52 protein-coding genes and 4 tRNA genes are annotated in these 56,519 nt (G+C 70.4%); 27 read left to right on the top strand and 29 right to left on the bottom strand.

What is annotated here, in order from left to right:
- Positions 1-437: 437 nt before the first annotated feature.
- The 7 genes from PUT80_RS37830 to ruvC form a co-directional block, all read right to left on the bottom strand.
- The gene (locus PUT80_RS37830; protein ID WP_238605755.1) at positions 438-956 is read right to left on the bottom strand and encodes an adenine phosphoribosyltransferase; all 519 of its coding nucleotides are present in this window, start codon (positions 954-956) and stop codon (positions 438-440) included.
- 5 nt (positions 957-961) lie between these two features.
- On the bottom strand, positions 962-2,197 hold the full coding sequence (gene secF / locus PUT80_RS37825) for a protein translocase subunit SecF (protein WP_037811296.1): 1,236 nt from the start codon (positions 2,195-2,197) through the stop codon (positions 962-964).
- Position 2,198: 1 nt separating this feature from the next.
- On the bottom strand, positions 2,199-3,920 hold the full coding sequence (gene secD / locus PUT80_RS37820; protein WP_037811294.1) for a protein translocase subunit SecD: 1,722 nt from the start codon (positions 3,918-3,920) through the stop codon (positions 2,199-2,201).
- 218 nt (positions 3,921-4,138) lie between these two features.
- Positions 4,139-4,573 carry a preprotein translocase subunit YajC gene (gene yajC, locus PUT80_RS37815; RefSeq protein ID WP_275294985.1) on the bottom strand — a complete coding sequence of 145 codons (435 nt, stop codon included), beginning with the start codon at positions 4,571-4,573 and terminating at the stop codon, positions 4,139-4,141.
- 118 nt (positions 4,574-4,691) lie between these two features.
- The gene (gene ruvB, locus PUT80_RS37810; RefSeq protein ID WP_051728840.1) at positions 4,692-5,780 is read right to left on the bottom strand and encodes a Holliday junction branch migration DNA helicase RuvB; all 1,089 of its coding nucleotides are present in this window, start codon (positions 5,778-5,780) and stop codon (positions 4,692-4,694) included.
- A gap of 6 nt (positions 5,781-5,786) precedes the next feature.
- Positions 5,787-6,383, bottom strand: coding sequence for a Holliday junction branch migration protein RuvA (ruvA, locus tag PUT80_RS37805; protein WP_037811291.1), 597 nt, complete (start codon positions 6,381-6,383; stop codon positions 5,787-5,789).
- The gene (gene ruvC, locus PUT80_RS37800; protein ID WP_275294984.1) at positions 6,380-6,982 is read right to left on the bottom strand and encodes a crossover junction endodeoxyribonuclease RuvC; all 603 of its coding nucleotides are present in this window, start codon (positions 6,980-6,982) and stop codon (positions 6,380-6,382) included. The genes ruvA and ruvC overlap by 4 nt, the downstream gene beginning before the upstream one ends.
- A gap of 133 nt (positions 6,983-7,115) precedes the next feature.
- Here ruvC and PUT80_RS37795 point away from each other — a divergent pair, with 133 nt between their 5' ends.
- Positions 7,116-7,559, top strand: a complete 444-nt coding sequence (locus PUT80_RS37795) for a cupin domain-containing protein (protein WP_134661809.1) — start codon at positions 7,116-7,118, stop codon at positions 7,557-7,559.
- 13 nt (positions 7,560-7,572) lie between these two features.
- Here PUT80_RS37795 and PUT80_RS37790 read toward each other — a convergent pair whose 3' ends face one another.
- The 3 genes from PUT80_RS37790 to pdxT all read right to left on the bottom strand — a co-directional run bounded on the left by PUT80_RS37790 (position 7,573) and on the right by pdxT (position 9,864).
- Entirely contained in the window at positions 7,573-8,094 is a 522-nt protein-coding gene (locus PUT80_RS37790; RefSeq protein WP_037811286.1) for a DUF4262 domain-containing protein, read from the bottom strand.
- Between the two features lie 319 nt (positions 8,095-8,413).
- Positions 8,414-9,169: a YebC/PmpR family DNA-binding transcriptional regulator gene (locus PUT80_RS37785; RefSeq protein WP_037811285.1), complete on the bottom strand. Its 756-nt coding sequence runs from the start codon at positions 9,167-9,169 to the stop codon at positions 8,414-8,416.
- A 59-nt stretch (positions 9,170-9,228) separates the two neighbouring features.
- Positions 9,229-9,864: a pyridoxal 5'-phosphate synthase glutaminase subunit PdxT gene (gene pdxT, locus PUT80_RS37780; RefSeq protein WP_037811283.1), complete on the bottom strand. Its 636-nt coding sequence runs from the start codon at positions 9,862-9,864 to the stop codon at positions 9,229-9,231.
- A 413-nt stretch (positions 9,865-10,277) separates the two neighbouring features.
- Here pdxT and pdxS point away from each other — a divergent pair, with 413 nt between their 5' ends.
- From pdxS to PUT80_RS37745, 7 genes are all read left to right on the top strand, one after another.
- Complete coding sequence (pdxS, locus tag PUT80_RS37775) at positions 10,278-11,189, top strand: pyridoxal 5'-phosphate synthase lyase subunit PdxS (RefSeq protein WP_037811282.1); 912 nt, start codon at positions 10,278-10,280, stop codon at positions 11,187-11,189.
- 366 nt (positions 11,190-11,555) lie between these two features.
- Entirely contained in the window at positions 11,556-12,389 is an 834-nt protein-coding gene (locus tag PUT80_RS37770; protein ID WP_275294986.1) for a sugar isomerase, read from the top strand.
- Positions 12,389-13,210, top strand: coding sequence for an ROK family protein (locus tag PUT80_RS37765; protein ID WP_275294983.1), 822 nt, complete (start codon positions 12,389-12,391; stop codon positions 13,208-13,210). Before PUT80_RS37770 ends, PUT80_RS37765 begins: the two co-directional genes overlap by 1 nt.
- A complete protein-coding gene (locus PUT80_RS37760) occupies positions 13,207-14,094 on the top strand; it encodes a PfkB family carbohydrate kinase (RefSeq protein ID WP_275294982.1) in 888 nt (295 codons plus the stop codon). Before PUT80_RS37765 ends, PUT80_RS37760 begins: the two co-directional genes overlap by 4 nt.
- Positions 14,091-14,927, top strand: a complete 837-nt coding sequence (locus PUT80_RS37755; RefSeq protein ID WP_037811274.1) for a class II fructose-bisphosphate aldolase — start codon at positions 14,091-14,093, stop codon at positions 14,925-14,927. The genes PUT80_RS37760 and PUT80_RS37755 overlap by 4 nt, the downstream gene beginning before the upstream one ends.
- Positions 14,928-15,139: 212 nt before the next feature.
- Positions 15,140-17,326 (top strand): TIM-barrel domain-containing protein, encoded by a 2,187-nt coding sequence (locus tag PUT80_RS37750; RefSeq protein WP_275294981.1) that lies wholly within the window; start codon positions 15,140-15,142, stop codon positions 17,324-17,326.
- The gene (locus tag PUT80_RS37745; protein ID WP_275294980.1) at positions 17,323-18,276 is read left to right on the top strand and encodes an NEW3 domain-containing protein; all 954 of its coding nucleotides are present in this window, start codon (positions 17,323-17,325) and stop codon (positions 18,274-18,276) included. Before PUT80_RS37750 ends, PUT80_RS37745 begins: the two co-directional genes overlap by 4 nt.
- A gap of 69 nt (positions 18,277-18,345) precedes the next feature.
- Here the strand turns inward: PUT80_RS37745 and PUT80_RS37740 are convergent, their stop codons facing one another.
- The gene (locus PUT80_RS37740) at positions 18,346-20,088 is read right to left on the bottom strand and encodes an RICIN domain-containing protein (protein WP_275294979.1); all 1,743 of its coding nucleotides are present in this window, start codon (positions 20,086-20,088) and stop codon (positions 18,346-18,348) included.
- Between the two features lie 252 nt (positions 20,089-20,340).
- On the opposite strand from PUT80_RS37740, the gene PUT80_RS37735 reads away from it, so the two are divergent.
- From PUT80_RS37735 to PUT80_RS37705, 7 genes are all read left to right on the top strand, one after another.
- Complete coding sequence (locus PUT80_RS37735) at positions 20,341-21,735, top strand: ABC transporter substrate-binding protein (protein ID WP_275294978.1); 1,395 nt, start codon at positions 20,341-20,343, stop codon at positions 21,733-21,735.
- On the top strand, positions 21,735-22,682 hold the full coding sequence (locus tag PUT80_RS37730) for a sugar ABC transporter permease (protein WP_275294977.1): 948 nt from the start codon (positions 21,735-21,737) through the stop codon (positions 22,680-22,682). Before PUT80_RS37735 ends, PUT80_RS37730 begins: the two co-directional genes overlap by 1 nt.
- A 10-nt stretch (positions 22,683-22,692) precedes the next feature.
- Entirely contained in the window at positions 22,693-23,622 is a 930-nt protein-coding gene (locus PUT80_RS37725) for a carbohydrate ABC transporter permease (protein WP_275294976.1), read from the top strand.
- 7 nt (positions 23,623-23,629) lie between these two features.
- Positions 23,630-24,697: a sn-glycerol-3-phosphate ABC transporter ATP-binding protein UgpC gene (gene ugpC / locus PUT80_RS37720; RefSeq protein WP_275294975.1), complete on the top strand. Its 1,068-nt coding sequence runs from the start codon at positions 23,630-23,632 to the stop codon at positions 24,695-24,697.
- The gene (locus PUT80_RS37715) at positions 24,694-26,574 is read left to right on the top strand and encodes a DUF5107 domain-containing protein (RefSeq protein WP_275294974.1); all 1,881 of its coding nucleotides are present in this window, start codon (positions 24,694-24,696) and stop codon (positions 26,572-26,574) included. Before ugpC ends, PUT80_RS37715 begins: the two co-directional genes overlap by 4 nt.
- A 75-nt stretch (positions 26,575-26,649) precedes the next feature.
- A complete protein-coding gene (locus PUT80_RS37710; protein ID WP_037811263.1) occupies positions 26,650-27,426 on the top strand; it encodes a DeoR/GlpR family DNA-binding transcription regulator in 777 nt (258 codons plus the stop codon).
- Positions 27,427-27,619: 193 nt separating this feature from the next.
- Positions 27,620-29,587 (top strand): glycoside hydrolase family 31 protein, encoded by a 1,968-nt coding sequence (locus tag PUT80_RS37705; protein WP_275294973.1) that lies wholly within the window; start codon positions 27,620-27,622, stop codon positions 29,585-29,587.
- A gap of 459 nt (positions 29,588-30,046) precedes the next feature.
- Here PUT80_RS37705 and PUT80_RS37700 read toward each other — a convergent pair whose 3' ends face one another.
- Complete coding sequence (locus tag PUT80_RS37700; RefSeq protein ID WP_275294972.1) at positions 30,047-30,937, bottom strand: aminoglycoside phosphotransferase family protein; 891 nt, start codon at positions 30,935-30,937, stop codon at positions 30,047-30,049.
- Positions 30,938-31,632: 695 nt separating this feature from the next.
- On the opposite strand from PUT80_RS37700, the gene PUT80_RS37695 reads away from it, so the two are divergent.
- On the top strand, positions 31,633-32,064 hold the full coding sequence (locus PUT80_RS37695; protein ID WP_037811573.1) for an Hsp20/alpha crystallin family protein: 432 nt from the start codon (positions 31,633-31,635) through the stop codon (positions 32,062-32,064).
- Positions 32,065-32,258: 194 nt separating this feature from the next.
- On the opposite strand, the gene PUT80_RS37690 is transcribed toward PUT80_RS37695, so the two are convergent.
- Positions 32,259-32,717 (bottom strand): hypothetical protein, encoded by a 459-nt coding sequence (locus PUT80_RS37690; RefSeq protein ID WP_275294971.1) that lies wholly within the window; start codon positions 32,715-32,717, stop codon positions 32,259-32,261.
- Here PUT80_RS37690 and PUT80_RS37685 point away from each other — a divergent pair.
- On the top strand, positions 32,716-32,952 hold the full coding sequence (locus tag PUT80_RS37685) for a hypothetical protein (RefSeq protein WP_275294970.1): 237 nt from the start codon (positions 32,716-32,718) through the stop codon (positions 32,950-32,952). The two genes, PUT80_RS37690 and PUT80_RS37685, sit on opposite strands and share 2 nt — an antisense overlap.
- A 118-nt stretch (positions 32,953-33,070) precedes the next feature.
- Entirely contained in the window at positions 33,071-34,312 is a 1,242-nt protein-coding gene (locus tag PUT80_RS37680; protein ID WP_275294969.1) for a flavin-dependent oxidoreductase, read from the top strand.
- 2 nt (positions 34,313-34,314) lie between these two features.
- Here PUT80_RS37680 and PUT80_RS37675 read toward each other — a convergent pair whose 3' ends face one another.
- Both PUT80_RS37675 and PUT80_RS37670 read right to left on the bottom strand, forming a co-directional pair.
- Positions 34,315-34,791, bottom strand: coding sequence for a cupin domain-containing protein (locus PUT80_RS37675; RefSeq protein WP_275294968.1), 477 nt, complete (start codon positions 34,789-34,791; stop codon positions 34,315-34,317).
- Positions 34,792-35,257: 466 nt separating this feature from the next.
- Positions 35,258-35,821 (bottom strand): XRE family transcriptional regulator, encoded by a 564-nt coding sequence (locus tag PUT80_RS37670; protein ID WP_037815642.1) that lies wholly within the window; start codon positions 35,819-35,821, stop codon positions 35,258-35,260.
- Between the two features lie 70 nt (positions 35,822-35,891).
- Here PUT80_RS37670 and PUT80_RS37665 point away from each other — a divergent pair, with 70 nt between their 5' ends.
- Together PUT80_RS37665 and PUT80_RS37660 are read left to right on the top strand one after the other, a co-directional pair.
- On the top strand, positions 35,892-36,587 hold the full coding sequence (locus tag PUT80_RS37665; RefSeq protein WP_275294967.1) for an AzlC family ABC transporter permease: 696 nt from the start codon (positions 35,892-35,894) through the stop codon (positions 36,585-36,587).
- Complete coding sequence (locus PUT80_RS37660) at positions 36,587-36,907, top strand: AzlD domain-containing protein (protein ID WP_275294966.1); 321 nt, start codon at positions 36,587-36,589, stop codon at positions 36,905-36,907. Before PUT80_RS37665 ends, PUT80_RS37660 begins: the two co-directional genes overlap by 1 nt.
- Before the next feature lie 136 nt (positions 36,908-37,043).
- Here PUT80_RS37660 and PUT80_RS37655 read toward each other — a convergent pair whose 3' ends face one another.
- Positions 37,044-38,636, bottom strand: coding sequence for a M4 family metallopeptidase (locus PUT80_RS37655; RefSeq protein ID WP_275294965.1), 1,593 nt, complete (start codon positions 38,634-38,636; stop codon positions 37,044-37,046).
- 444 nt (positions 38,637-39,080) lie between these two features.
- Between PUT80_RS37655 and PUT80_RS37650 the strand changes: the two genes are divergently transcribed.
- Positions 39,081-41,192 (top strand): elongation factor G-like protein EF-G2, encoded by a 2,112-nt coding sequence (locus PUT80_RS37650; RefSeq protein ID WP_275294964.1) that lies wholly within the window; start codon positions 39,081-39,083, stop codon positions 41,190-41,192.
- A gap of 167 nt (positions 41,193-41,359) precedes the next feature.
- Here the strand turns inward: PUT80_RS37650 and PUT80_RS37645 are convergent, their stop codons facing one another.
- The 11 genes from PUT80_RS37645 to PUT80_RS37595 all read right to left on the bottom strand — a co-directional run bounded on the left by PUT80_RS37645 (position 41,360) and on the right by PUT80_RS37595 (position 52,443).
- Positions 41,360-41,872, bottom strand: coding sequence for an XdhC family protein (locus PUT80_RS37645; protein WP_205673286.1), 513 nt, complete (start codon positions 41,870-41,872; stop codon positions 41,360-41,362).
- A 15-nt stretch (positions 41,873-41,887) separates the two neighbouring features.
- On the bottom strand, positions 41,888-42,373 hold the full coding sequence (locus tag PUT80_RS37640) for a hypothetical protein (protein WP_037815634.1): 486 nt from the start codon (positions 42,371-42,373) through the stop codon (positions 41,888-41,890).
- Positions 42,370-43,512 carry a glycosyltransferase family 4 protein gene (locus PUT80_RS37635; RefSeq protein ID WP_037815685.1) on the bottom strand — a complete coding sequence of 381 codons (1,143 nt, stop codon included), beginning with the start codon at positions 43,510-43,512 and terminating at the stop codon, positions 42,370-42,372. Before PUT80_RS37635 ends, PUT80_RS37640 begins: the two co-directional genes overlap by 4 nt.
- Before the next feature lie 17 nt (positions 43,513-43,529).
- Positions 43,530-44,432, bottom strand: a complete 903-nt coding sequence (locus tag PUT80_RS37630; protein ID WP_037815633.1) for a phosphatidylinositol mannoside acyltransferase — start codon at positions 44,430-44,432, stop codon at positions 43,530-43,532.
- Positions 44,429-45,076, bottom strand: a complete 648-nt coding sequence (pgsA, locus tag PUT80_RS37625; RefSeq protein ID WP_037815631.1) for a phosphatidylinositol phosphate synthase — start codon at positions 45,074-45,076, stop codon at positions 44,429-44,431. The genes PUT80_RS37630 and pgsA overlap by 4 nt, the downstream gene beginning before the upstream one ends.
- Before the next feature lie 100 nt (positions 45,077-45,176).
- Positions 45,177-45,707 carry a MarR family transcriptional regulator gene (locus tag PUT80_RS37620; protein WP_275294963.1) on the bottom strand — a complete coding sequence of 177 codons (531 nt, stop codon included), beginning with the start codon at positions 45,705-45,707 and terminating at the stop codon, positions 45,177-45,179.
- Between the two features lie 50 nt (positions 45,708-45,757).
- Complete coding sequence (locus PUT80_RS37615; protein ID WP_037815627.1) at positions 45,758-46,300, bottom strand: HIT domain-containing protein; 543 nt, start codon at positions 46,298-46,300, stop codon at positions 45,758-45,760.
- Positions 46,297-48,342 carry a threonine--tRNA ligase gene (thrS, locus tag PUT80_RS37610; protein ID WP_037815625.1) on the bottom strand — a complete coding sequence of 682 codons (2,046 nt, stop codon included), beginning with the start codon at positions 48,340-48,342 and terminating at the stop codon, positions 46,297-46,299. The genes PUT80_RS37615 and thrS overlap by 4 nt, the downstream gene beginning before the upstream one ends.
- A gap of 155 nt (positions 48,343-48,497) precedes the next feature.
- On the bottom strand, positions 48,498-49,109 hold the full coding sequence (locus PUT80_RS37605) for a malonic semialdehyde reductase (RefSeq protein ID WP_037815622.1): 612 nt from the start codon (positions 49,107-49,109) through the stop codon (positions 48,498-48,500).
- A 155-nt stretch (positions 49,110-49,264) separates the two neighbouring features.
- Complete coding sequence (locus PUT80_RS37600; protein ID WP_275294962.1) at positions 49,265-50,914, bottom strand: sugar transferase; 1,650 nt, start codon at positions 50,912-50,914, stop codon at positions 49,265-49,267.
- Between the two features lie 647 nt (positions 50,915-51,561).
- A complete protein-coding gene (locus tag PUT80_RS37595) occupies positions 51,562-52,443 on the bottom strand; it encodes a nitroreductase/quinone reductase family protein (RefSeq protein ID WP_275294961.1) in 882 nt (293 codons plus the stop codon).
- Between the two features lie 390 nt (positions 52,444-52,833).
- Here PUT80_RS37595 and PUT80_RS37590 point away from each other — a divergent pair, with 390 nt between their 5' ends.
- On the top strand, positions 52,834-53,373 hold the full coding sequence (locus tag PUT80_RS37590; protein ID WP_037815614.1) for an RNA polymerase sigma factor: 540 nt from the start codon (positions 52,834-52,836) through the stop codon (positions 53,371-53,373).
- Positions 53,370-53,633 (top strand): hypothetical protein, encoded by a 264-nt coding sequence (locus PUT80_RS37585; RefSeq protein ID WP_037815611.1) that lies wholly within the window; start codon positions 53,370-53,372, stop codon positions 53,631-53,633. The genes PUT80_RS37590 and PUT80_RS37585 overlap by 4 nt, the downstream gene beginning before the upstream one ends.
- A gap of 128 nt (positions 53,634-53,761) precedes the next feature.
- Here PUT80_RS37585 and PUT80_RS37580 read toward each other — a convergent pair.
- Positions 53,762-53,836: transfer RNA gene (locus PUT80_RS37580), tRNA-Val, on the bottom strand.
- Positions 53,837-54,227: 391 nt separating this feature from the next.
- On the opposite strand from PUT80_RS37580, the gene PUT80_RS37575 reads away from it, so the two are divergent.
- From PUT80_RS37575 to PUT80_RS37560, 4 genes are all read left to right on the top strand, one after another.
- Positions 54,228-54,653, top strand: a complete 426-nt coding sequence (locus tag PUT80_RS37575; RefSeq protein ID WP_005159130.1) for an SsgA family sporulation/cell division regulator — start codon at positions 54,228-54,230, stop codon at positions 54,651-54,653.
- 129 nt (positions 54,654-54,782) lie between these two features.
- Positions 54,783-54,855 (top strand) — tRNA-Gly (locus PUT80_RS37570).
- A gap of 21 nt (positions 54,856-54,876) precedes the next feature.
- Positions 54,877-54,947 (top strand) — tRNA-Cys (locus PUT80_RS37565).
- A 1-nt stretch (position 54,948) separates the two neighbouring features.
- Positions 54,949-55,023 (top strand) — tRNA-Val (locus PUT80_RS37560).
- Positions 55,024-55,084: 61 nt separating this feature from the next.
- On the opposite strand, the gene PUT80_RS37555 is transcribed toward PUT80_RS37560, so the two are convergent.
- Complete coding sequence (locus PUT80_RS37555; protein ID WP_275294960.1) at positions 55,085-56,206, bottom strand: Dyp-type peroxidase; 1,122 nt, start codon at positions 56,204-56,206, stop codon at positions 55,085-55,087.
- Positions 56,207-56,519: the final 313 nt, after the last annotated feature.

Here is a 56,519-nt window from a genome sequence, read left to right as displayed (position 1 = left end):
GGCGACATCGGCCTTTGGTTGCGTGGGGCACCCCGAAGCTTGATTGTGCTGACGGTTCGGGGGTGCTTGTCAAGGCGGGAAAGATGCCTTGACAAGCACCCCCGAACCGCAGATGGGCTTCGTATCGGGGTGCGCGGGAGGGGCTGGGTGCCTCGCTCGTTGGGTGCACTGGTGCGGGTTGGGTGGGGGTGGGGCTAGCGCCCCAATGTGGCATTGGGTGCGTCGGATGCACCCAATGCGGCGTTCGGTGCGTCCCATGCACCCAATGCCGCATTGGGGCGGCATCCCCGGCAGTGAGGCGGGGCGGGCCGTGAAGGGGTCCTTGAGGGAATCCAAGTCCGTGAAGGGGTCCCTCACGGCCGGGCGGAGGCGCGTGAGGGGAACCCTCAGGGAAACAGGGTCAATGAGGGTGGCCCTCACGGACAAGTCTGCGAGGGCTAGACGGTGCGGAGGGTGTGCACTGTGCGGCCGTCCAGGGCGGCGCGGCCGTTGAGTGCTGCCAGTTCCAGTACTACTGAAATGCCGGTGAGCGTTGCGCCTGCGTCTTCCAGGAGTTTCGCGGTCGCTGCCACGGTGCCGCCGGTGGCAAGGACGTCGTCCATGACTGCGATGCGTTGTCCTGGTTTCACGACGTTGGCGGGGAGTTCGACGCTGGCGGTGCCGTACTCCAGGGAGTAGTCCACTCGGCCTGCTACCGACGGGAGTTTGCCTGGTTTCCGCACCAGCACCACGCCCATGCCGCGGGAGTAGCCGACCGCCGCAGCCAAGAGAAAGCCGCGGGCCTCGACTCCGGCCACCAGGTCGGTGGCCGGGTCGAGGGTGTTCGCCAGTGCGTCGGCGACGGCGGCGAAGCCGGGGCCGTCGGCGAACAACGGGCTGAGATCGCGGAACAGGACGCCTGGTTCCGGGAAGTCCGGGACTTCGGCGATCAGGTCCAGTGCCTCGTCGAGCTTCATCGGGGTCAGCGCTTCTTCTTCCCCGACGGACGCTGCTTCGGGTGCCGCGCCGGGACGCCGGCCGCGGCGGCCATGGCCTTCTCCTTGCGGAGTTCGGCGGCCAGCTGGTCCTCGTCGGCCGAGTCGAAGTCGTCGTCGGCGGCTTCGCGCTTGGCTGCCTTCGCCCGGCGGGCGGCTACGCGCTCGGCCTGCTGGCGGTACTGCGGGTCGCGCATCTTGAAGTCGACCAGCAGCGGCGTCGCCAGCGCGACCGACGACAGGACGCCCACCAAGGTACCGGTGAGCTGCACCAGCGCCAGGTCCTGCAGCGTGCCCGAGCCGAGCAGGATGTAGCCGACGATCAGCAGGCCCAGGATCGGCAGCAGGGCGATGAACGCGGTGTTGAACGACCGCATCAGGGTCTGGTTCAGCGCCAGGTTCGCCGCCTCCGCGTACGTGCGCCGCGACAGGCCGAGCAGGCCGCGGGTGTTCTCCCGGACCTTGTCGAACACCACCACGGTGTCGTACAGCGAGAACCCGAGGATCGTCAGCAGGCCGATCACCGTCGCGGGCGTGACCTCGAAGCCCACCAGCGAGTACACGCCGGCGGTGACCACGATGTCGTGCAGCAGCGAGATGAGCGCCGCGAACGCCATCCTGGTGTCGAAGTAGATCGCCAGGAAGATCACGACCGCGACCAGGAACACGGCGAGCGCGATCAGGGCCTGGCGCGAGATCTCGTCGCCCCACGACGCGCTCACCGCGCTGTCGCTGATCGCCTGCTCGCTCGACTTGCCGTTGCTGCCGATCGGGCCGAGGTCCTCGAAGATCTGCTTCTTGACCTTCGCGACCTGGTCCGCGGTCAGCGTCTCGGAGCGGGTCTGGATGGTCGACGCGTTGCCGGTGCCGACCGTCTGGGTCTCCGCCGGCGCCTCGCCCAGCGCGGTGTTGAACGACTTGATCACCTGGTCCTGGGTGATCTGGCCGTGCGAACCGTGCGCGGGCAGCTGGATCTGCGTGCCGCCCTCGAACTCGATGCCGACGTTGAAGCCGCGGAAGATCATCGAGCCGATGCACACCAGGAGCAGCAGCGCGAAGAACATGTACCAGCGCTTGCGCGAGCCGACGATGTCGACCGCGCCGGTGCCGACGTAGAGCCGGTGGAAGAAGCTTTCCTTCTTGGCGGGCTTGGCCGCCGTGCTGCCCTGGCCGGTCGGGCCGTCGGGGCTGTCCGAGGTGACGCCCGCGGTTTCGTCGCTCACGTCAGGCCTCCTTCACGTTCGCGCGGCGGCCGGGAGCGGGGCGCGTGGACTTGCGCTGCGCGCCGAGCTTCTGGACGGCGCCGAGGCCGAGATTCCGGGGGTTGGACAGGAACTTCGACTTCGAGGTCGACACCATCGCCACGAGCGGATGCGTGACCAGGTAGACGACCACCAGGTCGAGCACCGTCGACATGCCGAGGGTGAACGCGAAGCCCTGCACGTCGCCGACCGCGATGATGTACAGGATCGCGGCGGCGAGGAAGCTGACCGCGTCCGAGGCCAGGATCGTGCGCCGCGCCCTCGCCCAGCCGCGCGGCACCGCGGACCGGAACGTCCGGCCCTCCCGGATCTCGTCTTTCAGGCGTTCGAAGTAGATGACGAACGAGTCCGCGGTGATGCCGATCGCGATGATCAGGCCGGCGACGCCCGCGAGGTCGAGCGTGTACCCGATCCACCGGCCGAGCAGCACCAGCACCGCGTAGACGAGCAGGCCGGACAGCACCAGCGACCAGATCGTGAGGATGCCGAGCAGCCGGTAGTAGAACAGGCAGTAGACGAACACGACCGCGAGGCCGATGGCGCCGGCGATCAGGCCCGCCTGCAGCGAGGCGTAGCCCAGCGTCGCGGACACCGTGGTGGCGTCGGACGAGTCGAACGACAGCGGCAGCGAACCGTACTTGAGGATGTCCGCCAGGTTCTTCGCGTCGGTCTGGGTGAACTTGCCGGTGATCTGCGTGTTGCCGCCGAGGATGGCGTTCTGCACGGTCGGCGCGGACACCACGTCCGTGTCGAGCACGAACGCCGCCTGCTTGCCGATGTTGGCCGACGTGAAGTCGCCCCAGGTCTTGCCGCCCGCGCTCTTGAAGCTCAGGTCGACGATCCACTGGCCGCGCTGCTGGTCGTAGCCGGAGTTGGCGTTGGCGATCTCGGTGCCGGGGATGATCTCCGGGCCGAGCACGTACTTGGTGGCGTCCTTGTCGCCGCAGGTGACCAGCGGCTGGTTCGGCAGGTCGTTGCCCTCCAGCGGGTCCGCGGCGTTCGGCGCGCAGGTGAGCGCGGCGAGCGCCTTCTGCTGCGCGGCCTGCGCGGCGGCGGCCTCCTGCTGGTTCTTCGGGTCCTTCGGCATCAGGGCGGGAGCCTGGCGCACGGCGCGGGCCTGCTCGATCGGGTTCTTGCCCGCGTCCTGGCCGCCTGCTCCCGAGGCCGGGGCCGACGGCGTCGTGCTCGGCGGCTGCTGCGCCGGGGCGCCTTCCGCTCCCCCGCCGCCGGCGGGCTTGCTCGGCGCGGTCGCCGGGGCGCTCGGGGCGCCGGAGGCGGGAGCCGAGGGCGGCGCGGCCGGGGTGTTCGGGACCGAGGTGATCACCTCGCGGATCCCGAGCTTGGCGGTCCGGCCCAGGTTCTTCGCCTCGTCGCCCTGCTCGCCCGGCACGGTGATCACGATGTTGTTGCCGTCGAGCACCACCTCGGTGCCGCCGACGCCGATCCCGTTGACGCGGGTCTCGATGATCTGGCGCGCCTGGTTCAGCGAGTCGCGGGTGGGCTGGCCGCCGTCGGGCGTGCGCGCGGTGAGCGTGACCCGGGTGCCGCCCTGGAGGTCGATGCCGAGTTTCGGCGTCGCTTTGCCGCTGCCGGTGAAGAACACCAAGGCGTACAGCACGACCACGATCAGGGCGAAGAAGGCGAGATAGCGTCCCGGGCGGAGATGCCCGGCCGATGGTGCCACTGTGCTTCGGTCTCCTCGAACTGGCACGGACTGGATGGACCCCAAGTGGTTCGGGTGCGCGAGCCGGAAGGGGGTCCCCCGGACGCGGCTGGGCGTGAACTATGACGGCGGACACGCACGCAGCACCGAGACAGTACTCGGTGCTGCGTGAGCCCGGCGTTCGCCCGTACCGACTTTCGTAGGCTGTGGGCGGATCACTGCCCGGTGAAGCCCGGGGGCTACTTCTTCCCGTGCTCGAGCGGGGGCGCCACCTGCGCACCGGAGGTCTGCTTCTCCTCGGCGGAGATCGACTCCTGGGCCGGGGCCTCCGAAGCCGGCGCGGCAGGCGCGGCCGACTCGATGCCCGCGGTCTCGGTCTCGGCCGAGTCCTCGTTCTCCTCGGTCTCGACGACCGGCTCGACCTTCTCGCGCACCGCGAGACGCAGCCAGGTGGTGACGACGCCCGGCGCGATCTCGATGTCGATCGTGGTCTCGCTGCTCGTGTCGGCGACCGTGCCGTACAGGCCCGACGTGGTCATCACGCGGTCGCCCGGGGCGATGCTGTTCTGCATCTCCTGCTGAGCCGCCTGCTGCTTCTTCTGCTTGCGGGTGCCCATGACGAGCGGCACGGCCACCACGAGCAGCAGCAGCAACGGCAGCAGTAACTGGTTCATGACTCTCCTCGACGGACGCCTTTCTCGGCTGCCCGCGTCCGGTTTCGACGGATGTGCTGTGTTCGAGTGTGCCAGGTACCGGCGGAAACGCCACCACCCGGGCCGCTGTCCGCCCTTGTCAGGCCTGGTCGAACAGCGTCGGACCGCCCGCCTCGGGACGTCCCGCTTCCGGCGGCGGCACGAGCCCGAGGTGGTGCCACGCGGCCGCGGTCGCGACCCGGCCGCGCGGAGTGCGGGCGAGCATACCGGCCCGGACCAGGTAAGGCTCGCACACCTCCTCGACGGTGGTGGCCTCCTCGCCGACGGCGACCGCGAGCGTCGAAATGCCCACCGGTCCCCCGCCGAACGAGCGGGTCAGCGCGCCGAGCACGGCCCGGTCCAGCCGGTCCAGGCCCAACTCGTCGACGTCGTAGACCTTCAGCGCGGCCTGCGCGACCTCGAGGGTCACCTTGCCGTCGGCGCGCACCTCGGCGTAGTCGCGGACCCGGCGCAGCAGCCGGTTGGCGATGCGCGGGGTGCCGCGCGAGCGGCCGGCGATCTCGGCGCAGCCGTCGCGGTCGATCTCGATGCCGAGGATGGTCGCGGCGCGGCGGACGACCAGTTCCAGCTCGGCCGCGGAGTAGAACTCCATCTGGCCGGTGAAGCCGAACCGGTCGCGCAGCGGCCCGGTCAGCGATCCGGACCGGGTGGTGGCCCCGACCAGCGTGAACGGCGCGATCTCCAGCGGGATGCTGGTCGCCCCCGGCCCCTTGCCGACGACGACGTCGACCCGGAAGTCCTCCATCGCGAGGTACAGCATCTCCTCGGCGGGCCGGGCGATGCGGTGGATCTCGTCGATGAACAGGACGTCGCCGGGCGCGAGGTTCGACAGCATCGCGGCCAGGTCGCCCGCGCGTTCCAGGGCGGGCCCGGAGGTGATCCGGATGGCCGCGCCCAGTTCGGCGGCGACGATCATCGCCATGCTCGTCTTGCCGAGGCCGGGCGGGCCGGACAGCAGCACGTGGTCGGGCGGGACGTCGCGCCGCCGGGCGCTCTCCAGCACCAGCTCCAGCTGCTCGCGGACGCGTTCCTGGCCGACGAACTCGTCCAGTTTGCGCGGCCGGAGCGAGGTTTCCAGGTCGCGTTCGCCGGTCTGGGCGAGCGCGGACAGGGTTTCGTCGTCCGCCTCGTACCCGCCGGTGTCGAACTCGGTGACTTCGTGGTTCATCGGCGGCTACCGCTTGCGGCCCAGCGCGGCCAGCGCCGCGCGCAGCACCGACGACGTGGTGTGCCCGTCGCCCTCGGACAGCACCTTGTCCACCGCCTGCTCGGCCTGCTTGGCCGGGAACCCGAGCCCGGCCAATGCCTCGACCACCTCGCCGCGCAGCGCGCCGGGCGCGGTGACGACCGGGGCGTCGGCGGCGCCGCCGAGCGCGGTGACCTTGTCCCGCAGTTCGAGGCTGAGCCGTTCGGCCCCCTTGCGGCCGATGCCGGGGACCTGGGTGAGCACGGTGATGTTGCCTTCGACGAGCGCCGCGCGCAGCTTGTCCGGCTCCAGCACGGCCAGCGTCGCCAGCGCGAGCCGCGGCCCGATCCCGGACACCGTCTGGAGCAGGCCGAACAGCTCGCGCGCGTCCTCCTCGGCGAACCCGAAGAGGGTCAGCGAGTCCTCGCGCACGACCAGCGCGGTGTGCAGCCGCGTCTGCTCGCCGCGGCGCAGCGTGGCCAGCGTCGCCGGGGTGGCCTGCACGGCGAGGCCGACGCCGCCGACCTCGACCACCACGTGGTCGAGCCCGACGGACAGCACTTCGCCGCGTACCGAGGAGATCATCGTCGTGCTCCTGTTTCGTTCTGCTTCGTGGTGGTTCCGGCCGCCTTCGCCGCGGCCGCGAGCCGGGCCTTGTGCGCGCGGACCAGTTCGGCCGCGCGGGCCTCGGCCTCGGCGAGCCGCACCCGCATCGGCTCGCGCCAGAGGTGGCAGATGGCGAGCGCGAGCGCGTCGGCCGCGTCCGCCGGATGCGGTTTGACCTCGAGCCCGAGCAGCCGCATCACCATGGTGGTGACCTGCGCTTTGTCCGCGCGGCCGGACCCGGTGACGGCGGCCTTGACCTCGCTGGGCGTGTGGAAGACGACCGGCAGCCCGCGCCGCGCCGCCGACAGCGCCACGACCCCGCCCGCCTGCGCGGTGCCCATCGCGGTGCGGACGTTGTGCTGCGCGAACACCCGCTCGACGGCGACCGCTTCGGGCCGGTACTTGTCGAGCCAGCGCTCCACCTCGTCGGCGACGCTGAGCAGCCGCTGCGCGAGATCCTGGTCGGCGGGCGTGCGCACGACCCCGACCGCGACCGGGCGCACCGACCGGCCCTTGCCGCCGTCGACCACGCCGAGGCCGCACCTGGTCAGACCGGGGTCGACCCCGAGCACCCGCACCGTTTCTCCTTCGCCCGCGCGAACATTAGTTCGAGATGCAGGCTAACGGTCGCCGAGCGCGGCCCGGCGGACGGACACGCGAAAACGGCGGCCGAGGTGGACGCCGGATCCGCTCCGCGAGCACGATGGGGCCATGCCGGGACCGGAGGACTACGTCAAGCACCTGGGGCTGGAACCGTTGCCGGTGGAGGGCGGCCGGTTCGCGGAGAGCTGGCGCGCCCCCGAAGGTTCGGCGATCTATTACCTGCTCACCGCGCCCGAGATCTCCGCGCCGCACCGGCTCGACCGGGTCGAGGTGTTCGTGCACCACGCCGGTTCGCCAGCGCGGATGCTCCTGCTGCATCCGGACGGCGAGGTGACGCGCCCGGTACTGGGCAGCGACGTGGCCGCCGGGGAGCGCCCGCAGGTGGTGGTGCCCGCGGGGACATGGCAGGCCACGGTGTCGCTGGGCGCGTGGAGCCTGCTGGGCACCGTGGTGGTGCCGCCTTACACCGACGACTGCGTGGAGTTCGCCGATCCGGCGACGCTGGCCGAGCGCTTTCCGGACGCCGCCGACGACCTGGCCGCGCTGGGCTAGCCGGGAGCCGCGGTCAGGGGCCGTCGACGCCGGGGGTCCAGCTCTCCGGGTCGCCGCTTTCGGTGAGCACCGGCTGCCATTCGGCGAAGCCCTCGGGCGCGTCGGCGTGCCACGGGAAGTGCCCGTCCGGCGTCGCGACGATCATCTGCAGCGCCGGGAAGTCGCCGTCCGGGTAGACGAGGAACGCGGACCCGAAGTACTCCGGGTAGTGGCCTTTCGCGACGCGCTCGAAGATCACCGGCGCGCCCTCGAAGAAATCGTCGTAGCGTTTGCCGACCTCGAAGATCTCGCCGTTGGCGGAGCGGTCGACGTACGCGTCGAGCAGCACCGGGGCCATGTGGTCGGGCAGCCCGATCACGACCGCTTCGGGCACGTTGTGCAACGCCCACGCGCACGCGGTGAAGCAGTAGCCGGCCCCTTGGTCGTCGGCGGGCACGGCGATGACCGCGTTGCCCCGTTCCCTTGCCTGGGTCTCGATCCAGGCGATGAGGCTCTGCTCTTGCTCGGTGAGGGCGGAGGTCGTCACGGCGGACATTCTGCCCCACCCGCGCGCCCGAGCCCAGTCCCCGCGCCGGTCATTTTCCGCCTGCGCCAAGGATTTTCGCGGTTTCCGTTGCGCGGCAAGGGAAACCTTGCACGAAAACGGCCGCGCCCCCGGAGTGCCGGGAGCGCGGCCGTGTCGCGTGCGATTGGATCAGTCCACCTCGGCCATGACCTCGTCGGAGACGCGGAATCCGGCACAGCGCGTAGACGTTGCCCGTCCCACCGCCGAGATCAGTCCACCTCGGCCATAACCTCGACGGAGACGCGGAATCCGGCACAGCGCGTAGACGTTGCCCGTCCCACCGCCGACATCAGTCCACCTCGGCCATGACCTCGTCGGACACGTCGAAGTTGGCATAGACGTTCTGCACGTCGTCGCAGTCCTCGAGCGCGTCGATCAGCTTGAAGACCTTCTTCGCGCCGTCGACGTCGAGCGGCACGCTCACCGACGGCAGGAAGGTCAGCTCGGCCGATTCGTACTCGAACCCGGCTTCCTGCAGCGCCTTGCGGACCGGGACGAGGTCGGTGCCCTCGGAGACGATCTCGAAGCTCTCGTCGAGGTCGTTGACCTCCTCGGCGCCCGCGTCGAGGACCGCCATGAGGACGTCGTCCTCGGTCGCGTCCGCCTTGGGCATGATCACGACGCCCTTGCGGTTGAACATGTAGGCGACCGAACCCGGGTCGGCGAGCGAGCCGTTGTTGCGCGTGAGCGCGGTGCGGACCTCCATCGCGGCGCGGTTCTTGTTGTCGGTGAGGCACTCGATCAGCACCGCCACGCCGTTCGGGCCGTAGCCCTCGTACGTGATGTTCTGCCAGTCGGCGCCGCCCGCCTCCTCGCCGGCGCCGCGCTTGCGCGCGCGCTCGATGTTGTCCTGCGGGACGGAGTTCTTCTTCGCCTTCTGGATGGCGTCGTACAGCGTGGGGTTGCCGTCCGGGTCCCCTCCCCCGGTCCCGGTGCGGGCGGCGACCTCGATGTTCTTGATCAGCCGCGCGAAGAGCTTGCCCCGCTTGGCGTCGAGGTTCGCCTTCTTGTGCTTCGTCGTGGCCCACTTGGAGTGGCCGCTCATCTTTCCTCCATCTGTTCCCGCGGCCGCGTGCCTCCCGGCGCGGCCGCCGCAATCCTTGCTCAGGCTTTCCGCACGAGCTCGACGAACAGCCGGTGCACGCGCTCGTCCCGGGTGATCTCCGGGTGGAACGCCGTGGCCACCACCGCCCCCTGCCGGACGGCGACGATCCTATCCGCCCTCGGCCCGTCCGGCGGGTCCTCCGGGTCCGGCACGGTGGCCAGCACCTCGACCCCGGCTCCCGCCTTCTCGACCCACGGGGCCCGGATGAACACCGCGTGCAGCGGCCCGCCGGGCAGCCCGGCGAACGGGAGGTCGGCCTCGAAGGAGTCGACCTGCCTGCCGAACGCGTTGCGGCGCACGACGACGTCGAGCCCGCCGAGCTGCTGCTGGTCCGGGCGCCCGTCGAGCACCTGGCGGGCCAGCAGGATCATCCCGGCGCACGAGCCGAACGCGGGCAGGCCGCCGGCGATCCGCTCGCGCAGCGGTTCGAGCAGCTCGAAGGTCTCGAGCAGCCGCGACATCGTGGTGGACTCCCCGCCCGGCAGCACCAGGCCGTCCACTTGGGACAGCTCGGACGGGCGGCGCACCGGAACCGCGCGCGCCCCCGCGCTCTCCAGCATCGCGACGTGCTCGCGCACGGCGCCTTGCAGGGCGAGCACGCCGACCGCCGGCCGTGCTCCCGTAGCTGTCGCCACCCGACCTCCCGTGAGACGTTCGCATCAGCTTAGGGGGGCCGTCCGGAACGCAACCGGGCAGGTCAGGCGGGCAGCACCGGGGCCGCCGCCCACTCGCGGAGCGCTCCGGCGGCCGGTCCCGCGCCGACGTGAAGTGGACTGCTGAAATCTGTCGCCAGTGGCCACCTCGAAGGTGGTCTCCCCTGATATCAAGGCAGCCCGTCTCCTGCGGGCCGGCCTCGTCTCCCATGGTAGGCCGTTCCGGAAGCCCCAGGTCAACGCTTCCCGGCGGAAAAGTGACCGAGCCCAAGTGGATCTTTCGGCGCGGAAAGTGGCCTTCCGAGATAGCCGCGCAATGGCCTGCCTCAGCGGTCCACCGTGGTCTTAGGCTGGAGGAGAAGACCCATTCAGCTCCCCCGAGAAAGGCCCGCAAGGTGTCGCAGCAGCAGAACGCCGAACCCCAGACCGTCACCGGCACCGCGAAGGTCAAGCGCGGCATGGCGGAGATGCTCAAGGGCGGCGTGATCATGGACGTCGTGACCGCCGACCAGGCCAAGATCGCCGAGGACGCGGGCGCGGTCGCCGTCATGGCGCTGGAGCGCGTCCCCGCGGACATCCGCGCCCAGGGCGGCGTCGCCCGGATGAGCGACCCGGACCTCATCGACGGCATCATCGAAGCGGTGTCGATCCCGGTCATGGCGAAGGCTCGGATCGGGCACTTCGTCGAGGCGCAGGTGCTGCAGTCGCTCGGCGTCGACTACATCGACGAGTCCGAGGTGCTCACCCCCGCCGACTACGCGAACCACATCGACAAGTGGGCGTTCACCGTGCCCTTCGTGTGCGGCGCGACCAACCTCGGCGAAGCGCTCCGCCGCATCACCGAGGGCGCGGCGATGATCCGCTCGAAGGGCGAGGCCGGCACCGGCGACGTCTCGAACGCGACCACGCACATGCGCAAGATCCGCGGCGAGATCCGCCGCCTGCAGTCCCTGCCCGAGGACGAGCTGTTCGTCGCGGCCAAGGAACTGCAGGCGCCGTACGAGCTGGTCCGCGAGGTGGCCGAGGCGGGCAAGCTCCCGGTCGTGCTGTTCACCGCGGGCGGCATCGCCACCCCGGCTGACGCCGCGATGATGATGCAGCTCGGCGCGGAAGGCGTGTTCGTGGGTTCGGGCATCTTCAAGTCCGGCAACCCGGCGCAGCGCGCGGAGGCGATCGTGAAGGCCACGACGTTCCACGACGACCCGGACGTGCTGGCGAAGGTTTCGCGCGGGCTCGGCGAAGCCATGGTCGGCATCAACGTCGAGGACGTGCCGGAGCCGCACCGCCTCGCCGAGCGCGGCTGGTGACGTAGCCGCTCCATCTGAACTGACTGCGCGAGCGGTGAGGGACACCCGTCCCTCACCGCTCGCTTTTTGCGTTCTGCACCTGTTATGGCCGCACCAGGCTGCGCTCGTAGCCGCGTTGCCGCTCCGCGACGCTCGGACGCTCACAACAGCCCATCCGTGATGATTGAAGATGATGCAAATCGCTCACTTCAAGCAGAAACGATCGTCTACACTGAGGGCCGCGCTCAGTTCACGGACCGAAGGGCCTTCATGTCAGAGCCGTCCTCCCCCGAGTCGTTCTCGTCCGAGTCCTCCGTGTCCGATGCGGCCGGTGCGCTTTCCGCGCCGGGTTCCTTCGTGGCCGCCGAACTGGCCTCCCAGCCGCAGATGTGGCGCGCCGCCGCGGACTGTGCCGGGCCGGCCGCCGGAGTGCTGCCGCAGCCTGGCGAGCGGGTGGCCGTCGTCGGGTGCGGGACCAGCTGGTTTGTCGCGATGAGCTACGCCGTCGCGCGGGAGCAGCGGGGTCTCGGCGTCACCGACGCGTTCGCCGGGTCCGAGTACCCGGCCGGCCGCGAGTACGACCGGGTGGTCGCGATCTCCCGGTCCGGCACCACCACCGAAATCATCGAACTGCTGTCCGCGCTGGCCGGGCAGCGCACCACGCTGATCACCGCGGTGGGCGACGGGCCGGCGGCCTCGGTCGCGGCGGAAGTGGTCGAGTTGCCGTTCGCCGACGAACGTTCGGTGGTGCAGACCCGCTTCGCCACGAGCACGCTCGCGCTGCTGCGCGCTGGCCTCGGCGACGACATCGACGAGCTGGCGCGGCAGGCTGAACGCGCGCTGCTGGAACCGGTCGACGATCTGCTCGACGCCGAACAGGTCACCTTCATCGGGCGCGGGTCCGCCGTCGGCATCAGTTGCGAGGCCGCGCTGAAGACCCGGGAAGCGGCGCAGTTCTGGGCCGAGGCCTATCCCGCGATGGACTACCGGCACGGCCCGATCGCCATCGCGCAGCCCGGCAGGCTCGTGTGGTCGTTCGGCGAGACCCCGGACGGGCTGGCCGCCGAGATCGCCCGCACCGGCGCCCGGTTCGTGCACCACGATCTCGACCCGCTCGCCGGGCTGGTCGTGGCGCAACGGTTCGCGGTGGCGCTCGCGCGGCGGCGCGGGCTCGATCCCGATCGGCCGCGGTCGCTGACCCGTTCGGTCATCCTCGCCTGATGGCCGTCCTCGGCGTCGACGTCGGCGGCACGACCGTGAAGATGCGCGTGACCGACGGCCGCTCCGTGTCCGCAGAATGGCGCGAACCGACCCCGTTCGGCGACCCCGCGGCGCTCGCCGACCTGGTGGCCCGGGCCGCCGCGCGCTACCCGGTCGAGGCGGTGGGCCTGGTGGTCCCGGGGATCGTGGACGAGCGCGCCGGACGGTGCGTGAAGGCGGTCAACCTCGGCTGGGACGACGTTCCGGTCCACGACTTCGTCTCCGCTCGCCTCGACGTCCCGCTCGCGTTCGGGCAGGACGTCCGCGCGGGCGCGCTCGCCGAAGCCCGCACCGGAGCGGCGGCTGGCGACTCAGGCCCGGTGCTGTTCGCCCCGGTCGGCACCGGCTTCGCGACCGCGCTGGTGGTGCGCGGCGAGGTGCTCGACGCGGGCCCGTGGGCAGGCGAAGTCGGGCAGATCCGGCTGCCCGACGGCCGCCGCGTCGAGGAAGTCGCGTCGGCGTCAGGACTCGCACGCCGAGCCGGAGCCCCGGACGCGGCCGCTGTCGCCGCACGGGTTCGCGACGGAGACCCGGCGGCGGTCGAGGCGTGGGACGAGTGCGTCCGCGCGCTCGCGGAGCCGATCGCCTGGGCGACCGCCGTGGCCGGCTGCACCACCGTGGTCGTCGGCGGAGGCCTCGCCGAGGCGGGTGCCCTGCTGCTCGACCCGCTCGCCCGCGAGGTCGCGCATCGGCTCGGGGCGCTGCGCGCGCCTGCGATTGTCCAGGCGCACCACGGGGATCGGGCCGCTGTGGTGGGTGCGACGTTGTTGGCACTGCCATGATCATCGTCGCCACGCCCAACCCCGCGGTCGACATCACCTACCGGGTCGGCGCCCACATCCTCGGCGGCACGAACCGGGTGCTCGACGTGCAGCGGCGCGCTGGCGGCAAAGGCGTGAATGTCGCCCATGTCCTTGCGGCACTGGACATTCCCGTGCACGCAGTGCTCCCGCTCGACGGCGACGCGGGACGCTGGCTCGGCTCGGCGCTGGCGGTTCCGTTCGACGCGATTGCGTGCGAAGCCGAGACCCGGTCGACGGTCACGGTCATCGGCGACGGACATCCCACGGTGTACGCTGAGCCGGGGCCTCAACTGTCCGCCGCGGAATGGGAACGGTTCGCGGCGTTACTCGCCACCCGGCTGCGGGACGCGGAGCTGCTCGTGATTTCCGGTTCCCTGCCCCGGAACGCCGCGCCGGAGCTGGTCGGCGACTGGGTTCGGCTGGCCCGGGAAGCCGGGGTCCAGGCACTGGTCGATTCGTCCGGGCCCGCGTTGCTGGCCGCCGCGCGGGCCGGGGCCGACGTTAAGCCGAATCGCGAGGAACTCCTGTCCGCCACCGGTGCCGTCGATGAAGCCTCGGGTGCCGCGGAGTTGTCCAGGCTCGGGGCCGGGCTGGTTGTGGTGTCGCGGGGCGAGGACGGCATCGCCGCCTACACCCGGGCCGGGGTCGTCGCGGTTCCTGTCGTGCCCGGTGTGCGCGGCAATCCCACCGGTGCCGGGGACGCGGCGACCGCCGGACTGGCCGTGGCGCTCGTGCGCGGGCTGCCGTTGCACGAGGCGCTGCGCCATGCCGCCGCAGCCGGTGCGGCCGCGGTGTTGCGTCCGGTCGCCGGAGAGATCGACTTGTCCGCGTACCGCCGATTCCTGAACGGAGCGTCCGCATGATCACCCGTCCCGCCTTCGCCCGGTTGCTCGCCTCGGCCCAGGACCGGGGCGGCGCGGTGGGCGCGTTCAACGTGATCCTGCTGGAGCACGCCGAGGCCATCGTCTCCGGAGCCGAACAGGCGCGGTTGCCGGTGATCCTGCAGATCAGCGAGAACTGCGTGACCTATCACGGCGGGCTGGCGCCGATCACCGCGGCGTCGCTGGAGATCGCGCGCCGGGCGTCGGTGGAGGTGCTCGTGCATCTCGACCACATCGAGGACACCGGGCTGGTCCGCGAAGGCATCGAACTGGGCGTGCACAGCGTGATGTACGACGGTTCGCGACTGTCCTATGCGGACAATGTGTGCAGCACCCGCGAGGTGGCGGACCTCTGCCACGCGGCGGGAGTCGCGGTGGAGGCCGAGCTGGGCGAGGTCGGCGGCAAGGACGGCGTGCACTCGCCGGGTGCCCGCACCGATCCGGACGAGGCGGCGGAGTTCGTCGCCGCCACCGGGGTCGACGCGCTGGCCGTGGCGGTCGGCACGTCGCACGCGATGCTGTCGCGCACCGCCGCGGTCGACCGCGGGCTGGTGACGCGGCTGCGGGACGCCGTCCCGGTTCCCTTGGTGCTGCACGGATCCTCTGGGCTTTCCGACGACGAACTGCGCGGCGCGGTGGCTGCCGGGATGGCGAAAATCAACATCTCGACGCACCTCAACGGGCTGTTCACCGGCGCGGTCCGGCAGTTCCTGGACGAACAGCCCGAGGCGGTCGACCCGCGCAAGTACGTACGGCTCGGCCGTTCCGCGGTGGCGGCGGAGACGGCGCGGCTGCTCCGGTTGCTGGCCGGGTAAGGGAAACCGGGAGGTTAGGGTCAGGCTGAACGCGGTGCCGGAAAGCGGCACCGCGCGGATCTGCCTGCCGCCCACCGGATCCGGCCCGGCGGGCACCCCCGGACCTCGATACCGACGGAAGTCTGCTCCACCGCTTCGGCCGGTGACTTTCGCTGCCTGAGTGCGCTATACAGAAGCGCCATGTGCATTTTAATGCGCAAGAGAGGTATGCAATGAGCAGATTTAAGCAATCGCTGCGATGTCTGGCCTCAGTGCTGGTTCTGCTGGCCGTCGCGACCCCCGCCTCCGCCCACGCCGCCACCGCCCCCGCCGGGCAGCTCGGCGACCTGACCGGCGTCTCCGCCGACGGCCCGGTGACCACCCTGACCGCGGGCGCCGCGGCCGTCCGGGTCAGCTTCCCCTCGGCGGCCGCCGTCCGGGTCTGGCTCGCGCCGGACGGGACCTTCACCGATCCGGCGGGCAGCAAGATCGTGCTGCCGAACGGCAAAGCGCCCGTGCCGCCGAAGCGCACCGACCGAGGCGCCTACTGGGCCATCGGCACAGGCAAGGCCACGCTCCGTGCCTACAAGCACCCGTTGAAGTTCGCCCTCTACGACGGCGCGGACCGCAAGCAGCTCTGGGCCGAGTCCGCGCCGCTGTCCTGGACCGGGGACACCACCACGCAGACGCTCGCCCGCGGCGCCGCCGAACAGTACGTCGGGGGCGGGGAGCAGAACGGCCGGTTCAGCCACCGCGACCAGACCATCAAGATTTTCGCCGACGACAACTGGAACGACGGCGGCGCGCCCAACTCCCAGCCGTTCTACGCCTCGACGGCCGGGTACGGCGTGCTGCGCAACACCTTCTCCCCGGGCAGCTACTCGTTCGCCGATCCGGTCCGCACGACCCACGACGAGCGCCGCTTCGACGCCACCTACGTCGTCGGCGACGGGCTCAAGGACGTCATCTCCGGCTACACCGACCTGGTCGGCAAACCCTTCCTCCCGCCCATTTACGGCCTGGAGACCGGCGATTCCGACTGCTACCTGCACAACGCGAACCGCGGCGAGCGGCACACCCTCGACGCGGTGAAGGTCGCCGAGGGCTATCCCGAACACGGCATGCCCAACGGCTGGATGCTGGTCAACGACGGCTACGGCTGCGGCTACGAAAACCTCCAGCAGACCGGCGAAGGCTTGCGGGACAACAAGATGCAGCTCGGTCTGTGGACCGAGAACGGCGTGCCCAACCAGGCCGAGGAGGTCAAGGCCGGAGTCCGCGTGCGCAAACTGGACGTCGCGTGGGTCGGCCCCGGTTACCAGTTCGCCCTCGACGCGTGCGACACCGCGCACAAGGGCATCGAGGACAACAGCGACGCGCGCGGGTTCGTCTGGCAGCCGGTGAGCTGGGCGGGCGCGCAACGATGCGGCGTGCTCTGGAGCGGAGACCAGTCCGGCTCCTACGACTACATCAAGTGGCAGATCCCGACTTACGCCGGTTCGACGCTGTCCGGCATCGCCTACAACACCGGCGACATCGACGGCATCTTCGGCGGCAGCCCGCAGACCTACGTCCGCGACCTGCAGTGGAAGTCCTTCCTCCCGGTCGCGATGACCATGGACGGCTGGGCGAAGTCGGACAAGCAGTCCTGGCGCCAGGGCGAGCCCTTCACCTCGATCAACCGCAAGTACCTGCTGCTCAAGGAACGGCTGCTGCCCTACACCTACAGCTACTCGGTGCAGGCGCACCAGACCGGCGTCGGCCAGGTCCGGCCGCTGGCCCTGGAGTATCCCGACGACCCGAACGCCTGGACCGACAAGGCGAAGTACGAATTCCTCTCCGGCACGGACTTCCTGGTCGCCCCGGTCTACGACAGTTCGTCCGTGCGCAACGGCATCTACCTGCCCAAGGGCACCTGGACGGACTACTGGAGCGGCAAGACCTACACCGGTCCGACCACTGTGGACGGTTACGACGCGCCGCTGGACAAGCTGCCGTTGTTCGTCCGCGGCGGCGCTGTCGTGCCGATGTGGGCGGAGGGCACGACGTCCTGGCAGACCCGCGACAAGAGCCGGCTGGACGTCGACGTGTACCCGCAGGGCAAGAGCAGCTTCACCCTCACGGAGGACGACGGCGTCACGCGCGGCTACCAGCGCGGCGAGCAGGCCCGGCAGACGTTCACGGTGGACGCGCCGGGGTCCGGTCCGGGCACGGTGACCGTCGGGATCGGCGCGAGCGCCGGGTCCTATCCCGGCAAACCGGCGGCGCGGAACTACCAGCTGTCCGTCCACACGGGAACGAAACCGGCGGCGGTGCTGGGCGGCCACGGCATGCTGCGGCAGTACGCCAGCAAGGCGGAGCTGGACCAAGCCCGTCCGGCTGGTGGTACGACCCGTCCGCGCGCGGCGTGGTGCGGGTGAAGACCGGCTCGGTCGATTCCGGTGCCGCTCAGGACATCCGGCTGCTCGGGGCGAGCGCCGTCGGCGGGTTCTTCCCCGCCGACGACAACGCCTCAGTGCGGCTTTCCGCTCCCGCGACGGCCGCTCCGGGCCAGGCCGTGTCGGCAACCGCCAGCTTCACCAACAGCACCCCGCTGCCGGTGCGTGACGTGGCATTGTCCGTGCAGGCCAACGGTTTCCACGCGGAGGCATCGCAGGCTCCGGCGCTCGTGTGGCCGGGTCAGACGGTGCAGGTGCCGGTGCGACTCACCCCGGACGCGGGTCTGCGTCCGGCGGACTACGAGCTGACCGCCACCGCGAAGTACCAGGCCCGGCTGAGCACGCACGAAGCGACCGGGTCAGCGATGGTCACGGTGCCGTACGCAACGGTGGCCGCGGCATACGGGAACGTCGGGGTCACTGACGCGGCACACGCCGCGAACGGCGACCTCGACGGCAGCGGCAGCAGCTTCCGCGCGGAGGGCCTCGCCGAAGCGGGCTTGAAACCGGGAGCGCAGTTCACCGCGGACGGCGCTCAGGCGACCTGGCCCAACGCCGGGACCGGGAAGCCGGACAACGTCGTCGCTGGCGGCCAGACCGTCGCCGTGCAGGGCAGCGGCGCCAAGCTGGTCCTGACCGGCACTGGGACCGGGTCCGCGGCGAAGGGGCAGGTCGTCGTCCGGTACGCCGACGGCAGCACGAGCCAGGCCGAACTCGGCTTCCCGAACTGGTGCTGCGCCGACCCGGCCCAGTACGGCGCGACCACGGTCGCCTCGGTGCAGGGCAAGAACACGAAGTCCGGTCCGGCCTATCCGACGGTGGCCTACCGGGTGTTCGCGAATTCCGTCCCGCTCGACCCGGGCAAACGGGCCGTCGCGGTCACCCTGCCGTCGAACTCGGCGCTGCACGTTTTCACTGTCGCGATCGCCTGACCGTCCGTGAAGGGCTCCTTGCGGGAATCAGATTCCTTCAAGGAGCCCTTCACGGACAGGCGGATGAGGTCAGCGGCGCGGCGTCAGCTGCACGATCTGCTCGCCCGCGGTCCGGCCGTCGCCGGCCAGGCTGCCGGTGCGGTCGGTCCAAGCGCGCACCGGCGTGGTCTCGCTCCGCCGTCCCGGCTCGGCCGAAAGCGCCAGCACCAGCCCGCTGGAGCGGTTGACCAGCCGTGTCCCGCCGTTCGCCGGGACCAGGAACCATTGCTGGGCAACGCCGGAACCGGCGCTCACGGTCGGCGCGGTCCCCCAGGCACGGCCCGGAACTCCCAGTGCCAGACCGCTCGCGGGGTTGGTGATGCGGTAGGAACCGTCTCCGACCGGGGTGAACCGCCAGTTCGCTCCATCGCCGGCCAGCCACGAGGGCACGGACGTGGTGCCGGTGCGGCCCGACTGGGCGAGCACGCGACCGGAGCCGATCCGATAGACGCGGCCCGGGTCGACCAGGGACGCGGCCGGTGCGGCGGACGTGATGGTCACGTCCGCGTAGACGCCGTCGCGGCCGTCCGTGCACGAGATCGAGCAGTACGACCGGAAGGTCTTGCCCACGATCGTCCCGGTGGTCTTGCTCCCCGAGTCGACGAACCAGCGGTACCACGACTGGTCCCGGTACGAACCGGTGTCGCCGATCAGCCGCCATTTCGGGTTCGCCAGGTCCTCGGTCGCGTAGAACCGCTGCGGCCCGACCGAATCGACCGCCTCCGGCTCGCCGATGTACAGCCCGAGGTGCGCGTCGTAAGCGATGTTCATGACGAACAGGTCGGATTTCCGCGGCAGCGTTCCGGCGGCTACCTGCTGGGCGGCGGTGCCGGTGTTCGCCGGGTTGTAATCCTTCTCCGGCGGCGTGTATCCGAGCGGGTCGACGTCCGTGGGCACGAGGTTGCTTTCCTTGCCGCCGACGCCGGGCTGCGCCCATCGGCCGTCGTACCACTTCTGCCACGTTCCGGTGCCCATCTTCCCGGACATCGGCGCGCGGGCCACGTGCGCGAGGCCGCTGAACCCGCCGCCGCCCTGACCGGCCTTCGTCACGACGCGGGAACCGTAATAGACGTAGAAGTAGCCGGACTTCGGATCGGCGAACAACCGCGGATCGCCGTCGCCGTAGTCGAACGTCTGGTTCGGGAACGCCGCCGTGTCGCCGCGTTTCGTCGAGTACGGCGACGTGATCGCGTGCCCGCCGATCCGCCAGGTGCGGCCCCGGTCGGCCGACACCGCCCAGTCGATCGCGTCGTAGTGGGAGAACGAATAGGCGCCGAAGGGTTCCGGGGTGAACTCGTTGTGCACCAAGCCGTACCAGTCACCGGTATCCGGATCGACCCAGGCGCCGACGAGATCGCAGAAGTTCTTCTGGGTGTAGCTCGACCCGGCGGGCGGGTCGGTCGCCTCGCGTCCGGTCGGGCTCGTGTTGCACCGCCAGGTGGTGTCGTTGTTGCGGTCGCGCGGCTCGGCCGGGTTCACCGCGTCGCTCAGGCTCGCGTCGCGCTTGGCCGAGTCGAAGTCCTTGCCGGTGTAGAAGTCCCAGACCCGCGGGCCGTCCTTGCCGTAGAGGGCGGCGGACTGCTGGAAATAGAAGGTCCCGTCCCGGTCCAGGAACGGGGCGGCCGGCGTGTCCGTCGGGTACGGGTATTCGGCGACGGCCCCGACCGACACGGAGTAGCCGGGGTCGGCGTGCGCGGCCAAGGGCACGGTGCAGGTCCCGGCGGTGAGGGCCAGGACCGCACCGGCGGTCAACGATGTGCGGAAGCGTGGCATGGCTCGGTTCCTCGCAGGCGATCGGCATCAACAACCGACAAGAACGAACAAGTTCACACAGCTTTAGTGATCGATTGTGCACTGTCAACCCGCCATTCGACCTGCTTCGAGCAGGTCGGGCCGTTGCCGCCCGTGGGTCACGATGCCACCGCGAACCTGAGGGAAAATGTTGACAAGTGATTGGTAAGCGCCAAAAATGCGCAGCAACACGCACTGAGTGTGTGGTCTTCGACCTCGATCAGGTGGTGGCTGATGCGGTTTCACAAGCTCGTGGGCTCGACCTTAGCGGCGACGCTGCTGCTCGCCGGGTGCGGCAGCGGCGACGCGGCGGGCGACGGCACCGGGGAGAACGCGCTCCCCGGCGCGGCCGAGTTCCTTTCCTCGCCCTGTCCGGAGCCGGCGGCGAAACCGGCCGGCGGCGGGCAGCTCGTGTACTGGTCCATGTGGACCGCGGACGAGCCGCAGGGCAAGGTGCTGCAAAAAGCCCTGAAGTGCTTCCAGGACAAGACCGGTGTGAAGGTCGACGTGCAGTGGCTCGGCCGCAAGGCCTACACCCAGAACCTGGTCCCGGCGCTCAACACCGGCACCGTGCCCGACCTGTTCGACCAGGACGTCAGCAAGGTCGGCGCGGCGATCATGACCCCGGGCGGCACGCAGAGCCTCGACGACGTGTACGGCATGAAGATCGGCGAAGGCGACAAGACGGTCAAGGACGTCCTCTCCCCCACCTCGTACGACTTCCCGCAGAACAAGGACCGCGAGGGGCACAGCTTCCTCGTGCCGTACGAGATCCAGTCCAGCGCCTGGTGGTACGACAAGGCGACGGCGGGCGCCGTCGCCGCCCCGAAGACCGTGGACGAGCTGATCGGCCTGTTCGACAAGGCGAAGGCGGACGGCAAGGCGGCGCTCAGCCAGGACGGCGACATCCCGTTCTACAACATGTACTACTTCACCCAGCTGGCCGAACGCTACGTCGGCGCGGGCGGGCTGGCGAAGGCGGCGCAGGACCCGACCGGCCGCGCGTGGACCGACGTGCCCGGGTTCCGCGAGGCCGCCGCGCAGACCGCACGGATCTCGAAGTACTTCATCGACGGCTGGGACGCGGCCAAGTTCCCGCAGATCCAGCAGCGCTGGGCGGACGGCGACGCGCGGTTCCTGTACGTCGGCACCTGGGCGCCCAGCGAAACCCGCGAATACCTGGACAAGCAGGGCGCGGGCACGAAGATCGACTACGGCTCGTTCCAGTTCCCGATGCCGCCCGGCGCCACGCACGACACCGTCGAGCAGATGTCGATCGGCTTCGCTGTGCCCAAGAAGGCCAAGAACGCCGACGCGGCCAAGGCGTTCATCGCCTACTTCCTCAACAAGGGCAACCTCGCCGGCATCCCCGCGGTGGCCGACAACCTGGTGCCCCGGCCCGACCTCGCGGTGCCGGACGACCTGAAGCCGGTCAAGACCGTGATGGACGACCAGAAGAAGGAGCACGTGCTGCAGTACGACGGCATCGACGCGATCGCCGGCGGCAAATGGCAGACCGACGTGTTCGACCCCGCCGACACCGCGCTGCTCAAGGGACAGCTGACCCCGGAGGCGTTCGTGGCGCAGCTCGCGCAGAAGTCCGCCGCCTTCTGGAAGAACCAGCACTGATGGCGACTGTCACGGAGGCGGCCCGGACCGGGCGGCGGCCCGCGCTCGGGCCGCACCTGAGCCGCAAGCGCAAGCTGTTCTGGCCGTTCGCCGCCCCCGCGCTGGCGCTCTACCTCGCGTTCCTGGTGCTGCCGACGATCGCGACCGTGGTGCTCAGCTTCACCAGCTGGTCCGGCGCGGGCGACACGCCGCGGCCGCAGGGCGTCGGGAACTACGTGCGGATGTGGCAGAGCGACGCGTTCCGCTACGCCTTCGGCAACACGCTGATCTACGTCTTCCTCGGCGGCATCGGCACTTTCCTGCTCGCGTTCCTGTTCACCATGGTGCTGCGGGACATGCGCGGCGGGAAGATCGTGCGGGCGATCCTGTTCTTCCCGAACATCGTCGCCCCGGTCGCGCTCGGCATGTTCCTCGGCTTCGTGTTCAAGTACCAGCCGGGCAAGCAGGGGCTCGCCAACTACGTGCTGGAGCACCTCGGCGCGGACGCGGCGAAGTTCCTCGCGCCGGAGAACGTGACGGGCGTCATGACCGCGTCGCTGATCTGGGCCAGTTCCGGCTTCTACATCACCATCCTGATGGCCGCGGTCGACCAGATCCCGCCGTACCTCTACGAGGACGCGGACCTCGGCGGGGCCTCGCCCTGGCAGAAGTTCCGCTCCATCACGCTCCCGCTCACCTGGGACGTGGTGGGCGTGGCCGGGGTGCTGTGGACGATCAACGCGCTCAAGATCTTCGAACTCGTCTTCGTGCTCGCCGGGCCGGGCACCTACGCGCCGCCGAACCGGGCGTGGACGCTCGGCATCTACGTGTTCGACCGGACCTTCGGCTCGAACGGCACGCCGGACTTCGGCGCGGCCTGCGCCTGCGCGGTCGCGATGATCGCGCTCGTCTCGATCCTCGTCGTCCTCCTGCGCCGGTTGATGCGCCGTGACGCCATCCAGTTCTGAAGGAGACCCCGTGACCGTCACGGAAGCACCGCCGCGCCGCTCCGCCCCGGGCAAGCCCCGGCGCACCCCGCCGCGCCGTCCCCGCCCGGCTCCCGGCAGCCACAGGCTCAGCCCGCTGCGGCTGCTCGGCTCCGTGCTCGTGTGGCTGTTCACCGCGGGCAACCTGCTGGTGCTGTACTGGCTGATCACCGCGTCGTTCAAGACCCCGGTGGAGATCTTCACCAAGCCGTTCGCCCTGCCGTACCAATGGTTTCACGTCGGCAAGCCGTTCCGGAATTTCGTCTACGCCTGGAACAACGCCGGATTCGGCGACGCCGTACTGTCCACAGTGGTCCTCGTCGGGCTGGCGACGGTCGCCACGGTCGCGGTCTCCGCACCGTGCGCGTACGCGCTGACCCGGCTCGGGGTGCGCGGTTCGGGCGTGCTGACCAACGGCGTCGCGATCGGCATGGGGGTGCCGTTCCAGACCGTGATCATCCCGCTGTTCGTCGCGTTCAGCGAAATCCACCTGGACAACCAATACGGGCTGTTCGTGCTCTACGTCGCGCTGTCGATCCCGTTCACAGTGTTCCTGCTGACCGGGTTCTTCCGCTCGCTGCCCGACGAAATCGAAGAGGCCGCGGTGCTCGACGGCGCCTCGCCGGTGCGGGTGTTCGTGTCGGTGGTGCTGCCGCTGGCCCGCGGCGGCGTGGTCACCGCACTGACGCTCAACGCGATCGGGCTGTGGAACGAAACCCTGCTGGCGATCGTGTTCCTCAAGGACCAGGCCCACTTCACGCTCTCGCGCGCGCTGTTCACCTTCTACGGCGCGGCGAGCTACCAGTCCGAGTACGGCGGGCTGATCGCCGGGGTGGCGATCGTCGTGCTCCCGATGCTGCTGCTCTACGTCGTGCTCGCCCGCCGGATCATCACCGGCCTGACCCTCGGCGCCGGAAAGTAGGACTTCGATGGCCACCGTGAGCTTCACCGACACCACCCGCTACTACGCCGGGGTCGAACGCCCCGCGGTGGACGGGCTCGACCTCGAGGTCGCCGACGGCGAATTCCTCGTGCTGGTCGGCCCGTCCGGCTGCGGCAAATCGACCACCCTGCGGATGCTCGCCGGGCTGGAGGGCGTGGACGAGGGCTCGATCCGCATCGGCGACAAGGACGTCACCGAACTCCCGCCGAAGGAACGGGACATCGCGATGGTGTTCCAGAACTACGCGCTCTATCCGCACATGACCGTCGCGGAGAACATCGGTTTCCACCTCAAGCTCGCGCGCATGCCGAAGGACGAACGGGAACGCCGCGTCCGCGAAGCCGCGACCACCCTGGACCTGACCGAATACCTCGACCGGCGCCCGGCGAAGCTGTCCGGCGGGCAGCGGCAGCGGGTGGCGATGGGCCGGGCGATCGTGCGGGAGCCGAGCGTGTTCCTGATGGACGAGCCGCTGTCCAATCTGGACGCCAAGCTGCGGGTGCAGACCCGTACGCAGATCGCCTCGCTGCAACGGCGGCTCGGCACCACCACGCTGTACGTCACGCACGACCAGATCGAGGCGATGACCATGGGCGACCGGGTCGCCGTGCTGCGCGACGGCGTGCTGCAGCAATGCGATTCCCCGGTCGGGCTGTTCGAGCGGCCGCGCAACGTGTTCGTCGCGGGCTTCATCGGCTCTCCCGCGATGAACCTCATCGAGACCACAGTGGACGGTTCCGGCGCGGCGGCGGGCGACGGCACGCTCCCGCTCACCCCCGCCCAGCGGTCCGCGCTGACCGGGCCGGGGATCGTCGTCGGCGTGCGGCCGGAAGGCTGGGACATCGGCGGTGCCGGATATCGCGCGGTCGTGGAAGTGGTCGAGGAACTCGGCAGCGACCAGTACCTCTACTGCCGGACCGGGGACCGGGTGCTGACCGTCCGGACCCCGGGCATGGCGCCGTGGAAACGCGGCGAGGAAATCTCGCTGGCCCCGCGGACCGGCGCGGCGCACCTGTTCGACGCCGCCACCGGCGAACGGCTGCCGGACGCATGAGCACGATCACCCGCACCGAACTCGTGCTCCCAGCGGCCGAACTCGGCCCGGAGAATCCGTTGCCGCCGCTGCGGCGGACCGAACCGGCGGCTTCCGTGTCCAACGTGGACGAACTGCCCGCGGACCTGGCGGCGAACCTTTCCTACGGCAGGCTGGACACCGTGCTGCCGTGCCGGATGCAGGACGGGTACGGCCGCGACCGGACCGAACAGCGGCTGCCCGCGCTGGTGCTGGAGAACGAGCGGCTGCGCGCCACCGTCCTGCCCGGGCTCGGCGGGCGGCTGCATTCGCTGCTGGACAAGGAAACCGGCCGGGACCTGGTGTACCGCAACCCGGTGTTCCAGCCGGCGAACCTGGCGCTGCGCGACGCGTGGTTCGCCGGCGGCGTCGAGTGGAACCTCGGCAGCACCGGGCACACCACGCTGACCTGCGCGCCGATGTTCGCCGCCGAAGCACCCGGCCCCGGCGGCGAACCGGTGCTGCGGCTCTGGGAGTGGGAACGCACCCGCGACCTGCCGTACCAGCTGGATTTCTGGCTTCCCGACGGATCGCGGCAGCTGTTCGTGGGCGTGCGGATCCGCAACCCGCACGCCCACGACGTGCCGGTGTACTGGTGGTCCAACACCGCGGTCGCGCAGACGGCCGGGACCCGCGTGCTGGCCCCCGCGAGCAAGGCCTGGCACTACGGCTACTCCGGGCGGCTGGAACTCGTCGACGTCGCGGACGAACTCACCTATCCCGCGCGGGCCAAGGCGGCGGCCGACTACTTCTTCGAGGTCGGCGGTCCGCCGTGGATCGCCGCCGTCGACGCAGCCGGATACGGGCTCGGGCAGGCGTCCACGGCGCGGCTGCGCGGGCGGAAGCTCTTCGTGTGGGGCGAATCCGCGGGCGGGCGGCGGTGGCAGGAATGGCTCGCCCCGGGCATGGAGGGGTACCTCGAAATCCAGGCCGGGCTGGCGCGGACGCAGCTCGAACACCTGCGGCTGCCCGCGGGCGCCGCGTGGGACTGGCTGGAAAGCTACGGCCCGGTCGCGGCCGACCCGGAGATCGCGCACGGACCGGACTGGCCCGCCGCGCTCGCCTCGGTCGCCGCCGAACTGCCCGCCGCGGAGGAATTGGACCGGCGCTGGCGCGAATGGCGCGCGGTCGCGGATGCTGCGCCCGGAGAAATCCTGGCGACCGGATCCGGCTGGGGCGCGCTGGAAACCCGCCGGATGCTGACGGAACTGCCCGGCACGCCGTATCCCGAGGACAGTCTCGGCGCGGCCCAGCAACCGTGGCTGGATTTGCTCGATGGCGTGGCGCCCCGGGGCGACCCCGCCGCCGAACCGCCGGACACCCTGGTCAACCGCCACTGGGCCGAACTGCTGGAGGCGGTGCCCGACGAAGGTTGGCTCACCTGGTACCACCGGGGAATCGCGCGCTGGGCGGCAGGCGACCGCGACGGCGCGAAGGCCGCGTGGCACCGGTCGGTTGAGGCAGAGCCGAACGGCTGGGCATGGCGCAACCTCGCCGTCGCCCAGGACGATCCGGCGCGCACCGCGGAGTACTACCGGCAGGCACTGGACCTGCTGCCGAAACTGGCTCCGCTCGCCGTGGAAGCCGTCGCCGCGCAGCTCGCCGCCGGAGATCCCGGCACCGCGCGGGAAATGCTCGAGCCGTGGCCGGCCGAGGGCCGGTTCGCGTTGCTGCGGGCGCGAACCTCGCTCGCGCTCGGCGATCGCGAAGGGGCGCGCGAGGTCTACGAGCGCGGCTTCACCGTGCCCGGGATCCGCGAGGGAGAGACGTCGCTGAGCGATGTGTGGCACGCGATCTCGCCTGGCCCGCTGCCCGCCGAATACGATTTCCGGATGAAAACCGGTGGTGGGGCCGGATGAGCGCGACCGGCCAGATGGGTGAACAATGGCGCGGCGGCGGGCGCGCAGGGAATGGGTCGAAGGGAGCACAAGCCGATGGCTCGGCATGAACGGTTGAGCACACTGTTGGACCTCTTGGCGAAGCGGGAGAAACTCGACGTCGAAGAGGTGGCCGCGGAGCTGAACGTCTCCGCCGCCACGATCCGCCGCGACCTGGACCATCTCGCCGAACAGCAGCTGCTCACCCGCACCCACGGCGGAGCCGTCGCGAACGACCTCGCCTACGACCTGCCGCTGCGGTACAAAACCGCCCGCCACGCCCCGGAAAAACAGCGGATCAGCGCCGCGGCCGCGGCACTGGTGTCCAACGGCATGGTCGTCGGCCTCAACGGCGGCACCACGACCGCGGGCGTGGCGCGGGCGCTGGCCATGCGCGCGGATCTCGCCGACGCCCCCGGCCTCACCATCGTGACCAACGCGCTCAACATCGCGCACGAGCTCGCGGTGCGGCCGAACATGAAGATCGTCGTCACCGGAGGGGTCGCCCGCCCGCAGTCCTTCGAACTGAGCGGCCCGCTGGCGACCCTGGTGCTCAGTCAGCTCAGCCTGGACCTGCTGTTCCTCGGGGTGGACGCGCTGCACCCGGCCGCGGGCGCGTTCGCCTGCCACGAAGGCGAGGCGGACATCAACCGGCTCATGGTCAACAACGCCGCCCGCGTGGTGGCGGTGGCGGACAGCTCGAAACTCGGCCGCCGCGCCTTCGCCCGCATCTGCGACATCACCGACATCCACGAAGTCGTGACCGACAGCGACGCCGATCCCGACGTCACCGCCGCGCTCAAGGCCGCCGGAATCCCGGTCCAGATCGCCTGAAACCCGGCTCCGGCCCGCCGTCCGCCGCTGCTCCCGCGGACGGCGGTTCTGTCGTGCCCGAGTCCATTCAGGACACCCCCGTTCCGCGACCCGTTCCCGCTCACCGGGCCTTGACAAAGCCGCTGCGCGATGTGCTTACTACTGCAAGTTCGAGCGTCACCTTGAGCATATTCACGCAGAATAGGAGGCTCCAGTGCCTCGACGACTCGCGTACGCGGCGGCCGGGCTCATCCTCACCGGCTCCGTCGCGACTCCTGCCGCGGCGCAACCGCTCACCTCGATCTCCGTGCCGCGCGGTCCCGACTCCCCCGGCTACCAGCTGCGCATCGACACCGCCCGCCTCGGACTGAGTCTTACCCGCGGCGGCGAACAATTGCTGCGCACCGCGTCCGACGCGTTCACCTTCGACGGCGGCGTGGCGACGCGCGTGCGGTCGATCTCGCGAGACGGCGCGACCGTCGTCGCTACCGCCGACAGCACGGCGGGCCGCCCGGTGACCCTGCGGATCACCCCGCACCAGGACCGGTTCGATCTGAAGTGGACAGTGGACGGACTCGCCGCCGGACAGCGCGCGACCCACTTCGACCTCACGACGTCCGGCTACTGGTACGGCGGCGGCGAAACCAGCGAAGGGAAAGCCCAGCCGTATCCGCTTTCCGCCGGAACGGTGGACGAGCCGGAGTTCTCCCCCGCCAGCTACATGATGCAGGAACCCTACTTCTTCACGTCGAAATCGGTCGGGCTTTTCGTTCGCACCGCGCAGCCGATGAAAGTCGCGATGGCAGGCGGCCGCGCCGACCTGACCGTGACGAACTCCGCGGAATACTCGAGCACGGTGTTCGTGGAGTCGAACCGCCGAGCGGTGTACGACGACTACGTCGGCGAGGTCGGCAAGCCCGCCAAGAGCGACGCGACCGACGCCGAGTACGCGAGTCCACTGTGGAATTCCTGGGCGCAGTACTACCGCGACATCGACCAGGACAAAGTGCTTTCGTGGGCACACGACCTGAAAGCCGCGGGCGTCGCCGGGCACACCGTGCAACTCGACGACAAATGGGAATCCAACTACGGCAACCTGACCTTCGACCCGAAGACGTTCCCGGACCCGAAGAAACTGGCCGACGGCATCCACGCGATGGGCCAGAAGTTCGGGCTGTGGACCACGTTCTGGATCAACCTCGACTCGGCGAACTACGCCTACGCCCGCGACCACGGCTATCTGGTGCGCGCCAAGGGAAATCCGGCCCAGCCGTGCACGGTGACCTGGTGGAACGGCACCGCGGGCATCATCGACCTCGGCAATCCGCAGGCCCGCGAGTGGTACACCGGCAACCTGCGCAAGCTGATGGCCGACTACGGCGTCGACGGCTTCAAGTTCGACACCCGCTTCTTCGACGACCGCTGCGCCGCCACCGGGAACCTGACACCGCAGGACTACCAGAAGCTCGGCGCGGACATGACCGACGCGTTCGACCAGCAGGGCGCGGGCATCCGCACGCACTGGGGCAACCAGCGCTACGGCTTCGTGATCCGGGCGGTCGACGCGGACACCACGTGGGACGGCCTGCGCACCTCGCTGCGCCGGGCGTCGGCGATCTCGGCCAACGGCTACCCGTTCGTCGAGACGGACATGATCGGCGGCTCGAACAGCATGCCGCCGCCGTCGCGCGAGGTGCTCGTGCGCTGGGCGCAGGCCGCGTCGCTGATGCCGCTGATGTACGCGTCGACGTCCCCGGTGACCACGGTCGACACCACCACCGGCAAGCCAGTCGCCTACCCGGCCGACACCGCGAAACTGTACGCCAGCGCGGTCCGCACCCACGCGAAACTGGCGGGCTACCTGAAAACCCAGGTACAGCAAGCGGTCGCGGACGGCACGCCGATCATGCGGCCGGTGTACTTCGACTTCCCCGCCGACCACCGCTTCGACACCGTCGACGACGAGTGGATGCTCGGCCCCGCCCTGCTGGCGGCCCCGATGATCACCGCGGGCGCCTCCCGCGACATCGCGCTGCCTTCGGGACTGTGGTTCGACCCGCACACCAAGCGAGTCGAAATCGGCGGCCGGACCCTGCACGATTACGCGGCGCCGCTGGACACGACGCCGATGTTCGTCCGGATCGGCGCTCCCGGCTGGACGGAGCTCGCGGCGAAGCTGTAAGTCGCCGACTGGGCGGTCATTCGGCGTCTCGGCGGATGACCGTGACCCCCGCAGCTCGCCCGCATTTCCGCCGCGCACCTCGCCGCCTGTCGGCAATCGGTGGAAACGCTGGGCGAGTTGTGTTCTTTCACGGCGGGAACTGACCGGAGCCGACGACTAGACCCTCGCGCTGCTGCGGCGCGGGTTCGACGGCGACGAAGAAGTCAATCCGGCCTACCGAGACGTCCTCTACTCGATCGACGGACATCCGGTGACCGCGCTGGAGCCACGGCACGTCGCAGCGTTGCACGGCATCACCCGGAGTCGGTCCGCGCCGTCGTGCCGTCGTCCCCGGAGCAGATCGAGGCCGAGCTGGCTCGCTCGCGCGGACGGTAACCGGCGACCTAGCGGGGCAGCATTCGGCGCGATTTCTATGCGGAAGCCGGGAGCTGGCCGTCGCGCTGTGGTGGGACTGACCCGTCAAAGCCCCCGCAAGACCCGCTCCAGCGCCGCCCGGCCCGCAGGTCCCCAGTGCGGTTTCCCGCCGGGCAGGCCCTGGTCCCCGTTCTGTCCCATGAGGATCAGGAAGAGGCTCTTCGTCGCGGCCAGCCCGCGGGCACGCCGGATCGCCGCCTCGTCCGCCCGCGCGTAGCTCTCGAAAAACCGCGCGGCCGTGCCCGTGGGGAGCAGCACCCAGGCGGCGGCGAGATCCCACGCCGGATCACCGGCGAACAGGTCGCCGAAGTCCACGATGCCCGAGAGGGTTCCCTCCGAGACAACAACATTCGCCGGATGCAGGTCGCCGTGCACCCACACCGGCGGACCCTCCCACGCGCGGGCCGCGACGGCGTCGTCCCGGACTGCCCGGACGTCGTCCGCGAGGCTGTCGAGGGCAACAGCCTTAAAGAACTCCTCGAAGCCGCCCGTGCAATCCCGGGGATGGGCACCGCGATCCGCGGCGATCGGCGCGTCGGCGGGGGCCTCCACGTGGAGCGCCCGGAGGAAATCCGCGAGCGTGTCAGCTGCGTGGGCGCCGCGGCTGATCGTGCCGTGGTCGAGCGGTTCGCCGGGGACCCACGTCATCACGGTCCAGTGCTTGGGGAAACGCTCGGACGGTTCGCCGAACCGCACGGGCGCCGGCACCGGGAGCGGCAGACGCGGGGCCAGCACCGGCAGCCACCGGCGTTCCTTGAGCTGAAGCTGCGGGGTGGGGTCCATCCGCTGCATGCGGACGGCGAGTTCGTCCCCGAGCCGCCACATCTGGTTGCCCCAGCCGCCCGCCACCTCGCGGATCGGCAGACCGGCCAGGTCCGGATGCTGGTCCCGGAGCAGGTCGCGGACCAGATCGGCGGTGACCTCGGGGGTGGGCATGGGAAGGGACAGTACCGAGACGGCGGCCGACGCAGCCTGACCGGCCGCAGTCAAGATTGCCTCCACTTCCCGCTTGACACGATCTGCAGTGCGCGCTATAGAAATGGATATACGCGATAGCTGACCTGGGTGCCGAAACTACGTAGCCGGGGAGTGGTCGACGATGCCGGACACCATCAGCCGCCAGGGCGCGACTGCCCGCGAATTCGTCGAGCTGATCTGCTCCGATCCAGTCTGGTTGCGCGCCGAGTTCGAATCAATCGTGACCGCCGCTGTGCTCCCGCCGTTGCACCCCAACGACTTTCCCCCGCGCAGCACCGGAAACCCAGCCGAGGAGCGGGTTCCGGCGAGCTTGTGGCGGGCTTGGCCGCCAGAGCACCGGGAGCGTTCTCCTCCGGCAAACCGCAGGCACCACACCCGACAGCCGTGACATCTCTGGGGAGGTGATACCGGAGACGGGGAAGGTCTGCCACGACGCCCGGCCGAAGAGGCTCGCACAGCCCCGGCATCGCGTCTCGTGACGTGGTCCCGCGACCGCCCCGCCGCAGCACAGCACAGCACGGTTGCTTTTCACCCGAACTGGTTCCGGCCCCGCCGCTTGCGTCCGGCGGGGCCGGATCTCCGCGACAGCCCCGACAAGCGAACGCCCGCCCCGGCGGCGGGCACGTGGGAAGGAGAAAGGGAGGCGCATGGTCATGTTGATGCGAACTGACCCGTTCCGGGAGCTCGATCGGCTGACCCAGCAGTTCTTCGGCGGCAACGGCACCGCCACCCGTCCGGCGGTGATGCCGATGGACGCCTACCGGTCCGGCAACGACTACGTCGTGCAGTTCGACCTGCCCGGCGTCGCGCCGGAGTCGATCGACCTGGACGTCGAACGCAACGTGCTGACCGTCAAGGCCGAACGCAGGCCCGACTACGGCGAGGACGCGGAGGTCCAGGTCTCCGAGCGGCCGCGCGGGGTGTTCTCCCGCCAGCTGTTCCTCGGCGACACCCTCGACACCGACAGCATCAAAGCCGACTACGACGCGGGCGTGCTCACCCTGCGGGTGCCGATCGCCGAACAGGCCAAGCCGCGCAAGATCGCCATCGGCGGCAGCGGCGGAGCCAAGCAGATCCGCGCCTGACCGTCTCGATACCGGCCCCGCCCCGCGGCGGGCGGGGCCACGAGCTCTCCGCGGTTTCCCGCCCCGCAGCGGCGCCGTGCTGCGCCCGCTCGGACGAGGACTGTCCAATCGCGACGTCGCCGCCGGGCAGGGCCGTTCGGCTGAATCGCTTCGACCGGTGATTGCCGGGAACTCGTTGAGGAAAGCGGCAATACTCAACGGAGGTCGTACTGGATGTCGATCCCCGAACCCGGCCCTCCGTTGCTGTTGATCGTCAGCCATCCGTGGTCGTACACGTCCGCGAGCTTGTACTCGAACCCGAAGTCGTACTTCTTGTCTCGGCCGAACGTCCCCGGCATCTCCCCCAACTGCATCGCCCCGTGCGGCGATTTGCTCTCGCCGCTGTCCGGATCCGTGACGTAGACGACCGGGCCCAGCGCCAGGCTCAGGCCGCTGTTCAGTTCGGAGTCGGTGCTGGTCTCCACGTGCACCATCACCGCCATGACCTGTTCGGAGCCGTACTTCGACCGCTGCTTCGCGATCTTGGTGACGGTGAACGACGGATCCGTCGGCGCGACAGCCGAAGAACGCGAGAAGTGCACGACCTCGCCGACCTTCTTCACCGGATTGCCCCGCGGGCCGGTCGACCCGGCGGACTGTGCCGCCTCGGGCATGGACGGCGCGGCGGACGACGCCTCCGTAGTAACGGTCACGGTGACCGTTGGCGGTGCGCTCGCCACCGCGGCATCGCCATTCCCGGAGCAGCCAGCGGAAAGCGCCGCTGCGGTCGCCACCGCGCAGAGCAGCAACGACGAACTTGGTCTCATCAAGGAACTCCCGGTCGATCAGCATGACGACGCGACCGCACCGAAGGCTTTCTTCTCGATCGCAGCACACAAGTCGCAATGACCCGATCGACCGTTACGAAAGCTGTCCACACCAGAGCGAATCCGTCGCACCTCCGGTCGGCGGTAGCGCGCCACCCCGCTCTCCGCCACCCTGGGCAGTCGAGGACGGGAGGCCGCACGTGAAGGTCGTCATCGCCGGCGCGGGCATCGGCGGGCTGACCGCTGCCCTGCGGCTGCACCGCGAAGGCATCGAATGCGCGGTGTACGAACAGAGCACCCGCGTCGCCGAGCTCGGGGTCGGGATCAATGCCTTGCCGCACGCGGTCAAGGAGCTCGCCGCGCTCGGGTTGCTCGGCCAGCTGGACGAGATCGGGATCCGCACCCGCGAGCTGTTCTACACCCATCGGCTCGGGCAGGTGATCCTGCGCAAGCCGTGCGGGCTCGACGCCGGGTTCACGCTCCCCCAGTACTGCCTGCACCGCGGCAGGCTGCGGAACATGCTGCTGCAAGCGGTCCAGACCCGGCTGGGCCCGGAAGCGGTGCGGACCGGGCATCAGCTGACCGGGTTCGAGCAGGACGCGCAGGGCGTGCGGGTGCGTTTCGCTGAGCGGGAAAGCGGCCAAGAGGTGACCGTGGCCGGGGACGTCCTGGTGGCGGCCGACGGGATTCACTCGGCCGCGCGGTCACTCCTGTTCCCCGAGGAAGGACCGCCACGCTGGAACGGGGTCTTGATGTGGCGCGGCGCCACCGACTGGCCCGCGTTCGGCGGCGGCGATTCGATGATCGTCTCCGGCGGCACCGCGGCCAAGCTGGTGATCTATCCGATCGGACCGGGCCGGAGCGCGGGCACCCGGCTCACCAACTGGGCGGTCTGCGTTCAGACCGGGCGGCCCGGCGACCCTCCCCCGGACCGGCAGGACTGGGCCAAACCCGGCGACCGCGCGGAGCTCGCCCGGCACGTCGGGCGGTTCCGGTGCCCGGAGGTCGACCACGCCGCGCTGGCCGAGGCCACCGGGGAGATCTTCGAATTCCCGATGTGCGACCGGGACCCGCTGCCCGCCTGGTCGCACGGACGCGTGACGCTGCTCGGCGACGCCGCCCATCCGATGTACCCGATGGGCTCCAACGGCGCCGGCCAGGCGATTCTCGACGCGTCCAGCCTCGCCGCACAGCTGACGCGGCACGCCGATCCCGCCGAGGCGCTGCGCGCGTACGAAGCCGACCGGCTGGCCGCCACCGGCGAGATCGTGCTGCGCAACCGCCGGGGCGGCCCGGAAAACGTCATCGACGAGGTCGAGCGGCGCGCGCCGGACGGCTTCGACCGTCTCGAAGACGTCATCGACGCGGCGACGCTCGACGCGATCGTCAGTGGCTACGCACAGGCTTCCGGGGCGTCCCAGCAGCAGGTGAACCGCACCTGAGGTCAGGTGCCCTCCACCGAACCGGGCGGCAGGAAGTCGACGTCGTGCAGCGCCGACACCCGGACCACCTCGGCCGGGTCGGTCAGGTTGTGCAGCTTGTCGAACAGCGTCGCCAGCTTCCCGGCCGGGCTCACCCAGAACAGTCCCCGGGTCATGCCCTCGCTGCGGTTGTAATAAGCGTGCGGGAGCCCCTTCGGCATCCGCACGGTGTCGCCGGGGCCGGCGGTCTCCCACTGGCCGTCGAGGTAGAGCGTGAAGACGCCCTCCAGGATGTAGATGTGCTCGTCCTGCGTCGGATGGACGTGCGGCGGCACCCCGGTGCCGGGCGGATCGAGGGTCTCGAACGCGAAGCTCGATTCGCTGGCCGCCTTCATCGAGTAGGTGTGGCCGAGCACGTTCCACACCTTGTTCCGCATGCCCTCGCGGGCGGGCGTGATCCCCTTGGGCAGGGGACCTAGCACGATTTCCTCGCCGGTCATCACACCTCCTGGCCGATGGTTTCGTCCGACAGGGACTCTGCGCTATCCGGACGCCGGTGTACAGGTGCCATTCACGAGAACGCGAGAACGCCGTCCGCGAGAACCGGTGTCCCGTCCGTCGTGCAGACCTCGAAGGCGACGGCACCGGGAAGCGTCCGGCCCGCGTGGACCGACAGGGTTGTCCCAGGGAAAACCGGGTTCGTGAAGCGGCATTCGACCCCAGTGGGCTCGCCCGGGTAAACGCGGATCCGCGCGCATCCGCTGTAGACGACCGCGTTGGTCGCGCGGCCTCGAAGGACTCGATACGGACGAGTCCGGCAGCATCGGACGGCTCGCGCTTTAGCAATGGGGCCGCGATCTCGTCGCCTTCGCGCGGGTGCCCGCCGCGGTACGTGAGGGGAACCCTGGGGGAATCTGATTCCGTCAGGGTTCCCCTCACGGCTTTGAAACTTAGCTGCGCGGGCGCTCAGTTGTACTCGGAGATCTCCACCCCGAACGTCCCCGGTTCCAGTGCCTCGAAGATGTGCGGCACGTCCCCCGGATAGCAGATGTAGTCGCCCGGCAGCAGCTCCACCGGGTCGTCCATGATGCCGATCCGCGCGCGGCCGGCGCACAGGACGGTGTGCTCGACCACGCCGCTCATGTGCGGATCCGACCGCCGCGGGACGCCGGGCTCGGCGCTGACCAGGTAGATGTCCCGGCGCGCCGCGGACGGGCACGCGGACAGCAGCGTGCACGCGTAGTCGGCGTGTTCGGCGAACACCGTCGGGCCCTTGCCCGCGCGGATCACCTTCACCTCCTGCCGTTCCGGTTCGACCAGCCGGGAGAACGGCACGTCCAGCGCGACGCCGAGCGCCCACAGCGTCTCCACGCTCGGGTTGCCCGCCCCCGATTCCAGCTGGGACAACGTGGATTTCGCCAGGCCGGCCCGGCGCGCGACCTCGGTCAGCGAGAGGCCGGCGCGGGCCCGCTCGCGGCGCAGGGACGCCGCGATGATCTCCAGCGGCGCGCCCGTGCTCTCGTTCGGCATGTGTGTTCGCTCCATCAGTCTTCTCGTTCGCCTTGACGAACAGGCTCCGACGTGTTCAGCATAGGACACTATGCGTTCGATTTGGCGAACACTCGACCGCGGCCTCGCCCGCGACATCGGTCTCGTGTGCCTGGCCGACACCCTCGTAGGCGTGTCCTACGGCGCCATCGCGGTGGGCTCCGGCTTCCCGCTGTGGGCGCCGATGCTGCTCTCCCTGCTGGTTTTCGCCGGCGCGTCGCAGTTCATGTTCGTCGGCATCGTCGCCTCGGGCGGCAATCCGCTCGCCGCGGTCGCCGCCGGGCTGCTGGTGAACGCGCGGCACGTGCCGTTCGGCTTCGCGGTCGGCGACGCGCTCGGGCGCGGGCTGCTCGGACGACTGGCCGGAAGCCACCTGATGATCGACGAATCGGTGGCATTCGCGCTGGCCCAGCGCGACGCGGCCCGGCGGCGGGCGGCGTACTGGGCGTGCGGCGTCGGACTCTTCGTGTGCTGGAACCTCGGGGTCGTCGTGGGCGCGTTCGCCGGGTCCGCGATCAGCGACACCGACGCGTTCGGCCTGGACGCCGCCTTCCCGGCGGTGCTGCTGGCGCTGGTGCTGCCGTCGCTGAAGGACCGGGCGTCGCGGCTGCCGGTGCTGATCGGCGTGGTGGTCGCGCTCGCGGCCACTCCCCTGCTCCCGGCGGGCCTTCCGGTGCTGCTGGCGCTGGTCGGAGTGGTCGCGGGCGCCGCCGCGAAAGAGCCGAAGTCCCTGGAAGGAGCGCACTGATGGACGGCGCGGAACTGATCATCGCGACGCTCGTGCTGGCGGCCGGGACGTTCGCGTTCCGGCTCGCCGGGCCGCTGCTGCGCACGAAAGTGCGATTGTCCCCGAGGGCCGAACGGCTGATGGCCCTGTCGGCGGTGGTGCTGCTCGCCGCACTGGTCGCGACCAGTGCACTGACCGAGGGGCCCGAATTCGCCGGAATCGCCCGGCCCGCCGGGGTGCTGGTGGGCGGGGTGCTCGCGTGGCGGAAGGCCCCGTTCGTGGTGGTCGTGATCGCGGCGGCGGCGACGGCGGCGCTGCTCCGGCTCGCCGGGGTGCCGTAACCGTTCCCGGAACAATTGCGCAGCGAATTCCTGACGGAATTTTCCGCGGTCGATCTTCCGGCAGGAAAATACCGATCAGGCGCGGGAGACGAATGCTCGTCCCCCGCGCCTGGTCGGCAGGGAAATCAGTTTCGGTTCATCGAGCGGAAACGGCTCGCGAACCGGTCGTGCCGACCGCACCGCACGTCGGTTCGTCCGGCTGGGCGGACACGCTCACCGCGTCCCAGGCCGCCTTCACCGAATTGAACTCGGTGCAGCCGTTGGGGAACAGGTTCTTCGCCGCGGTCAGCGTCCAGGTGCGGTAGCTCTGGTAGGAGCTGCCGCTGGTCTTGAGCAGCATCGCGTTGTAGAAGATCTGCACCGCGGTCTTCACGCCGAGCCCGGTGACCGTGGAGTTGTTGCAGGTCGGGCTGGTCGGCTGGCCGTTGGTCGGGTTCGACCCCTCGGCGAGGAGGTAGAACCAGTGGTTGCCGGGGCCGGCCGCGGCGTGCACCTCGGTGCCGGGAATCGAGCTGTCGTAGCAGTTCGCGTGGCCGAGCTGGGACGGGTCGTACATGTTGCGGATCGGCCCGCTGCCGACGAGGTTCACCTGGTTGCCGACGAGGAAGTCCGGGACCGCGTACGGCGCGGGCTCGTTCGCGAACCACTCCGACGAGGCGCCGAAGACGTCCGCGACGAATTCCTGGGTGCCGCTGCCGGACATGCTGCCCGGGGTGTGGTCGTCGATGCCGTGGCCGAACTCGTGCCCGATCACGTCGAGCGAGCCGATCCACTGGCCCGCGGTGTTGTTCCCGACCTGGACCTGGGTGCCGTCGTAGTAGGCGTTCTGCTCGTTGAGGCCGACGCGGATCGGCCAGGCGCCTCCGTTGCCGTCGAAGCTGTTGCGGCCCAGCCATTGCGACAGCATCTTGTTCTCTTGCTGGATGCCGTACAGCGCGTCGGCGCAGCCGGTTTCCCGGTCGGTCTCGTCGCCGTTGCCCCAGCTGTCCGTCGACTTCGTGAAGGTCTGCTGGGTGTCCGCGTCCTGGCAGCTGAGGTTCGCGATGTTCGGGTCGGTCATCGAGTATCCGCCCGCGCCGTCCGAGGACGTGTCGAGGTGCAGCGGCTCCGGGCCGTTCCAGACGCCCTGCGCGTCGCCGTACGCCACGTGTTCCTGCGTGTGCAGGACCTTTCCGGTCATCGCGTCGACGACGACGTCCAGCTTGCTCGGCCCTTCCGCGTTCCGCCCGGTCACCCGGGTCGTCCAGGCGAGTTTCGGGCTGCCCAAGGCATAAGTGGCGAGGGTCGCGGGCCGCACACTGTCCACTGTGGGCACTTGGGTGCGGGCGATCGCCTCGGCCTGCTTGGCGGTCAGCTTCGGCGACGTGCTGGGCAGGTCGATCGCGGCGGTCTGCGCGACCGAGGTGGCGAGCACCTTTCCGGCCGAGTTCGTGGCCACGACGAAGTCGCCGCCGATCACCGGGAGACCCTTGTACGAGCGGTCGTACGGCACGTATTTCAGGCCGTTGACCGACGAGATCACCTTGTGCTGCTGGAAAACGTCGTCCTTGCCGGCGTGCAGCGCGGCGGGCCGGGAGGCGACCAGCGCCTGCGCGGCGGTGGCCGCCATGGCTTCGGCGGCCTGCGGACTCTGCGGTTCGAGCGGTTGCGCGTGTGCTGCGGTGGCCGTGGTGACGGCCCCGGCCAGCACCCCGGCTGCGAGCAGCACGAGCGGTCGGCGCGATTTCATCGGCGGTGTTCTCCTCCGGACAGGCCGGATCAGGCCCGGGGGTGGGGGCCGGATTCGGAAGTGGAATGGGATCGAACCCCGTCAAGAGTCGGGTTTTTTCCCACTCCGGACAACCGACGAAGGTCGTTAATTTATCAACTTCGGCGCATGGATCCCGATTTCCGGTTCCCGCTTTCCGGGAATTCCGCGTTCCGCCCAAGAATCGCCACTCGCCCACCCCGGCAGCAGTCCGGCGTTCCGGATGAATCCGGCGGCAATGAGCCGGTTAGTCCTTTGTAGACAGTGGGATTTCCGCTGTCCATAGTGGACTCGACCGGTCCGGCGCGCCGGGCTCCCTAGATGAGCGAACGGCTGGTCCCGGGCCGTTCGCCTTGCTTCCCGGCGGGTCGCGGGTGTGTGATCGGAGACACAGTTCTTCCATCCGCCGTCGCTGAGGAGGCCGTCATGGCCGACAAGCAGAACAGGAGTGCCGACCCCGGGGCCGCCGTCGCTGTGGACGACCCCGCCAAGGTGCGCAACGTCGTCCTCGTCGGGCCTTCCGGTTCCGGGAAGACCACGCTCACCGAGGCACTGCTCGCCGCGTCCGGCACGGTGCCGCGCGCCGGTTCGGTCGTCGAGGGCACCACGGTGTGCGACCACGACCCCGCCGCGGTGCGCCAGCAGCGCTCGGTCGGGCTTTCCGTCGCCCCGGTGCTGCACGCCGGGCACAAAATCAACCTCATCGACACCCCGGGGTACGCCGATTTCGTGGGCGAACTGCGCGCCGGGCTGCGCGCCGCGGACGCCGCGCTGTTCGTCGTCTGCGCCGCCGAGGGCGTGGACGCCGCCACCGTCGCGGTGTGGGAGGAATGCGCGTCGGTCGGCATGCCGCGCGCCGTCGTCGTGTCCCGGCTCGACCACCACCGCGCCGACCCGCTCGCCGAGATCGCCGCCTGCCAAGCCGCCTTCGGCGCGGGCGTGCTGCCGCTGTACCTTCCGGCGCCGGACGGCCTGGTCGGGCTCGTCACCCAGCGCCGCTACGACTATTCCGCCGGCTACCCGCCGCGCGTGGGCGAGCCGGACCCGGCCGTGGCCGAGGAGTTCGCCGAAGCCCGCAACGAGCTGATCGAGGGCATCATCGCCGAGAGCGAGGACGAGACCCTCATGGACCGCTACCTCGGCGGCGAGGAGATCGCCGAGGACGTGCTGATCGCCGACCTCGAGACGGCCGTCGCGCGCGGTTCGTTCCACCCGGTCATCCCGGTGTGCGCGACCAGCGGGGTCGGGCTCGCCGAGGTGCTCGACGGCATCGTGCGCGCCTTCCCCTCGCCGCTGGAGCACACCCCGCCCGGCGTGACCAGCCCCGACGGCGCCGAACACGCGGCGCTGTCCGCCGATCCGGACGGGCCGCTCGCCGCCGAGGTCGTGCGCACCGCGGTCGACTCGTACGTGGGACGGGTTTCGCTCGTCCGGGTGTTTTCCGGGACGCTGCGGCCGGAGCACCCGGTGCACGTCTCCGGCCACGGCCTCGCCGAACGCGGCCACGAAGACCACGACGCCGACGAACGCGTCGCCCACCTCTACTCGCCGCTCGGCGCGAACCTGCGCGAGGTGCCGTTCTGCGTCGCGGGCGACCTGTGCGCGCTCACCAAAGTGGGGTCCGCGGAAACCGGCGACACGGTGTCGTCGCCGGACGATCCGCTGCTGATCAAACCGTGGCGGATGCCCGAACCGCTGCTGCCGGTCGCCGTCGTCGCGAAGTCCCGCAGCGACGAGGACACGTTGTCCCGCAACCTTTCCCTGCTCGTCGCGGGCGATCCGACCCTGCGCCTGGAACGGAACGCGGAGACCGGGCAGCTCGTGCTGTGGTGCATGGGCGAGGCGCACGCGGAGGTCGTCCTGTCGCGGCTGCGCGCGGGCGGCGCGGACGTCGGCACCGAGCCGGTGCGGATCAGCCTGCGCGCCACGTTCGCGAAACCGGCGCGAGGCCACGGACGGCACGTGAAGCAGTCCGGCGGGCACGGGCAGTTCGCGGTGTGCGACATCGAGGTCGAGCCGCTGCCGCGCGGCGGCGGATTCGAGTTCGTGGACAAGGTGGTCGGCGGCGCGGTGCCGCACCAGTTCATCCCGAGCGTCGAGAAGGGCGTGCGCGCACAGCTGCAACGCGGCGTCCAGGACGGCTATCCGGTGGTGGACGTGCGCGTGACGCTGACCGACGGGAAGGCGCACAGCGTCGACTCGTCGGACGCGGCGTTCCAGACCGCGGGCGCGCTCGCCCTGCGGGAAGCGGCGGCGGCCAGCCGGATCTCGCTGCTGGAACCCCTGGACACGGTCGAGGTGAGCCTGCCGGACGAACACCTGGGCACGGTGCTGGGCGACCTGTCCTCCCGCCGCGGCCGCGTGCTGGGCACGGAATCCGGCGAAGGCGGGCACACCGTCGTGCACGCCGAGGTGCCCGCGGCGGAACTGCTGCGATACGCGGTGGATCTGCGCTCGCTGACCTCGGGAACGGCGACGTTCACTCGGCGGCATGCCCGCTTCGAGCCGATGCCGCAGGGAGCCGCCGTCCCCACCTGAGCGCGTCTCGTGCGTGTTGATGCCGGTTAGAACCGGCACCGCCGCTCACGACCTGCCCACGAGGCAAGCGCCCCAATGCCACATTGGGTGCATGTGACGCACCGAATGCCACATTGGGTGCGTGGGACGCACCCAATGCCGCATTGGGGCGCATCGCCGCTCGCGAGTCAGAACTCGAAGCCGCCCGGCCGCCCGTTGCGGTCCGCCACCAACCCGGCCAGTGTCGCGATCGCGATTTCCGCCGGGGTGCGCGAGCCGATGTTCAGCCCGACCGGCCGGTGCACCCGCGCGATGTCCGGTTCCGCCACGCCCAGCGCGCGCAGGGCTTCCACGTGCGGTCCCGGATGCCGCGGGTTGCCCAGCACGCCCACCCACCGCGTCGGCGTCGCCAGTGCGGCTTGCAGGACCGTCCCGAGTTCCGGGCGGTGGTGGTCGGTCACGACGACGTCCGCGTCCGCTCCCGGAGACGGCGCGGTGGTGCGGACTTCGACGCCTTCCGGGGCATCGCTGGCCCGCGCCTCGTCCGGCTCGAACAGCACGGCGTGGTAGCCCAGATCGGCCGCGTAGCGCAGCAGGTATCGGGCCACCGGCGAGGCGAACACGGCCACCAGGGTCCGTTCGGCGGGCGGTTCTTCGACCTCGCCGTGTGCGACGGCGCAGGCATCGGGTTCGGTCGTCATGCGCCTCAGTCTGCCTCAGAGGTCCGGCTCGGCGAATTCGAAGTACTCCGGCAGCGGCGCGGTCCCGGCGAGCTTGAAGTACCGCACCTTCCGGCGCCGCCGCAGCGCCAGCGTGTCCCGCACGGCGTCGTTGTGCACGCGGCGCGCGATGACGACCCGGTGTTCGGCGTCGGTCAGTTCCTCGGCGAGCACGACCGGCAGCCGGGACCGGTCGATCGGGGCCAGGACCAGCGTCAGTTCGTTCTCCGCGGCCTCGCGGTCCGGCCGCGCGGCAGCCTCGGCGCGAGCGGCCGCGGCGTGCAGATCCGCGCCGTCGTGCAGCACGGCGGCGACGGCTCGGGCTACCACGGCTCGGCGCGCGAGAGCGGCTTCCAGAGCGGCCCAGCCCGCGTCGGTCCGGACGTGCAGGCGGTCGAGCCGGTTCGCGGTCGCTACCAGGAACAACCCGCCGAGCACCACGATCGCGGCCGCCGCCACGAGCAGCCACACCAGCACCGTCACGCGAGCTCCCGCTCCCCCGCCGCGACCAGCCGGGGATCCGCCGCGATGGCCGTCTCGTACACCCGCAGCACCTGCGTGACCACGACTCCCCAGTCGTACGCGGTCACCCGCTCGCCCGCCGCGGCGGCGAGCGACGCGCGGTGCGCCGGGTCGCCCAGGAGTTCGCGCAGGCCGTCGGCCAGGGAGACCGGGTCGCCGGTCGTGGTGAGCATTCCGGCGCGGCCGTCGTCGAGGACGCGGCGGAACGAGTCGAGGCCGCTCGCCAGCACCGCGGTTCCCGCCGCCATCGCCTCGGTGAGGATCATCCCGAAGCTTTCGCCGCCGGTGTTGGGTGCGCAGTAGACGTCCACGCTGCGCAGCGCACGCGCCTTCGTCTCGTCGTCGACCTGGCCCAGCAGCTCGATGTGCGGCCACAGCTGCGGCCCGGCCATCCGCCGCAACTGCTCCGGCTCGCCGCGGCCGACCACGAGCAGCCGCAGGTCCTCGAACTCCGGCAGCAGCCGCCGCGCGGCCTCCAGCAGCACGTCCATGCCCTTGCGCGGTTCGGTGAACCGGCCGACGAACCCGATCGTCCCGCCCGCCCGCGGGTAGCCGTCCAGCGGCAGCGCGCGGGAAAAGAAGTCGACGTCCACGCCGTTCGGGATCTCGACCGCGTCGCCGCCCGCGTGCTCCACCTGCACCCGCCGGGCCAGCGCGGACACCGCGATCCGCGCGGTGATCTTCTCCAGCAGCGGACGCAGCACCGGCTGGAACGCCGCCAGCGTCCGCGAGCGCGTCGTCGCGGTGTGGAAGGTGGCCACGATCGGGCCGTCCGCGACCTTCAGCGCCAGCAGCGACAGGCTCGGCGCGGCCGGTTCGTGCAGGTGCAGCACGTCGAAGCCGTTGTCCCGGATCCAGCGCCGCACCCGGGCGTAGGAAACCGGCCCGAACTGCAGCCGCGCGACCGAGCCGTTGTACGGGATCCCCAGCGCCTTGCCCGCCGGGTGCACGAAATCCGGCAGCTGCGCGTCCTCGTCCGCCGGGGCCAGCACCGACACCCGGTGCCCGCGTTCGAGCAGCGCCTTAGCCAGGTCGATCACGTGCCCCTGGACCCCGCCCGGAACGTCGAACGAGTACGGGCACACGATCCCGATCTTCAACCCGCGCGCCACCCGGGTCAGCTCGCTTCTTCCAGCGCCGTCGCCGCCGCGTCGGCGGGCCAGAACGGCTGCAGCATGTGCCAGTCGGCCGGATGCGCGGCGATGTCGCCGGCGAACACGTCGGCCAGCGCCTGTGTCGCGGCGGGCACCTCGGCCCGCGCGGTGACGCGGATGCGCGGGTGGATCCGGATCTCCCAGCCGTCCTCGGTGAACCAGCAGCCGGTCGGCAGCAGCGCCGCGCCGGTGGTGGCCGCGAGCCGCGCCGGGCCGGGCGGCAGGTGGGTCTGCTCGCCGAAAAACCGCACCGGGATCCCGGACGACGTCAGGTCCCGGTCCCCCAGCAGGACCACCACCTTGTTCTCGCGCAGCCGCCGCAGCAGCAGCCGCATCGCCGCGCTGTCGCCGGTCAGCGGCACGATCTCGAAGCCGAGCGACTCCCGGAACGACACGAACCGGCGGTACAGCGATTCGGGCTTGAGCCGTTCCGCGACCGTGGTGAAGGTGCCCGCGTAGCTCGCGAGCCAGACTCCGGCGATGTCCCAGTTCCCGCTGTGCGGCAGCGTCATCACCGCGCCGTTGCCCTCGGCGAGCGCGGCGTCGATGTTCTCCGCGCCGGTCACCGTCACCTGCTTCGCGACCGCCGCGTGGTCCATCGCCGGGAGCCGGAACGTCTCGAACCAGTACCGCGCGTACGACCGCATCGCGCGCCGCACCAGCTCGTCCAGCTCCGCTTCGCCTGCCTGCGGCACGACGCGCGCGAGGTTGGCACGCAGCTGCCGCACTCCCCCGCCGCCGCGCCGCGCGGCCATGTCGGCGCCGAAGGCGAACGTCGCCGACCCGAACGACTTCGGCACCCGCCGGACGAACCGCCAGCCCGTCGCGTAGCCGAACTCGCTGAGCCGCTGGGACAGTGTGCTCACGGTTGCGCCCCGCCTGCCGATGAGTCGGCCTGTTTCGCCGCGGCCGCCCGCGCCGCGCTCGCGACCGCCGCGGCCCGCTGCAGCAGCGTGACCACCGACAGCACGGCGAGCAGCCACAGCGTGATCTCGACGGTGTAGGGCACGCCCAAGCCGTGCAGCCCGGTGCCGACGAGGGCGATGATGAGCCGCTCCGCGCGTTCCACCAGCCCGCCGTCGGCTTCGAGGCCGGACGCTTCGGCGCGCGCCTTCACGTAGGAAATGACCTGGGCCAGCACGAGGCAGATCAGTGCGGCGGCCGCGGCCCGGTTGTTGTGGTCCTGGACGAAGCACCACCACGCGATCGCGGCGAACAGCGCGCCGTCGACCAGCCGGTCGCACGTCGCGTCGAGCACCGCGCCGAAGGGCGTGCCGTACCCGCGGGCGCGGGCCATCGCGCCGTCGAGCAGGTCGAGCATGGCGAAGCCCCACACGGTGAACGTGCCCCACAGCAGCATCCCCTGCGGGAAGAACGCCAGCGCGCACGCGACGGCGCCCGCGGTGCCGAGCACGGTCATCGCGTTCGGGGTCAGTCCGGCGCGGACCAGGGCGGCGCCGATCGGGTCCGTCACACGGGAGACCGAGGCACGGGCGAAAATGTTGAGCATCTTCCTCGTCTGTGCACCTGATTCGGGGGCGGGTGGGCGACGAAAGCCTATCGACCCCGCTGTCCGAACCGGACCCGCCCGCCCGCGACCCGCCGGAACGTCAGCCGGATTTCGGCAGTTCGGCGAGCGGCGCGGCCGATTCCGCCGCCTCCTCGGCCTCCCGGACGGCCTGGCACTTGGGCCGCAGCCCGGCCAGGATCGCCTCGGAAATCTCGCCGAGCTGGCGCACCTGCTCGGCGCTCAGCTGGTCGAACAGCGTCTCCCGGACCGCCTCGACGTGCCCGGGCGCGGCCTCCTCCAGCGCGGCGAACCCGGAGTCGGTGAGCACCGCCCACGACCCTCGCTTGTCCGTGGGGCACGACTCGCGCTGGACCCAGCCCTTCGCCTCCAGCCGCGCCACCGCGTGCGACAGCCTGCTGCGCGACGAACCGCGCACCGACGCGAGTTCGCTCATCCGCAGCCGCCGTCCCTCCGCTTCGGACAGCGCGACGAGCACCTCGTAGTACGTGTGCGGCATGCCCGACTCGTGCTGCAGCTGTCCTTCGAGGTGGGCGTGCAGCAGCGAACTGGCCTGGGCGTAGGCGCGCCAGACCCGCTGCTCTTCGTCGGTCAGCCAGCGTGGTTCGGACATATCGTCATCATACGCTGGTTGAGCACTCAATTACCGCCGCGCGACGGGCCTCACCACGCGCCCGCGAGCAGGTCGCGGGTTTCGCCGAGCAGCTGCGGCAGCACCTTCGTGTGCCCGATCACCGGCATGAAGTTCGCGTCGCCGCCCCAGCGCGGCACCAGGTGCTGGTGCAGGTGCGCGGCGATGCCCGCCCCGGCGATCACGCCCTGGTTCATCCCGATGTTGAACCCGTGCGCCGCCGAGACCGCCCGGATGACGCCCATCGCGTGCTGGGTGAACTCGGCCAGCTCGCGCGTCTCCTCGGGCGTCAGGTCCGGGTAGTCCGCGACGTGCCGGTACGGGACCACCATCAGGTGCCCCGGGTTGTACGGGTACAGGTTCAGCACCGCGAACACGGTTTCGCCTCGCGCGACGATCAGCGCGCGCTTGTCGTCGCCGAGACCGGGCAGACGGCAGAACGGGCAGCCGTCGGACTCCTCGCCCTCGGGCTTGTCCTGGCCGCGGATGTAGGCCATCCGGTGCGGGGTCCACAGCCGCTGCAGCGCGTCCGGGACCCCGACCCCGTCCTGTTCGACGAGTTCCGGCTCGGTCACTTCAGGATCTTCTCCACGGCCTCGGCCGACGGCGACGCGTTCTCCCGGCGCTCGACCCATTCGGCGATCGCGTCGACCGCCTGGTCCACCGGGATCCCGTTGATCTGGCCGCCGTCGCGGAACCGGAACGACACCGCGCCCGCCTCCGCGTCCTTCGCGCCGGCCAGCAGCAGGAACGGCACCTTCTGCGTGGTGTGCGTGCGGATCTTCTTCTGCATCCGGTCGTCGCTCGCGTCGACCTCGACGCGGATCCCCTTGGCGCGCAACGCCTTCTCCACGCCGCGCAGGTACTCGACCTGGTCGGCGGTGATCGGGATGGCGACCGTCTGCACCGGCGACAGCCACGCCGGGAACGCGCCCGCGTAGTGCTCGGTCAGCACGCCGAAGAACCGCTCGATCGAGCCGAACAGCGCGCGGTGGATCATGATCGGCCGCTGGCGGCTGCCGTCGGACGCGGTGTACTCGAGGCCGAACCGCTTGTTCTGGTTGAAGTCGAGCTGGATGGTCGACATCTGCCAGGTGCGGCCGATGGCGTCCTTCGCCTGCACCGAGATCTTCGGGCCGTAGAAGGCCGCGCCGCCCGGGTCCGGCACCAGCTCGAGGCCGGAGTCGACGGCGGCTTGGCGCAGCGTCTCGGTGGCCTCCTCCCACTCCCAGTCCTCGCCGATGAACTTGTCCGAGTCGCCCCGGGTGGACAGTTCGAGGTAGAAGTCGGACAGGCCGTAGTCGGCCAGCAGGTCCAGCACGAACTTGAGCAGCGACCGCAGCTCGGACGGCATCTGCTCCTTGGTGCAGTAGATGTGCGAATCGTCCATCGTCAGGCCGCGCACGCGGGTGAGGCCGTGCACGACGCCGGACTTCTCGTAGCGGTAGACGGTGCCGAATTCGAACAGCCGCAGCGGCAGTTCGCGGTAGGACCGCCCGCGCGAGCGGAAGATCAGGTTGTGCATCGGGCAGTTCATGGCCTTGAGGTAGTAGTCCTCTTCCTCGAACTGCACCGGCGGGAACATGGTGTCCGCGTAGTACGGGAGGTGCCCGGAGGTGTGGAACAGGTCGCCCTTGGAGATGTGCGGCGTGTTCACGAACTCGTAGCCGGCCTCCTCGTGGCGGCGGCGCGAGTAGTTCTCCAGTTCGCGGCGGATGATGCCGCCCTTGGGGTGGAACACCGGCAGGCCGGAGCCGATCTCCTCGGGGAAGGAGAACAGGTCCAGCTCCGCGCCGAGCTTGCGGTGGTCGCGGCGCTCGGCCTCGGCGATGCGCTCGAGGTGGGCGTCCTGCGCCTCGGCCGATTCCCACGCGGTGCCGTAGATCCGTTGCAGCTGCGGGTTTTTCTCGTTGCCGCGCCAGTACGCGGCGGCGACCCGGGTGAGCTTGAAGGCCGGGATGAACTTGGTGGTGGGCACGTGCGGGCCGCGGCAGAGGTCGCTCCACACGCGCTCCTTGGTGCGCGGGTCGAGGTTGTCGTAGATGGTCAGCTCGCCAGAGGAGGAACTGTCCACCTCCATGACCTCGCTGGTGTCCACAGCGTCCACATCGGACTTGAGGTCCACCAGCTCGAGCTTGAACGGCTCGTTCGCCAGTTCCTCTTTGGCCTCGTCGGCGGAGGCGAACACGCGGCGCGAGAACTGCTGCGCGCCCTTGACGATCTGCTTCATCCGCTTCTCGAGCTTCTGCAGATCCTCGGGCGTGAACGGCTTTTCGACGGCGAAGTCGTAGTAGAAGCCGTCGCGCACCGGCGGGCCGATGCCGAGCTTGGCGTCCGGGAATTCCTGCTGCACGGCCTGGGCGAGCACGTGCGCGGCGGAGTGCCGGATCACGCTGCGGCCGTCCTCGGTGTTCGCCGCGACGGCCTCGACCTGGGCTTCGGCTTCCGGCGCCCACGCGAGGTCGCGCAGCTTCCCATCGGCGTCGCGGACGACGACGATCGTGTCCGGGCCCTTGGTGGGCAGCCCGGCTTCGCGCACCGCGGCGCCCGCCGTAGTGCCCGCCGGCACCACCACGCGCGGGGCGGGTACGGCGGCAGCTGACGACGGTTGGGACACGATCGGACTCCTTTGGGAGATGTGACTGAAACGGCTTCCGCTGATGCTAGCCGTCGGCGGGTTCGCCGATTCGACCGCCGTCAGCCAACACTGCCCCCGGACGCCGAAAGGCCGCCCCGGGCGTGCGGGGCGGCCTCTCGGCGGCGCGGGAAGGATCAGAGAGTGTCGACGACCTGGTCGAAGTCGAGCCGCGGCAGGCGGTCGAACCACGGGTTCTCGCCCGGCTTGCCGATGTTCACCGCGACGAGCGAACGCCAGTTGTTGCCGGAGAAGAACTCCTTGTCGACGCCCGCGGCGTCGAAGCCGGTCATCGGGCCCGCGGCCAGTCCGGCGGCGCGCACGCCGATGATGAAGTAGCCGACCTGCAGCAGCGAGTTCAGCTTGGAGAACTCGACGCGGCCCGCCTCGTCGGCGAAGTTGTCCTTCACGCCGGGGTTGTGCGGGAAGGTCTGCGGGATGTTCTCGTGGAAGTCGACGTCCGCGGCCAGGATCACGGTCAGCGGCGCGGCCTCGGTCTTGGCGCGGTTGCCCTCGGCCATGTGCGGCAGCAGGCGCTGCTTGGCCTCGTCGCTGCGGATCACCAGCGCGCGCAGCGGCTGGGTGTTCATCGAGGTCGGGGCCCACTTGACGAGGTCGTAGATCGCGCGGACCTGCTCGTCGGTCACCGGCTCCGAGCTGAAGCTGTTGGCCGTGCGCGCCTCGCGGAACAGCAGGTCCTGCACCTCGGCGGGCACCTGCAGCTGCTGGGACTCTGCGAAAGTAGTCATCGGTTCGGCGTTCCTTCCGTGCTGTCGCCTACGCACGGCACCAACATGGTTGAACGCTTGACTATTTCGCTCACGGCTCGGTTGTGACTCAGCGCACAGGAAGGCCGCCGGTCCGTTACGGGACCGGCGGCCGCGGGCGGAACGATCTTCGCAGGTCAGTAGGCGCCCTGCCCGGCGAGGACCGCGCGGAAGGTCTTCCAGAGGATCACCAGGTCCAGCGCCAGCGACCAGTCCTCGACGTAGCGCAGGTCGAGCCGGATGCTCTCGTCCCAGGAAAGATCGCTGCGCCCGCTCACCTGCCACAGCCCGGTCAGCCCCGGCTTCACCAGCAGCCTGCGGCGCGCGGCCGGAGCGTACGTCGCCGTCTCCTCCGGCAGCGGCGGCCGGGGCCCGACCAGCGACATCCGCCCGGAGACGACGTTGAACAGCTGCGGCAGTTCGTCGAGCGAGTACCGGCGCAGCAGCCCGCCAACCTTGGTGACCCGCGGGTCCTTCTTCATTTTGAAGAGCGGCCCCGCGCCTTCGTTCGCGTTCTCCAGGTCGCGCCGGATCAAGTGGGCGTTCACGACCATGGTGCGGAATTTGAGCATGGTGAACGCTTCGCCGTCCTTGCCGATGCGCCGCTGCCGGTAGACCACCGGACCGCGGTCGCCCGCCTTCACCGCTACCGCGATCGCCAGCAGCACCGGGGAGAACAACGCCAGCAGCAAGGTCGCGCCGCAGCGGTCGACGACCTCTTTGACCAACCGGCGCCCGCCGGTGAACGCGGGCGCGGTCACCCGAAGCAGCGGCATGCCCAGGACTCCGCTGACGTTCAGCCGCGGCCCGGCGACCTCCATCAGCACCGGCGCGACGACCATTTCCGACGAGGTGCCTTCGAGATCCCAGGCGAGCCGCTGCAGCCGCTCGGGATTCCAGTACTGGTCGGCCGTGATGGCGACGACCCGGTACCCGCCGCGGCGCACGTGCCGGGACAGCTCCTCCAGCCGCCCGACGACCGGGACCCCGTCGATCTCCCCGTGCCCGGTGGACGTGCAGACCGCCTCGACCCGCCATCCGACGTGCGCCTCGGTCCGCGTCCGCTTGATCAGGTCCGCGACCGTTTCCGCGCTGCCCGCCGCCATGACCGGCAGCAGGCACAGCCCGCGCCGCCGTCTCCGGTGCAGGATCTGGCGGAGCACGTATCGCTGGGGAAACAGCACTAATGCGACGGCGGGAACTACGAAAAACACCCAGGGCTGCACTTCGAGCGCGCCGAACAGCAGTCCGCCGAACGCGACCAGGACCGCCGCGGTGATCAGCGCCCGGCCGAGCGTGCGGTACTCCTCGGGGCCCTCCCCCAGCACCCGGGCGCTCCAGGCCCGGCTGGCCGGAAGGGCGCAGAGGATCGCGAACGCGGTGCCGAACGCGTGCATGTCGTGCGGCGCCAGCCGGTCGATGACGAAGGCGCTGATCGCGATCACCACGCAAGCCGCGACGAGATCCGAAGCGATGACCGTCCGGCGGTAGCGTTTCTCCCACTCCGCAGCGTGCGTTTTCGGCGGATCTCCTTCTTCCCGCGAGGACGCCGGGACGGGATCGAGCCGGTCTTCCGAGGCGGGATCCACGCGGTCCTCGGCGGCGGGGTCGAGCCGGTGCTTGCCGACGGGCTCCAGCCGGTGCTTGGCGGCGGAGTCGAGCCGGTCTTCCGCGGCCCGGCCGGGCGGCGGCACCGCTACGTCGACCGGCGGCGCGGGAACCGCCCTGAGGTCGACCCGCGGCAGCCCGACGCTGTCCGCGGGCCATGACCGCACCGGTTCTTCCATCAGTCCTCCCGCGCTGCGCAAGCTCCCCGGACCTGATCGCCACCGGCACGCTGAGTCAGGGCCGATGATCACAATCGGTGATCACGAGACGGTCCGGCTCCACGTCGCCGAAGGTGTGACACTCGCCAAGGTATCGGGTGGTCAGCGAGCGGTGTTACAGAGATTTTCCAGCCACGGCCTGCGAGTCTTTCCCGTCAGGAAGCACCGGGAAGATAACGGGGATGTCACGATGGGTCACGCTCACCCGGCAACGGAAATTACCCGCTGTAGTCAAGTTTCCCACTACCTACACCGAACGGCCCAGCAGACCCGCAGCCGAATCAGCTCCCCCGCACGGGTCATCACCCGAGCATGCGCCCGGCCCCAACCGCCGTTCGGGCACAAGCTCTCCGCCGACCCGCCGATTTCCCTTGCCCGCAGCGCAATCCGCTCCGGAATGCGGAGGGCCGCCCGGTTTGCGGCCATTCGGCTGGTCTGAACCATCCGGGGAGGCCCTCCGCCCGCCAGGCCGGGCGTCCGCCGCACATTTTTCGCGGACTGCCGCCGTGTTCTCACCGCGATCAAGTCCACACTGGACACCCGGCCGAGTCCTGGCTCACTCCCTCCGAATCGGAGAGCGCCCCCTCCCAGAACGAAACTGCCTCGGCTCAGGCAGTCGGCGGTGCGGCGGCCGTGGCATTGAGCGCAGTAACCACCGCTTGCTCCTCGAACTCGAAGTGCGCCTCCAGCTCACCAGCGAGCCGCTCCAGTTCCGCACGCAGCCGCACCGGGTCCGATTCACCGGGGACGAAGCTCTCGACCAGTTCCCGGATCGAGTCCTGCAGGCTCGCCACCACCTGATGCTGTTCGGCGAGCTGCGCGATCACCGGCGCGAGCGCGGGGAACTGCTCGGTCAGAGAAGGGAACACCACGGAGTCCTCGCCGACGTGATGCCTGCGCAGCGCGGTGCAGAAGCTGAGGCAGTGGGTCCGCATCTCCTGCGCCAGGCCCGGTTCCGGCCGGACGATCGCCGTCGCGCGGCCGTTGGCCAGGTCGTCCGCCTGCTCGCGCAACGTCCGCAACTCCGCGCGAAACCATTGGTGCACCTCGACGAGCCAATCGCCCATGCCTTTGACCCGCTCGTCGATCCGATGCACAACAACCACCGGAATTTCCCGGGTCGTTTTCGCCTGATAATCGCCGTAACCCGGAGCCTCCGCGATTACCTGCGCGAAAAGCTTCTCGTACGCGGCACCCCGCGGAATGGCCGCCATCGCTTGGTAGGCCTCGCCGCCGACCTCGACGGTCACCAGCGGGTTCCGGCGGATGTTGTGGTACCAGCCGGGATGGCGGTCCGCGCCGTTCGCCGAGGCTACGACCACTCCGTTTCCCTCGATCTCCAGGTAGCCGAGGAGCACCTCTCGGGGCAGGCCGGTCCGCGCGCCGGTCGTCGTCAGCACCGCCAGCGACCAGCCTTCGAACATGCCGCCGAGGGCACCGCGATTCGCCCGGAACTCGGCGATCAGCCGGCGGTGAAAATCGTTGCTCACACAATTCCTTTCGGGTTTTCGGAAAGGAGGAGTCGAGCACAGAAAAGGGCACGCGAAAAGACCCCGCAGGCACAAGGCATGGCGCAGCGATCCGGTCGACGGATCCGCGGAACTGCGAGAGACGGAGAGCCCGATCTCTGTGCTGGCTGGTTAGCCGCTACCTCCATGCGTAGGCCCATACGGGGCGCACGGCTAAATTAGCACAGCTTCCGAACCTCGTGCGGCGAAGGCCGAATCCTTTCGCCGGGCCGGTCGCTCTTATGGACGTGCGGCCACGAGGCCGGCACGACGAAGGAGGCTCGATGACCCTGATCATTGTCGCGGCGGCAGTCGTGGCGGTCCTGGTGTGCAGTTGCGTGGTTTTCCTGCGAGCGCGCGGAAGGTCGAAGCGTGGCTGAGCCCTGGCCGGCAGAGCAGCTCGTGGCGGCGGCGCAGCGCGGCGACGAGGCGTCGATCGCCGTGCTGGTGTCCGGCGCGTACCCGCACGTGCGGCGGTTCGCGTTCTCGTTGTGCGCGAGCAGCCAGGACGCCGAGGACGCGGCGCAGGAGGCGATGATCGTCCTGTTCCGCAAGATCGGAACGCTGCGGGCGACGGCCGCGCTCGCGTCGTGGATGTTCCGGATCGTGCGCAACGAATGCCTGCGGCGGGCGCGGGCTTTGGTGCAGCGCGACGAGCCGGTCCCGGAAGCAGCCGGCCCGTCCGCCGAGGAAGACGTGCTGAGCAGGCTCGAGGTCGAACGTCTGTCCGCCGCCGTCGCCGCGCTGCCCGCCGATCAGCGCGGCGTGCTGATCATGCGCGACATCCAGGGTCTGCCGGGTAAGACCGTCGCCAAGTCGCTCGGCCTGAGCACGGCGGCGATGAAGTCGCGCCTGCACCGTGCCCGCACCGCCGTGCGCGCCCGCCTGGATCTCCCGGAGGAAGACCGATGAGCACCCGACCGTCGTTCGCCAGCAAGTCCCTGCCCGTCCATCTCGCCCGCGGGGCGATCGGATTCGGCCTGATCGCCGCGTCGATCGCGCTGGCCCCGGTGCTCGGATGGGCGAGCGTGCTGTTCCTGCCCGCGGGCGTGCTGGCCCTGCGCGGATGTCCGACGTGCTGGGCGATCGGGCTGGCGCAGACCCTCTCGCGGGGCCGCCTGGAACGGACGTGCGCCGACGGGCAGTGCCGGATCTCGACGAGAGGTTCCTGAACTGGCTGGCCCCACCGTCTTCTCGCGTGCACGCCGTGCGCGACGCGACATGCCAGTCCGGACCGGACCAGCCCTGGAGACGCCGATGGCCTGCCGGCGAAGATCGTCGGCAGGCCATCGGACGCTGCTGGTGGGCGATACTGGGATCGAACCAGTGACCTCTTCGGTGTGAACGAAGCGCTCTCCCGCTGAGCTAATCGCCCGCTCGCGGTGCGGATCCAGCCTACCCCACGACTTTCGGGGGCCTGCAAACGGGTGGTTTGATCCGACTACAGCGCGTCTGCCAGCGAATACCGTCCGAACAATCCCGAGCTAACCAAGGCCTTGCCCGGGCGGGGGCGCGTGCGGGCGTCCGCGACATCCGTGCGACGGTGCTATCGCACAGCGGCCGAACCGCGCAAGATGTACTGGTGGCTCCCCACCGGGCGCCCGCTGAAGGCTGCGCGGCACGGACGGCGACGGACCGGACGGACCTCGGAGCAGACGGTCTCGAACGGGTGATCTCGAGCGCACTCGCGACGGATCCGGGCTCCTGGTGCGTCTCACCGTTGTCCTCGGTCGTCCGGGCCGGGAAGGGAGACGAAGGGTAGGACGATGCGCAACGATCACGTGACGCTCCGCTCGACGGCGGTCTTCGACCTGCTGGCGCCGCGGACCCCGGCGGTTCCGGTGAAGGTGGAGCTGCGCTACGACACCCGCGACCCCTATGCCGTCGTCGCCGCCTTCCGCACCGGGCGGGCCGGCTGGGTCGAATGGGTCTACGCGCGCGACCTGCTCGCCGACGGCCTCCTCGCCGACGCCGGCGACGGGGACGTCCGCATCCGGCCCTCGGTGGAGGACCCGGAGTCGGTCCTGATCGAGCTGAACTCGCCGTCCGGGCACGCCATGTTCGAGGCGTCCGCGCAGGAGCTGGCCGATTTCCTCGACCGCACGTACGACGTCGTGCTGCCGGGCAACGAGCACCTGTGGGTCGACGTCGACGACGCGCTCACCCACCTGATCCCGAACGATCTGGCCTGATCACCGGCCCGCGAGCGGGCCAACAACCCCCCGGTGCCAGGACGGTTGCCGGGGTCCGATATGGTTTCTTCACACCACGGCGACGGGGTGCGGACCGGAATACCGGCACCGCCTCAGACCCGAGGTAGTGCGGACGTAGCGCAGCTGGTAGCGCATCACCTTGCCAAGGTGAGGGTCGCGGGTTCGAATCCCGTCGTCCGCTCGGAGGGCTAAAGCCCCATGCGGTGGAGTGGCCGAGAGGCGAGGCAACGGCCTGCAAAGCCGTGTACACGGGTTCGAATCCCGTCTCCACCTCGCGCGATTAGCTCAGCGGGAGAGCGCTTCCCTGACACGGAAGAGGTCACTGGTTCAATCCCAGTATCGCGCACCAGCATTATTTGGAAGCCCTGCCTTCTCCTCGGAGAGGCAGGGCTTTTCCGTGCCCCCGTGCTTCACGCCGGGAGCAAGGTCGACCCCAGCGGCCGGTGTTCGTCGAAGCCGGGAAGGACCAGGAAGGTCCCGCTCGCGGTGGTGGTCGTGAACGGCAGCAGCTCGTCCGCCGCCTCCATGCTCGCCAGCGTCGCGGTGAACGTGTGCAGATCGTTCTGGAAGCTCACGAACAGCAGGCCGGGCGCCGGCGCGTCCATGCTGTAACTGCGGCGCAGCATGAGCCCCGCCCCCACGACGTTCGCGTGCGCCCGGCGGATATGGGCGCCGGCAGGGACGAGATAACGGCCGTCCGGCGTTTTCGCGCCCAGCTCCGGCCCGTCGCCGATGGCGCCGCCCGACAGCGGAACCCCGGTGTCCCTCCGGCGGCCGAACACGGCTTCCTGCTCCGCGACCGGCAACGCCGCGAACCGCGCCACGTCGAGAACCATCCGCCGGACGACCGCGATCGTGCCGCCCGCCACCGGAGCCGGTCCGGCAATCCACAGATCCCGCTGCTGCTCGGCCGGCGTGCGCGGGCCGATGATCCCGTCGACAAACCCCAAGACGTTCCGCGGCGCGGTCTGCCCGTCCGAGACCGGAATGTGCGGCCCGCGCGCTCCGGACTGCCGCCAGCGCTCGCGCACGCCCGGCGTCGCCAGGAGCGCAGCCGCGACGATCGGCGGGACCAACGGGTCGCTGGCGCAGATCTGCAGCAGCAAATCCCCGCCGCGGTCGGCAGGAGCAATCTCCTCGCGGGCAGCCGGAGGGAGGTCTTGCGCGCCCGGCAGATGCGGGCTCACGGCCCGGACCAGCCTCGGCCCGACCCCGACCGTCACGGTCAGATCGCCCGCAGGCAAGCCCAGCAGACGCTCGTCCTTTCCCGCAGTCGCAGCCAGGATCTGCCGCCCCAATCCGGCGAGAAGTGGTCCTGGCGCAACGGAAACCTCCGCACTGACAACCAAAAGATGCGATTGCGGCTGCTGCGGCGCGATGATCCCGGCTTGATGCGCCCCAGTGGGCACAATCGGACCGGGCCGGTTCTCGCCGTCGGACACGGGAGCCGCATGACACCCGGCGGCGAGTCCGGCGGTCACGGCCGCCCCGAGAAAAGCCCGCCGGGAAGGGCGGCGCTCAGCGGAATTCACGACGGGCAGCGTGACAGATCCAGGTGCGGCAGGCGAATTCGGCTCGGCAAACGGGTGTTTGCTCGGCAGCCCGGCGAGGTGGCGCACCGCTCGCGACCCGCGACGAGAGTCCCGGCCGACTCCGCTACCTCGACACGTACCGCATGCGCTGCTGAATCAACGGCGGGAACCATGCGAGTCCGGCAGTGCGGCACCCGCCCCAACTCGCAACCCCCGACCCCGCAACCACTCCCGCCCCGCACGCGCCGCAACTCTGGCAGCACAGCCGCACTCCCGCACCCGACCGCCGACCCCATCGCTCCCTCCCTCCCTC

Source organism: Amycolatopsis sp. La24 (genome assembly GCF_029087445.1).
Lineage (GTDB): Bacteria > Actinomycetota > Actinomycetes > Mycobacteriales > Pseudonocardiaceae > Amycolatopsis > Amycolatopsis nivea.
Note: the sequence above shows the minus strand (reverse complement) of the source record. Positions and strands in the feature narration are given on the sequence as shown.

What these genes read in the sequence shown, in the direction of transcription:
- PUT80_RS37700 (WP_275294972.1), bottom strand. Translation starts at nt 30,937, where the DNA reads ATGCCCACCCCCGAGGTCACCGCCGATCTGGTCCGCGACCTGCTCCGG.
- ruvA (WP_037811291.1), bottom strand. Translation starts at nt 6,383, where the DNA reads ATGATCTCCTCGGTACGCGGCGAAGTGCTGTCCGTCGGGCTCGACCAC.
- PUT80_RS37750 (WP_275294981.1), top strand. Translation starts at nt 15,140, where the DNA reads ATGAGCAGATTTAAGCAATCGCTGCGATGTCTGGCCTCAGTGCTGGTT.
- PUT80_RS37715 (WP_275294974.1), top strand. Translation starts at nt 24,694, where the DNA reads ATGAGCACGATCACCCGCACCGAACTCGTGCTCCCAGCGGCCGAACTC.
- PUT80_RS37650 (WP_275294964.1), top strand. Translation starts at nt 39,081, where the DNA reads ATGGCCGACAAGCAGAACAGGAGTGCCGACCCCGGGGCCGCCGTCGCT.
- PUT80_RS37660 (WP_275294966.1), top strand. Translation starts at nt 36,587, where the DNA reads ATGGACGGCGCGGAACTGATCATCGCGACGCTCGTGCTGGCGGCCGGG.
- PUT80_RS37770 (WP_275294986.1), top strand. Translation starts at nt 11,556, where the DNA reads ATGTGGCGCGCCGCCGCGGACTGTGCCGGGCCGGCCGCCGGAGTGCTG.
- ruvB (WP_051728840.1), bottom strand. Translation starts at nt 5,780, where the DNA reads ATGAACCACGAAGTCACCGAGTTCGACACCGGCGGGTACGAGGCGGAC.
- PUT80_RS37690 (WP_275294971.1), bottom strand. Translation starts at nt 32,717, where the DNA reads ATGCCCGAGGCGGCACAGTCCGCCGGGTCGACCGGCCCGCGGGGCAAT.
- PUT80_RS37600 (WP_275294962.1), bottom strand. Translation starts at nt 50,914, where the DNA reads ATGGAAGAACCGGTGCGGTCATGGCCCGCGGACAGCGTCGGGCTGCCG.
- PUT80_RS37795 (WP_134661809.1), top strand. Translation starts at nt 7,116, where the DNA reads ATGCCGGGACCGGAGGACTACGTCAAGCACCTGGGGCTGGAACCGTTG.
- PUT80_RS37735 (WP_275294978.1), top strand. Translation starts at nt 20,341, where the DNA reads ATGCGGTTTCACAAGCTCGTGGGCTCGACCTTAGCGGCGACGCTGCTG.
- PUT80_RS37830 (WP_238605755.1), bottom strand. Translation starts at nt 956, where the DNA reads ATGAAGCTCGACGAGGCACTGGACCTGATCGCCGAAGTCCCGGACTTC.
- PUT80_RS37790 (WP_037811286.1), bottom strand. Translation starts at nt 8,094, where the DNA reads ATGTCCGCCGTGACGACCTCCGCCCTCACCGAGCAAGAGCAGAGCCTC.
- PUT80_RS37710 (WP_037811263.1), top strand. Translation starts at nt 26,650, where the DNA reads ATGGCTCGGCATGAACGGTTGAGCACACTGTTGGACCTCTTGGCGAAG.
- PUT80_RS37620 (WP_275294963.1), bottom strand. Translation starts at nt 45,707, where the DNA reads ATGTCCGAACCACGCTGGCTGACCGACGAAGAGCAGCGGGTCTGGCGC.
- PUT80_RS37575 (WP_005159130.1), top strand. Translation starts at nt 54,228, where the DNA reads ATGCGCAACGATCACGTGACGCTCCGCTCGACGGCGGTCTTCGACCTG.
- PUT80_RS37665 (WP_275294967.1), top strand. Translation starts at nt 35,892, where the DNA reads ATGCGTTCGATTTGGCGAACACTCGACCGCGGCCTCGCCCGCGACATC.
- PUT80_RS37730 (WP_275294977.1), top strand. Translation starts at nt 21,735, where the DNA reads ATGGCGACTGTCACGGAGGCGGCCCGGACCGGGCGGCGGCCCGCGCTC.
- PUT80_RS37740 (WP_275294979.1), bottom strand. Translation starts at nt 20,088, where the DNA reads ATGCCACGCTTCCGCACATCGTTGACCGCCGGTGCGGTCCTGGCCCTC.
- PUT80_RS37785 (WP_037811285.1), bottom strand. Translation starts at nt 9,169, where the DNA reads ATGAGCGGCCACTCCAAGTGGGCCACGACGAAGCACAAGAAGGCGAAC.
- ugpC (WP_275294975.1), top strand. Translation starts at nt 23,630, where the DNA reads ATGGCCACCGTGAGCTTCACCGACACCACCCGCTACTACGCCGGGGTC.
- PUT80_RS37765 (WP_275294983.1), top strand. Translation starts at nt 12,389, where the DNA reads ATGGCCGTCCTCGGCGTCGACGTCGGCGGCACGACCGTGAAGATGCGC.
- PUT80_RS37605 (WP_037815622.1), bottom strand. Translation starts at nt 49,109, where the DNA reads ATGACTACTTTCGCAGAGTCCCAGCAGCTGCAGGTGCCCGCCGAGGTG.
- PUT80_RS37755 (WP_037811274.1), top strand. Translation starts at nt 14,091, where the DNA reads ATGATCACCCGTCCCGCCTTCGCCCGGTTGCTCGCCTCGGCCCAGGAC.
- yajC (WP_275294985.1), bottom strand. Translation starts at nt 4,573, where the DNA reads ATGAACCAGTTACTGCTGCCGTTGCTGCTGCTGCTCGTGGTGGCCGTG.
- pgsA (WP_037815631.1), bottom strand. Translation starts at nt 45,076, where the DNA reads ATGCTCAACATTTTCGCCCGTGCCTCGGTCTCCCGTGTGACGGACCCG.
- PUT80_RS37760 (WP_275294982.1), top strand. Translation starts at nt 13,207, where the DNA reads ATGATCATCGTCGCCACGCCCAACCCCGCGGTCGACATCACCTACCGG.
- PUT80_RS37685 (WP_275294970.1), top strand. Translation starts at nt 32,716, where the DNA reads ATGGACGGCGCGGCGGACGACGCCTCCGTAGTAACGGTCACGGTGACC.
- PUT80_RS37675 (WP_275294968.1), bottom strand. Translation starts at nt 34,791, where the DNA reads ATGACCGGCGAGGAAATCGTGCTAGGTCCCCTGCCCAAGGGGATCACG.
- PUT80_RS37695 (WP_037811573.1), top strand. Translation starts at nt 31,633, where the DNA reads ATGTTGATGCGAACTGACCCGTTCCGGGAGCTCGATCGGCTGACCCAG.
- PUT80_RS37645 (WP_205673286.1), bottom strand. Translation starts at nt 41,872, where the DNA reads ATGACGACCGAACCCGATGCCTGCGCCGTCGCACACGGCGAGGTCGAA.
- PUT80_RS37655 (WP_275294965.1), bottom strand. Translation starts at nt 38,636, where the DNA reads ATGAAATCGCGCCGACCGCTCGTGCTGCTCGCAGCCGGGGTGCTGGCC.
- PUT80_RS37585 (WP_037815611.1), top strand. Translation starts at nt 53,370, where the DNA reads ATGAGCACCCGACCGTCGTTCGCCAGCAAGTCCCTGCCCGTCCATCTC.
- PUT80_RS37670 (WP_037815642.1), bottom strand. Translation starts at nt 35,821, where the DNA reads ATGCCGAACGAGAGCACGGGCGCGCCGCTGGAGATCATCGCGGCGTCC.